Raw genomic sequence first — 57,671 nt, 5'->3', positions numbered from 1 at the left:
ACTACGGGCCCCGGCTGGTTCCTCACCAAGCTGCTCATCTTCACGGTGCTGACCTCGGCGGTCGCGTCCACCCAGACCACCATCCTGCCGCTGGCCCGCACCGTCTTCTCCATGGCGGCCCACAAGGCCGTCCCCTCGCGCTTCGCCCGGGTGCACCGCAGGTTCCTCACCCCGACCTGGTCGACCGTCGGCATGGGCCTGGTCTCCATCGGCTTCCTCGTCCTCCTGACCGTGATCAGCCACGATGTACTGGCCGACTCCATCAGCGCGGTCGGCCTCGCGATCGCCTTCTACTACGGCCTCACCGGCTTCGCCTGCGTCTGGTGCTACCGGGGGCTGCTTACGCGCAGCCCCCGGGACCTTCTGTTCAAGGGGGTGCTTCCGGGGCTGGGCGGGCTCCTGATGCTCAGCCTGTTCTGCTACGCCGCCTTCGTCGTCTACGCCGCCCCGGACTACGGCTCGACCTCCTTCGACCTGCCGCTCCTCGGGCGGACCGGCGGGGTGAGCGTCGTGGGCCTGGGCGCCCTGCTGGTCGGTGTCGTCCTGATGCTGGTCATCACGCGGGAACACACCGCCGCCCTCAAACTGCAACGCGATCTGCTGCCCCACCACCTGCCGTCGCTGACCGGGGTCGAGGCGGCCGGCCGCTACGTGCCCGCCGACAGCCGCTCCGGGGTGGGCGGCGACTGGTTCGACGTCATCCCGCTGTCGAGCTCCCGGGTCGGCCTGGTGGTCGGGGACGTGCGCGGCCACGGGCTGCGCGCCGCCGCCACCATGGGCCGGCTGCGGACGAGCGTACGCGTCCTGGCCCGGCTCGACCTCGCCCCGGACGAGCTGCTCGCGCGCCTGGACGACGTGGTCGGACGGACCGCCGAGGAGCGCATCGCCGAGGAGCGGGCGCACGGCCGCGGCGGGGGTACGCCGGGGGCCGGCGGCGACGAGGCCCTGGGGGTCACCTGCCTGTACGCCGTCTACGACCCGGTGTCCGGGCGGTGCAGCATGGCGCGCGCGGGCCACTCGCCGCCCGCCGTCGTCGACCCCGCCCGCGGTGCCGTCAGCCGCCCGGGGCTCCCGGAGGGCCCGCCCCTGGGCCTGGGCGGTGCAGCCTTCCAGAGTGTGGAACTCCAGCTGCCCGCCGGCAGCCTGCTCGCCCTGTTCACCGACGGTCTCGTCCAGGCCCCGGGCCACGACACCGAGACGGGGCTCGGCCTGCTCACCGGCGTCCTCACCGAGTGCCGGCGCCCCCTGGAGGAGCTCTGCGACCGTACCGTGGCCGAGCTGCTGACCGGCCCGGTGGACGACGACGCGGCCCTGCTCCTGGTCCGTACCCGGATGCTCGGCGAGCACCAGGTGGCGGTCTGGGAGCTGGACGCCGACCCCGCGAGCGTCGCGCGGGCCCGGTCCGTCACCAGTGGGCAGCTGGGCGAGTGGGGGCTCGACGACCTGTCGTTCACGACCGAGCTGATCGTCAGCGAGCTGGTCACCAACGCCGTCCGCTACGCCTCCGGCGGACCGGTCCACGTCCGGCTGATCCGCGACCGCAGCCTCGTCTGCGAGGTCGCCGACACCGGCCACACCTCGCCGCACCTGCGCCACGCCGCCGCCGACGACGAGGGGGGCCGGGGCCTGTTCATCGTCGCCCAGCTCACCCAGCGGTGGGGCACCCGCTACACCCCCACCGGCAAGACCATCTGGACCGAGCAGCCCTTGCCGACTGCGGAGTGAGCCCCCGGCAGCGAGCCCCGCACCGGATACCCTGAGCCCTTTGTGCTGGTGGGAGGCATAGGGCAGATGGAATTCCGGTTGCTCGGAGCGGTGTCGGTCGTCACCGAGGCCGGTGAGCTGCCGCTCGGCCCCGTCAAGCGGCGCAGCCTGCTGGCCGCCCTGCTCCTGCGCCCCAACTGTCCGGTGCTGATCGATCAGCTGACGGCCGCTCTGTGGGAAGAAGAGCCGCCGCCGAGCGCCCGCGGCGTCATTCAGGGCCATGTATCACGGCTGCGGACCCTGCTGAACGGTGCCGACGCCGGAGCGTACGGGGTCGAATTGATCACCCAGGGCGCGACGTACGTCCTGCGGATGCCGCGAGAGCGGCTCGATGCGCACCGATTCGAGGAAACGGTGGCCCGGGCCCGTAGCCGGTGCGGCCCCGCCGAGGCCGTGGCGATGTACCGGGAGGCCCTGTCGCTGTGGCGGGGTCCCGCGCTGGCCGACGCCCATCCGAGCCCACCGATCCGGGCCGCCGCGCACGCATTGGAGGAGCTCCGGCTGGCTTCGGTGGAACAACTGGCCGCAGGATACATACAGTTGGGGGAGTACGCCCGGGCCGCTGCCGTCCTGCAGACCGAGGCCTTCGCCCATCCGCTGCGCGAATCGCTGTCCGTCGCTCTCATGGGGGCGCTCCAGAGGGCGGGCCGCCGCTCGGAGGCGCTCGACTGGTTCCATCGCACCCGGCGGTTGCTCGCCGACGAACTGGGCGTGGACCCGGGCCGGGAACTGGCGAACGCCTACGCCTCGGCCTTGTGCGGCGGGGAAGGAAGGGAAGGAGGGGAAGGAAGGGAAGGAGAGGTGGCGAAGGCCACCGCAGGGGACATGGCGAAGGCCGCCGCCGCGGTTCCGGCTCCGTGCCCGGCCCCCCCGACGCCCGCCCCGCCTCCTGCCCCCGTACCGGCTGCCGTTCCCCATACCGGTGCGCCCGATCTGCTGCCGCGCGTGCCGCGCGGCTTCCATGGGCGGGCGGCGGAGCTCGCCGCCCTGTCCCGGGCCGCCGCGGGCGAGGGGCCCGTCTGTCTGGTCACCGGGCCTGCCGGGGTCGGGAAGACGGCCCTCGTGCTGCACTGGGCACACCACGGCCGTGCCGGTTTCCCGGACGGGCTGCTCTACGCCGATCTGCGCGGTTTCGGCGACACGGGCGAGCCGGCCCTCATCGAGGTGCTGCGCGAGTTCCTGCCGGCGCTCGGTGTCGCGCCGAGCCGGATTCCGGAGTCGGCGAACGGCGCGGCCGCGCTCTTCCGGTCGCTCGCCACCGACCGCCGGCTCCTCGTCGTGCTCGACAACGCGCGTGACTCCGAGCAGGTCAGGCCGCTCCTGCCGGGCGGTCCCCGCTGCGTCACCGTCGTCACCAGCAGGCACCGGCTGCCGGGGCTGATCGTCACCGACGCCGCCCGGCCCGTTCCCGTGGACGTGCTCGGTCCGGAGGACGGCACGCAGCTCCTGGCCGGGGCGCTCGGCACGGAACGGGTGCTCGCGGAGCCGGTGGCCGCGCGACGGCTGGCCGAGCTGTGCGGCGGGCTGCCGCTCGCGCTCCGGGTGGCCGCAGCCAGGCTGGCGCAGCAGCCCGGCTGGTCGCTGGGCGCGATGACCGCCGAGCTGTCCGACGAAACGCGCCGCCTGAGCCTGCTGGACGTGGAGGACACCGGCGTGCGGGCGGCGCTGCGCCTGACGCTGCAACAGCTCCCCGGGCCTGTCTCCCGTCAGTTCGCCCATCTCGGCCGCCACCCCGGCACGCACCTCGACCGGTACGCGGCGGCGGCCCTGGCGGGCACGGCCCCGGCAGCCGCCGAGACCGCCCTGGAGCGGCTGGCCGCCGCTCACCTCGTCACGGAGACGGCGCCCGGCCGCTGGACGCTGCACGATCTCGTACGGCTCTACGCGCGTGGCCTGGACGCCGGGCCCGATGCGCTCAAGCGCGTGCTCGACCACTACATCGCCACGGCCCTCGCGGCCGTGGCGGCGGCCGAGCCCGGCAACGAGGAGTGCTTCCCGCTGCCGGCGGACTTCCTGCCGCCCGCCGCCGTACGGGAGTTCGGCGACCGCTCCGCCGCCGTGGCCTGGTACGCGGCCGAGAGGGACGACCTCACGCTGGCGGTGGCCGCGGCGCGCGCCGCCGGACTGCACGGCCGGACCTGGCGGATCGTCCTGACACTGTGGCCGCTGATCGTATGGCGCGTGCGGGACGGCTGGGTCCCGCTTCTGGAGACCGGGCTGGAGGCGGCACGGGCCGACGCCGATCAGCACGGCGAGTCGCGGGTGCTGAACGTGCTCGGCTGGGTGCTGATCGAGGAAGGGCGCATCGCGGAGGCGCTGACTCGCCTGCAGGCCGCCTCCGTGCTCGCCTCCCGGGCGGGCGACCTGGTCGCCGAGGCGAACGCGCTGATCGTCCTGGCCGTGGCGCAAGCGGCGCTCGGCGGCCCGGACGAGGCTGCGGAGGGATGCGAGCGGGCGGTGGAGCTGGCGCGCGAGGCCGGTGACCGGACCATCGAGAGGCTGGCCATGCAGCACCTCGCCCGGCACCGAGTCGACGCCGGGGAATGGCGCCCGGCCCTCGACACGGCGACCGAGGCCCTCGCCTTCGACGATCGACCGGGCACGGTCGACGTGCCCCGGATACTGCTGCTCATGGCGAGGGGAGAGGCGCTGCTGGGGCTCGGGGACGAGGCCGAGGGCATCCGGCAGCTCGACCTGGCGGCCCGGGAGGCGGAGTCGTCCGGCTACGAGGACGGCGCGGTACGGGCGCTCGGTGCGCTGCTGCGGGTGTCGGCGGACGAGGGGTTCCGGGCCCGGTACGACACGGCGCTGGGGCGGCTGACGGCTCGTCCGTGACCCGTGCGCCGCCCGACGTGAGCGGGACAACAGCCGCACGTGAGCGGGACATCAGCGGGCCCGGCAAGGATGAGCACGTCGCGGGAACGTACCGCGAGATCCACGTCTTTACCCAGGGAGCCCCGTCATGCGCACCTCTCGCACTCGCACCACCGCAGCGGCAGCCGCGACCGCCACCGCCGCGCTGGCCCTGGCCATGACCGCCGTCGGCGGCGCCCTGGCGGCCACCGGCGGCGACGGCGGCACGGACGGGGCGGCGCCCCGCTCGATGGCCGCCTTCCAGGCCGCTGCCAAGCCGAAGGCCGGCGAGTCGCGTCCCGGCAAGCCCCGGCCGGAGCCGAAGGTCAGCCAGTCGCTTCCTGAGTACCCCAGCAGCACCGAGGTTCCAGTGCCGTACCCCAGCAGCACCGTTCGTGCCCCGAAGGCCGTCACCCTCAAGGCAGCCCTCGTCAAGGCCGTCGGCGCCAAGGCAGCCCCCGCCAAGGCAGTCCCCGACGTCCGCCAGTGCGACGGCACGGAGATGTCCTACTCCGTGCTGCACCGTTTCCCGGGGGAGCGGGGCGAGCACCTGCTCATCACCGCGAAGAACACCGACGCCAAGCCGTGCTGGGTCACGTCGTACCCGTCCGTCATGCTCGGCGACAGCGTGAACGTCCTGCCCCACTCGGGCAAGGACGCCCCGGGCGGCAACACCCGCATCACGGTCCGGCCCGGCGGAAAGGTCTACTCGGCCGTGGCCCTCTTCTCCGACAACGTGAACACCCACACCTCGGAGGACTTTTCCATCGCCATGCGCGACCACACGGGCGACACCGGTCCGGCCGCCGAGCAGACCTCCTTCGGCAGCGACGGCACGCCGTCGAAGTTCACCTGGAGCGAGGCGAGCGTTCTCAACTGGAACACCGCCAAGCCCTACGACTTCTGAGCCCTGCCCGGCGGGGGAAAGCCAGTCGTGCCCGCCGCACCATGACGGTGCGGCGGGCACGAGCCGTTCGCGAGGGGTGCGGGTTCTACTGCTGCCAGTCGACGACGCGCATGGAGTTGTCACCGCCGTGGTTCTGGATGACCGTGGAGAGCGGCTGTATGTAGGTGTACTCACCGCCGATACGGCCGCCGACGATGGTGCCTACGGCCTTGGTTCCGTAGATGGCGGCTCCACCGCTGTCACCCTCATCGTTGGACACCTTGGCTTTGATGAGGTTGTACGTAGTGTGGCCATCCGAGTCCTTCCAGGCTTCCCCGTCCTCCTGGAACTTGCCACACTTCCATCCGGACGTGACTCCGGATGTGCAGACGTAGGACCCGCTCGTGAGTTCGGGCCTGGGATTGCGGATGTAGTCGTCGTAGGAATTGAAGCCGCCGTCGTACTTGTTGACCACATGGCCGGAGGGAAACCACTCCCGCGGGCTGTTCACCCTTACCAACGCGTAGTCGGAGTAAGGGAACTGCCGTTCCTCCACGGTGCCGACGTTCTCGCCTCGCCGGTTCGTGCTGCCGTCATGGCGTTCGACACGATCACCCGTCTGCACGCAGTGCCCCGCGGTGACGAGGTAATCGGTGCCGCTCCAGTTGACCATGATGCCTGCCGAGCATGTGGCTTTGCCTATGCGCAGGCCGTCACCACCGGCCAGGCCGTATCGGCTGGTCTTTTCCTTGTGCGTGGTGACTTTGATCTTTTCCCGGTCGGCCTTGGCGATGCCTGCCTTCCCCATGATGCTCGTGGCATCGGTGCCGCTCGGAAGATCGATGACGACGCGGTTGTCGCGGTCGTCGACGTGCCAGGAGGAGTTGGGCGGGAGTTCCCGTGCCGCCGCATCGAGCTGGTCCTTGACCCTTTTCAGGTCGGTGGCGGCGTAGGTGGCGGTGTGGGGCACGACTCCCGCCTGACGGGCGGCCCGGGCCGCTGCGCTGGTGGTGACGTTGGCGTGGGCCTCCCCGCGGGCGACATCGATCCATACGCCTGGTGTCGCGGCCATGTGTTGCTTGCGGAACGCCAGCGCCTTACTGGACAGATCGTCCTGGGCGGCAAGGCGGCCGGCTGCCTGGGACGGTGTCAGGCCGGTATCGGCCGCCAAGGCCGAGGCCGCGGCGGACATGTAGGCGGACATGGACCGGGGCGCGCCTGCCGCCGTCGTCGCGCTCGCGCTGGCCGGCAGCTGTGTCGCGACGCCGCCGGTGACGGCCAGGACGGCGGCCGCCGCGAGCAGTGCGGATCTCTTTCTCATGTGCTTCACGCTGGGTTTCGCTCCTGTCTTGTCGATATCGTCGACATGGGTGCGCGGACGGGTTCCGTGGGATCAGGCGAGGACGTTCGCGTGCGAGGACACCAGCCGGTACTGCCCCGAGGCGTAGTCGTAGGAGACGTAACCCGTCCAGTACATTCCGACCAGGGATTCGGTCAGGGGCCGTGTGAAGGTGAAGGACGTCCCGTAGGACGCCCACTGCCAGGCTCCCGATACGTAATTGCCGATGCCGCACTTCTCCGGGTCGCAGGAGAACAGTCCCACCCAGTCGTACTTGCCGACGGAGTTGCCGCCGTAGTCCCATCCGAGCGTGACGACCTGCAGCTCCTTCACGTGAACGCCGACGGCCCAGGTGCCGGGGGCCGATTGGATCTGTGTGACGCCCGCAGCCGCCGGAATCCCGGCTGCCGTGGCTCCTTGCGACGGCAGTGCGAGGAACAGTGATGTGGCGAGGGCGGCCAGCGTAAACACCGTGGACGCCCGTGCCTTTGTCTGCGTGCGCACGGCTCAGTCGATGTGGGTCTTGTGGGACTCGATGATGCGGTACTGACCCGAGGCGTAGTCGTAGGAGATGTAGGCGGTCCAGTAGTCGCCGCTGACCGCGGGGGTCGAGGTGAGGTACGAGGTGCCGCGGCCGTACGCCCACTGGTACGTCTCGTAGTTGTCGAGACCGATCGCGTTGGGGTCCCTCTTGTACAGGCCCACCCAGTCGTACTTGCCGACGTTGAACGGAGGCGTCCAGTTGATCTGGATGTATCCGCCGTTCTTGCTGGCCCACGACGAGGGCTGGTCGGCGAACTTGGCTACCCGCTCGACGGTCTGGCGGCCGGACGCGGCGACGTCCGATGCCGCATTGGCGCTGCCGGCGGCAGGAATGGCGACGGCGGTCACCAGTGCGGCGACAGCGGCGGTACGGGCGAGGATTCTGGTCACTTCGGATCTCCTGGGAAGTCTTCCGGCGGCATGGGCCGTCCGGTTTCCAGAGGTGGAGAAGGCACGGGCCGCAGTCCACTCGCATCGGGACTTGGACCGCCCTTCGAACGCTGCGATCCTGGCGCACGGCTGTTCAACAGACGGTCAACGCCGCGGCCGACCTGTGGTTCGCTCGCACCCGTGGTCCCCTCTCACCGGAGGTCCGTGAGGTCCATGAGGTCCATGAGGAGGGCGCGCGTCTGGTCGGCGTCCGCCTGCGCCTGTCGCTGCTCGAACAGCCCCAGCGCGGCTTCCAGGCAGGTACGGGCCCTTGCCCGCTGGCCGAGGTGGACCAGGCCGCGGGCCAGAGCCCGCAGCAGGCTCGCCTCGAGTATGCCGCTCGTCCTTCGGGCCACAGGCAGGAAGGTCTCGGCGACATCCGCCGCCAGGCGGTGCCGGCCCGCCTGGACGTGGAGGTCGGCGATCAGGGCGCCGGTGGCCGCTTCGAAAGCCGGCACGTTCAGGGACCGGAACAGCTCCAGCGCCTCTTGGGCGCGGTGCAGCGCCCCGCCCAGGTCGTCGCACAGCCGCAGCACACGGGCCAGGTAGTACAGGCCGATCGCCTTGGACACCGAGGGCTCTCGCCCCACCAGGCGCGCGCCCCGCTCGGCCGCGGTGCGGGCCTCGGCCAGTCGCGCCTGCCGGGCGTAGTTGAAGGCCAGTTCGCCCAGTGCGGTGCCCTCGGCGGTCCCGGCGCCCGAGAAGCGGAAGAGCCGCACGGCCGCCTCGCCGTGCTCGACCGCCTCGTCGGTCCGGCCTCGGACGCGCGCGCCGGCGCACAGGGTGAGGTGGGCCCAGCCCCGCAGCCGCGCGTCCCGCGTACTCCCCGTACCCTCCGTATCGCCCGCATCGCCGGCGTCGCCCGCGTCGTCGCACAGCGCGATCGAGCGCCGCAGTTCGGACTCGGCTTCGGCAAAGGCGTTCGTGTGCCACAGGGCGTTGCCGCACACGTAGCGGGCGAGGGCCTCGGACGTCCGGTCGCCGCGCGCCGCTGCCACCGCGGCGACGTGCCCGGCCTGGTCGATCACGCCGGTCTGGTGGGCCGTGCCGGGCAGCACGTTGTTGAGCTTGTCCACGAGGTCGGCCGCCTGGGCCAGCGGCAGGGACTCGTCCGCACAGGCGCGGTCGATCAGCGCCCGCTGGACGGGTATCTCCTCGTGCATCCAGTCGGTCGCCGCCTGCGCGCTGCCGAAGCGCAGGCCGGCCGCGGTCACCGGCACGTCGATGAGCCGGCGCTCCGCGGGGTCCACGGAGTGCGAGGCCGCATCCGCGGTACGTGCGGTGGCCAGGCAGAAGTCCAGCAGCCGGGCGAAGGCCCCGGACGTCCCGGCGGGGGAGCCGTCACGGGCGTTCCTGGCCCGTGCGAAGACCCGCATCAGGTCGTGGAAGTGGTACCGGCCCATCCGCCGGGACTCCACGAGATTGAGGTCGACCAGGGACTCTAGGAGGTCCTCGGTGCTCTTCGGGTCCCGGCCGAGGAGCGCGGCGGCGCAGTGCAGGCCGAGGTCCGGCGCCTCCACGGCCGACAACAGACGGAAGGCACGGGCCTGTTCGCGAGACAGCTTGGAGTACGAGAGCTCGAAGGTGGCTTCCACGGCGAGTTCACCGGTGGACAGCTCACCCAGCCTCCGGTGTTCGTCACCGAGCCTGCGGACCATGGCGGAGAGGGGCGTGCCCGGCTCCGCTGCCAGGCGCGAGGCGACGACCCGGATGGCCAGCGGAAGACGGCTGCAAGCGGCCACGATGTCCGCGGCAGCCTCGGGCTCGGCCGCGCAGCGGCGCTCGCCCGCGATCCGGCCCAGGAGCTCCACGGCTTCCCCGGGCGGCATCACATCGAGCCGCAGGTGCTGTGCCCCGGTCAGGCCGGTCAGCCGGGCGCGGCTGGTCACCAGGACGGTGCTGCGCCCCGACCCGGGCACCAGAGGTTGCACCTGGTCGTCGGAGGCGGCGTTGTCGAGCAGCACCAGGACCCGGCGTTCCGCCATCAGTGAGCGGTAGAGGGCGATGCGTTCGTCGGCGTCGGCGGGGATCTCGCCGTCGACCACGCCCAGGACGGGCAGGAACGACACCAGAACCGCCTGCGCAGCCAGGGGCTCGCGGTCGGCGCCGCGCAGATCCGCGTACAGGTACCCGTCCGGGAAGCGCTCGGCGACCTGTCGCGCCGCGTGGACGGCGAGGGCGGTCTTGCCCACGCCCGGAACGCCGTTGACGGCGGAGATCACGATGGCCTGTGCCCCGGGGTGCGTGAGCATGCCGGTGAGGGCGCCGACCGCCTCGCTGCGCCCGGTGAAGTCGTCGATTCCCGGGGGCAGCCGGTGGGTCCCCGGTACGCCCTCCGCGGTGAGGGCCGCTCGGGCCGGCACCCCGGCCCCGGTCGCGGGTTCCGCGCGCAGGATCCGCTGGTGCAGCTCCCGCAGGGCCGCGCACGGCCTGTGCTCGGACGGCGGGAGGTGGGCCAGCCGGGCCTCCAGGAACCGCCGGGTGTCCTCGTAGACGCTCAGCGCCTCGGCCTGCCGGCCCGCCTGATAGAGCGCCAGCATCTGGACGCCGCGCAGCCGCTGGCTGGCCGGATACTCGATGACCAGGTCGCCCGCCTCGGCATGCAGGTCCGGCCGGTCCCCGATCTCCGCATCGAGCTCCAGGCGGGCCTCCAGCAGCGACTGCCGGACGGCGCCGAGACGGTCCCGCTCCGCCCGGGCGTGCGGCCCGTGCAGGCCGGCCAGCGGCTCGGCCGACCACAGTTCGAGTGCGCCCGCCAGGACGTCCCTGGCCTGCTCGGCCGTGCCTCCGGCGGCCCGGAGACGCCCGGCCTCCGCCTCCGCCTGCTCGAACTCCCAGGTGTCCACGGCGTCGGCCGGCACGCGCAACGCGTAGCCGTCGCCGACGGTCACGAGCAGCGGCGTCTCGGCGGAGTGCCCCAGCACCCCGCGCAGCCGGTACACGTGGGTGCGGACGGACTGGTTCGGCCGGGACGGGCGGTCCGCCTCGTCCCAGACACCCTCCGCGATCAGGGGCAGCGACACCGTCCGCCGCGCGGCGCCGAGCAGGACGGCGAGCACCTCGCGCTGCTGAGGCCTGCCCAGGCAGATTTCCGCGCCGTCACGCCAGGCGCGGACCGGGCCCAGCAGAGAGAAGCGGAACGCCGGTGCCACTGCCTCGGACGGCCGACGCTCCGCATGGGGATCCCCGTGCGTCTCCATGGCTTGCTTCCTCTCTCACGGACTGAGTTTCATAGGGCGTGCGTGCGTGCGGTGCGTGCAGTGCGTGCGGTGCGTGCGGTGCGTAAGGTGCGTATGTGTGATGGCATGCCGGTTGTCCACAACGCCGCGGTGACACAGCTGACTTGGGGCGAGAGGTGACGGTTCGATTCCAGACGCTGGGACCGCTGCGCATACGACGGGACGGCGCCGAGGTTCCCGCGGGGCGGCCCCAGCAGCAGGCCGTCCTCGCGGCGTTGCTGGTGGCCAGGGGCAGGCCGCTGACGACCACTCAGCTCCTGCACGCCGTATGGGGAGAGGACGATGAGCACTGGCCGGCCCGCCCGAAGCGGGTCCTGGCGACCCATGTCTACCGGATCCGACAACTGCCGGCCCTCTCGCCGGACGGTGGCGGCGCGATCCTGCTCCAGGCCGGTGAGGGGTACCGGCTGTCGGTCGAGGCCGGGGCCGTCGACATGCACCGCTTCGACGACGCCGTGCGTGCGGCTGCGGCGGCCCGCAGGAAGGGTGATCCGGACGGTGCCCACACACTCCTGACCCAGGGGCTGGGCCTGTGGTACGGGACCGCCCTGGAGGGGGTACCCGGCCCGCTCGCCGGGCGGATCCGGCAGCGACTGGCGGTCAGCCGCACGGCAGCCCTGGAGGCGCGCCTGTCCATCGACGTGGCCCGCGGCCGGCACGCTGAGGTGCTGCCGGAGATCGCCGCTCTGGCGGAGGCCCCGGACGCTTCCGGGCAGGTACTGTCACTGCTCGTCCTCGCTCTCTTCCGCAGCGGCCGGCGTGACGAGGCGTGCGCCGTCTACGACCGGGCCCGGGCCCGGGCCGAGGAGCTCGGCCTCGACCCCGCGCCCGAGCTGGAGCGGGCGCACCGGGAGATCCTCGGCAGCCCCGCCGTGCCCGCCCGGCCCGGGCCCCGCGGCCCCGTCCGCCCGTGCCACCTGCCGGCCGACACCGGTGACTTCACCGGGCGGACCGCCGAAGCCGGCCTGCTCCTGGAAACCCTGGCACCCGACGGCCGGGCCACCGGGCGGCCGGTGGACCGGGTCACCGGGCGGTCGGTGGTCGTCCACGGAGCCGCCGGGACCGGGAAGACCGCCCTCGCCGTCCACGTCGCGCACCGGCTGCGCGACCTCTACCCCGACGGTCAGCTCTACGCCGGCCTGACCGGTCCGCACGCGTTGCCGGTCCCTCCCGGCCGGGTTCTCGCCGCCTTCATCCGGGCGCTCGGCGGAGACGTGCCCGATGACGAGACGGCCATGGCCGCGGCCTACCAGACGGCGCTCGAAGGGCGCCGGGTCATGGTCGTGCTCGACGACGTGCGGGACCTCGACGGCATCCGCCCGCTGATCCCCCGGCACCCGGGATGCGCCACCATGATCACCGGCCGGGCGCTCACCGGGACCGGGCTCCTGCCCGGCGCCCGGTGGCTTCCCCTGGGCGCTTTCTCCCCGGAGGACGCACTCGGCCTGCTCGTCCATGCGCTCGGACCCTCACGTGTCGAGGCCGAACCAGGTGCCGCACGGGCCCTGGCCGAGGCGTGCCGACGCCACCCGGCGCTGCTGCGCACGACGGCGGCACGACTCGCCGCCCGGCCGCACTGGTCGCTGGCGAGCATGGTCGACCGGATGACGGATGACGGATGACGGATGACCGGTGACCGGTGACGGACGACCGGTGCGTGAGCGAGGGCGCGGGTGTCACGACCTCCAGAGCACGTCGCAGGAGAGGGGCGTGCTGTACGGGGCCGTGCTCTCGCACCATCTGCCGTTGTCACCGTAGATGATCAGGGATCCGCTGGAATCGAGAAAGAGCTTCACCGGGTAGGGGCGATCGCCCCGCCGGGTCCCGCTGGCCCAGCAGGCGTGCCCGTCCTGTGCGTAGACCACGAGGTTCCCGTCGGTCTGCATCACGGTCTTGTAGCCGCAGCCGACGGTGTTGCTCTTCCAGCGGAGGCCGCCGTTGACGTAGACGACGAGGTCGCCGTCCTTCTGCATGATGAGCCTGGCGGGGCCGTTGTCCAGGTGCCAGTCCCCGTAGAGGGGCTCGTCGTTCCAGATGGCCGTGTGCTCGGGGTTGATCTCTGCGTGGGCCGTGCCGCCGGCGAACAGCAGTCCGGCCGTGGCGACCACCGCGGATGCCGCGAGAGCGGTGAGGCGGCGGGCTGTCGAAGGACGCTTCGTGCTCGTGGATGTCATGACGGTGAGCGTGTCGTGCATCGGTGAAAGAGAATTCAACGAAAGATAAACGGTGAGGTGGGGGAGGCCAGGGTGCGGACAGCCGACCGGCCCTGCAGTAGGCGCAACGAACTCCCCCAAGGCTCGTTGGGCACCGTATGAAGAACGCCATCGTGCGGCGGCAGCTGCGTATTCTGGTCATGGTCTCAGCCCTGACACTGGGGGTTTCGGGCGCGGGAAGCGCCCAGGCGAGCGCGGCGCGTCACGGTTGCCCGGCGGGGGAGATCTTCGCCACCAACAACACCGCGATCATCACGGATCCGGCGGACCCCCGGCTCAAAACCCGCCTGACGCGCTTCGAGCACGAGGTGCGCGGGATCATCCACGCCAACGGCGCGAGGCCCGGCGCCTCGAAGCTCCTCGACGGTGTCTTCTGGTCCGGCGACCTCAAGCAGGCCACCTATGAGCGCTCGCGCGAGTTCGATGTGAACAAGGTCGGCAGGGAGGGGCTGCACCACATCGCCGGCGTCATCGCGAAGCAGTACCACCAGGAGTCGGTGCTGGCCTTCCGCTGTCTGCCGCACACCTCCCCGGAAACCGACGCGGTCGAGATCCAGGCCCCCGGCGTCTCCGCGACCAGGCTCCACGACGCACTGATCGCGAACCCCGAGGCCCGCGACAAGCTCGGCGGCGGATCGGTCACCCGCGACGGGCGACTCATCCTGGTCGCCCCGCTCGCCGATCTGCCGCTGGCCCGGAAGTTCACGAAGGCTCTCGGCGTCGACTGGAAGACGGCCGAAGTGCGCTACGGGGACGAGGAGTTCGTCAGCTGAGGCGGCGCCTGTGCAGTCGGCGTTGGTGTATATGTCCAGCCGCTTGTCGGTCAGGTTGAACACTCCGTAGCGGCCGGTCTACTCGGTGTCCGCCGGAAGCTCGACGGGGTACCGCGAGCCGAAGTCGGCGGAGACGGAGGCGGCCTGCCAGGCTTCGGCCTCGGCGATCTGCTGCTGCGAGTAGGCAAGCGCCATCCGGGACGCGTTCGCGCCCAGGGGCAGGTGGGTGGGGAGGCGGTCGCGCTTGACCACGCGTACGAGGATCGCGGCGGCGCGGTCCGGGTCGCCGTCGGCTCGGCCGCTGCGGGCCCGGTCGTGGAAGGCGCCGACGGTCGCCTGATACTCCGGCGGGATGTCCTGGACGTCCATGGAGGCGCCCGCCCAGTCGGTGGCGAAGCCGCTGGGCTCGACGACCAGGTAGCGGATGCCGAACGGCGCGGTCTCGGTGGCGAGCACGCGGGTGAGGCCGTCGATGGCGAACTTGGCGGCCTGGTAGGAGCCCAGGCCGGCGCTGCCGCCCACCCGGCCGCCGATGGAGGAGAACTGGACGACGATGCCGCCGCCCTGCGCCTTCATCAGGGGCAGGGCCGCCTTGGAGACGTTGTACACGCCCCAGAAGTTCGTCTCGAACTGGCGGCGGAAGTCGTCCTCCGGAGCCGTCTCGACCGGGGCGACGTTCGCATAGCCGGCGTTGTTGACGACCACGTCGATGCGGCCGAAGCGGCTACGGGCGGCGTCGAGCGCGGCCGTGGCCGCTTCGGCGTCCGTCACGTCGAGCGCGACCGGGAGGACCTTGTCACCGAACCGCTCGACCAGGTCGGCGAGCTGTTCCGGCCTGCGGGCGGTGGCGGCGACCTGGTCGCCCGCTTCCAGGGCGGCGACCGCGAGGGAGCGGCCGATGCCGCGGGAGGAACCGGTGATGAACCACGTTTGGGTTGCCATGCAGGTAGCAAAACATGGTTGCGTTAATAGTGCAACCTCGTTGCGTTAGGATGTCCGTATGGCCAGCCGCAGTCAGTCCAGCAGTCAGCCCACAAGAGCCCGGAGCCCCGAGGCCAAGCGCGCCCGCGAAGCCGCGATCCTGGACGCGGCGACCCGCCTGGCCACGGCGAACGGCATCCGATCGGTGACCTTGACCGACATCGCCGCAGAGGTCGGCATGCACAAGTCGGCGATGCTCCGCTATTTCGAGACCCGGGAAGAGATCTTCCTTCGCCTGGCCGCCGCCGGGTGGGTGGAGTGGTCGCAGGCGGTACGCGAGCAGCTCGCCGCCACCTCGCCCGGCACGGACGGCGAGGACTCTGCGCGGGCCGCGAACAGCGTGGACCTGGAGGCTCGCCTGCATGCGGCCGCCGGCGTGCTGGCCGAGTCGCTGGTCGCGCGACCCCTGTTCTGCGACCTGCTCGCCCACACGCCGATGACCCTGGAGCGCAACGTCTCATTGGAGAGCGTCCGGTCCTTCAAGCTGATCGCCATCGCCGAGGTCGCGGCCGTGGGCGAGGCGCTGCGCCGGGTGGCCGCGCTGAACCCGGCGCAGGCCGGCGACGTCGTCGCCACGGCCACGGCGATGGCAGGAGCCCTGTGGCAGATGGCCGCCCCGGGAACCGAACTGCGCCGCCTCTACGAGTCGGACCCGGATCTCGCCCACGCCGTCGTCGACGTCGCCCCCCGGCTGACCGGCATCCTGAGCGCACTACTGCGGGGCTACAGCGCCGGCAGGGCCGACAGCGCAGCCGAGTAGGCGGGGGCGCACCCCGCCGCCGTGGGGCGCAGTCAGCCTGCAGAGTGGGCCCGGTGATCCTCGAGGCTGCCGCCGGTCGGCAATTTTTCTTCGTCCGTCCGTCACATTCTTCCGTCGGGGTCCGTCAGTGAAGTGACACAGACCGACAGATGGAAGACGGAAGGACGACACGATGCTGACGAACATCATGTACGTGACGCTCTATGTCACTGATCAGGACCGCGCGCTGAGCTTCTACACGGAGCAGCTCGGCTTGGAGAAGCGCGTCGACTACCCCGGTTCCGACGGACGCTTCCTCACTGTGGGGGTCCCCGGCGCTCCACTCGAGATCATCCTTTGGCCGGAGGCTGCGGCCGCGGGGCAGCCGGCCGAGCTGGAGCCTGGCACGACGCCCGGTCCGGTCTTCCTCGAATCGGACGACCTGTTGGCAGACTTCAAGGTGCTTCGCGACCGCGGTGTGACATTCGACCAGCCCGAACCGGAGGACTACGGGTTCGGGATCCGCATCGAGGCAGTGGATCCGGACGGCAACCGGATCTCGCTGCGCCAGCGCGCAGCCTGGCAGAGCCGTGACGATGGCTGACCGTTCGGAGCCCTGATGCGGCCGGCGTCGGCCGGTCTGGTGAGGAAACGGGGGAGCCGGGAGAAGCGCGTTGCTTCTTCCGGCCGGCCGCTCACGACCAGAAATCGTCCTCGGCCTGCTGATCCCCCTGGAACTCGCGGAACGCGACGGCCCTGCCGTCGGCCATCTCCCAGACGTGCACTTCCGGCGAAGACCACGCCTGACCGCTGCGCTCCGCGCTGACCGTACACAGGACCACAACCCGTGATTCGCTCGTGAGCACGTCGTCGATCCGAATGCGAAACGAGCCTCCGGACAGCTCCATGACTCGCCCGAAGAATCCGACGAGTTCCTGGTGCCCTCTGTAGTCACCGGAGAGCGGGCTGCGTCCGGGAACGTGCCAGGTGATGTCCTCGGCGAAGGTCTGCAGCACTGCGGGGGTGTCACCGGCCCCGAAGGCTTCGTACGCTCCTTCGATCAGTTTCCGGTTATCGGTGACCACCGAAACACCTCTCCGTGCCTGAGCGGGCGGGTCAGAAGATCGGCGTCTGTGCTCGGATCTCGGTGAGACCCTCTTCCAAGGTCAGCGATGGCAGCACATGAACGCTGTTCCACTGGGAGAGACGAGCCTCCCTGAGGAAACGGTCGACATACTCGGCCTTGTCGGACTGCACGACCACGACAACCGTGTGCTCGCGGTTGACGAAGGGGCCGGCCACGATGTCGACGCCTGCCTGCTGGGCGAGGCTCGGTATCTCAGGAGCGGTTTTCAGTATCAGGTCGCGTGTCGTCGCGTTGGCGGTCGGACAGATGTCCGGCGTGTGGGTCGCGAGCAGAACGAAATGCATCTCCAGGCTCCCTCTCCACTCGAGGAACCCCTGATCTCAGGCTAAGCGGCCTCGAGCGCTCCCGCGAGAGGTGAGCCGGGCCGTGAGACCGGCAAAGGAAGGTTCACACCTCCGGTGTCCTGAGTTCTTGATCCGTCGGCAGGGGGGGCGAGTTCCGGCCGGAGAGGGTGAATCGCGTGATGCGGACGCTGCGCTTGATTCATGCTGCCGAACACCCTCGTCGGATCCCGCCCCCCGGCTCTTGGAAGAACTGGAGTTCGCCGATGCGCCCGCACCCGTGCACCCTGTTCGCCCTCGCTCTCCTCCTGGCCGTGGCCACCGCCTGCGTCCCGCCGTCGGCTGCCGCCCCACCCCGGCGGACGGCCGCCCTGAACTACGACTGCGCCGGCAACGGCTACGGCAACGGCAACCGTTACGACGACGTGCTCGATCTACGGGGCACCCCGACGGCGGCGCTTCCCGGACACGAGAAGGACAACAACCCGATCAACGTCTTCGCCGACCGAGGGGCTTGGCACGCCTACGCCCTGCCGGCGGCGGACGCCCCGGGCGGCTACGGCGGATTCACCGGCCCCCTCTACATCGCGCAGGAGTACCCCTGGTGGCTGAGCACCTCCTTCAGCCGCATCCGGCTGAGCGAGGACGGCCGCGCGCTCGACCTTGCCGGCGGCGGCCCGCCGCGCTTCACCTCCCGGCCCGGGTCCCTGGCCCAGGCCTACGACCTCGGCGGCGGCCTCCGGCTCACCCTTGAGCTTCGGTACGCGACGCACCGCACTGCGCTGGTAGCGGCCGTGGTGCGCAACACCGGCCGCATCCCGCGCACCCTCGGCGCCGGCTGGGCCGGGAGTCTGCTGCGGCCTGCCGCAGCGCCCATGAGGCAGGCGCCCTCGCTGGCCGTCGCGCCCCGGGGCGTCGCCGTCGACTTCGCCAAGGTGCGTGCGGCAGACGATTTCCTCGCCGACGGCACCGAACGGTTCGAGGTCCGGCACCGGGACCCGGTGCGTACGACCGTGTCGGGCGACGGGGACTCCTACCGTACGGAACTGGCCGCGCCCTTCACCCTCGCGCCCGGCGCGGCCCGCTCCCTGGACTGGACCGAGAGCTACACCTTCACGGAGGCCGAGCGCACCGCGGAAGCCGGTGAGGTAGGGCGGGTGCTCGCCGCCCCGGCGCGGACCGTCCGGGCGGCCGACGCCCGCTGGCGCGGGTACGTCGAGGGCGTGACCGCCGGGGTGCCGGCCGGTCGGCGGCGGCTCGCCGTCAAGGCCCTGGAGACGCTGGTGACCAACTGGCGCAGCGCCGCCGGACGCCTCGCACACGACGGGATCACGCCGTCCCTCTCGTACAAGTGGTTCGCCGGCGGCTTCTGGGCCTGGGACACCTGGAAGCAGGCGGTCGGCACGGCACGCTTCGACACGGGGCTCGCCGAGGCGCAGATCCGCTCGGTGCTCGACCACCAGATACGTCCCGGCTCCACGACCCGCCCGCAGGACGCGGGGATGATCCCGGACACCGTCTTCTACAACGACCCGCAGCGGGGCGGGACCAACTGGAACGAGCGGAACAGCAAGCCGCCGTTGGGCGCCTGGTCGGTATGGCAGGTCTACGAGCGGAGCGGGAACAAGGACTTCCTGCGAGAGGTGTACCCGAAGCTGGCCGCGTACCAGGAGTGGTGGTATCGAAACCGGGACCATGACCACAACGGGCTCGCGGAGTACGGCGCGACCGTGGACCCCGCCAACGGCTCGCCCGGGGAGCAACGGCTGGCCGCGGCCTGGGAGAGCGGGATGGACAACGCGCCCCGGTTCGACGCCGCGCCGGGCACCTCGGTCGTGCCGAACCGGGACGGCTCGGGGCAGATGATCGGCTACTCGCTGACCCAGGAGTCCGTGGACCTCAATGCCTATCTCGCCGTCGACCAGGAACATCTTGGCCGGATCGCCGCGGAGTTGGGGAAGCGGGCGGTCGCCGACGGCTGGCGGGCCAAGTCAGCCGCCACCGGCAGGGCCGTACGGGAGAGGATGTACGACCCGGCGACCGGCTGGTTCTACGACACCGCGCTCGGCTCCGGCACCCGGCTGACGGACCGGGGCAGGGGGATCGAGGGTGTGATCCCGCTGTGGAGCGGCGTCGCGACCCGGGCACAGGCCGCCGCCGTACGCGAACGGCTCCTGGAGCCCTCCGAGTTCGCCACCGCGATGCCTCTGCCGACGGTCTCCAGGAGCTCGCCGTACTTCGCCGCCCGGCAGTACTGGCGCGGCCCCGTCTGGCTCGACCAGGCGTACTTCGCGATCACCGGGATGCGCCGTTACGGATTCGGCCGCGACGCGGACGCACTGGCCGTGAGGCTGACCGAGAGGGCGGCCGGTCTGGTCGGCAACGGACCGATCATGGAGAACTACGACCCGCTGAGCGGAGCCGCCCTCAGCTCGCCCAATTTCAGCTGGTCCGCGGCGCTGCTGCTGCCGCTGATCGGCAGTGCCGGGCGCTGATCAGCTGGGCCACCCTGGCGCTCGTCAGTTCGGTGGCGAGCACGCTGTTCTCCAGCGGCAGCAGGCGGTGTGCCTTGCACAGCTGTGTCGGCAGCGCCGCGTACTCCTCGCCGGTGACGCGTGCGCAGGACGGGTCGAACCGCACTCGGATGATGAGGTCGCGGGCCTGCTCGGAGACGATCGTCGACGCCAGGAGCCACAGTCCGGGCTCTCGCGCCGTGCCCGGCGGGTCGAAGGCCAGGTGCAACAGCCACGCCGACCGGCCCAGCGGGTCGCTCAGCCGGTGCCAGGCGATCTGCCCGTCCGCGTCGATCCGGCCGAAGGTGCCGGTCCCCGCCTTCGCGGTGCCGAGGAGTACCACCCAGATGCCGCCGGGGCCGCTGATCAGGCCGACCGGGGTGCTGCCCTGCTCCGCCGGGACGGGGATCTGGGAGGTGCGTCCGCTGTGCGGGTCGATGCGCAGGAGCGAGCTCGCGCCGTCCTGGCTGACGTAGAAGTCCCCGCTGACGGGGTGTTGTGCGGCGAAGATGGGGTGGGGCTCGGCGTCGAAGAGGCGGTGGCGGCCGGGGCGCGTGTGGTCCAGGGCCAGTACCTGGTCGCTTCCCTTCAGGGTCACCCACAAGGTGTCGCCGTACTCGTTGACGTAGTGCGGCCCCCGGCCGCCGTCCGGAACAGCGATCTCACGTTCGACGCGCGGGGCGGCCTCAAGGGAATCCGCCCGGGGGTCCACCAGGAGCAGCCGGTCGGCGCCCTCGTGCGTGGCCCAGATCCGCCCGGGATGGCGCGAGGAGACCGCCAGCCCGTGCAGCATCGCGTCGGAGGAGCCGAGCGGGAACGCCTTGACGGCCGTCACCTGCTCGGTGCGTGCGTCCAGCTGGAGCTTCACCAGCCGGCTGTTGGACATCTGGGACACGAGGGCCATCGGACGACCCGGCATTTTGACGATCTCGTGCGTTTCCTCAGCGGGCGGCAGCTCGTACTCCACCACTGTCCGCCGGGAGGGCCCCGCCGGTGGGGAGGCGACGTTCCGGTACCGCGGTACCGCGGTCGCGGTGCCCGGCATTCCGAGCAGTGTCCCGGCCGCTGCGAGGCTGCCCAAGGACGTCAGTCGGCGGTGGAAGGTGCGGCGGTCCAAGTTGCCCTCCTGATGGGTGCGGTTGTTGGGTGTCGCGTCCATGCAAGCGGTGCCACCGGATCATCGGACAACGGATCCGATGGATTCACCCTTGTGGGTGACGGCTATCGGTTCGGTAATTCAGAATCAAGCGGGCCGGTTTTCTCTGATCCATCGACCGCGGACCCGGAAGTTAATCGGAGGGGGTCAATATCACTTCTGTGGAAGCGATTGACCATGTTCACCGGGCACTGCTACCAACAAGAGGTGTGAGTCCCCCGGCAGTTGAGGAGCATCGGCATGCTGCGCATTGACATCAGTATTTTCTCCGGCCGTCCCGACCCCTCCTGGATCATCACTGACGAGAGCGCGGCGAGAAGTCTGTTGTCGGAGGTGGCCGATGCGGCGGAAGGGGCGGTGGGGATACCCGGGGCGGGGTATGACGGCCTGGGATATCGCGAGGTCGTGGTCTCGGCTGTCAGCGACGACGAGCCCTGGCCCGAGTCCTTACCCCGCAGTTTCGCCCTGGGTACTCTGGGCGCCCGTGATGTCGGCCGCTCGGCCGAGCTGGCCCGCCGGGTCGTGGAAGGCATGACCCGCCACGCGGACACGCGGCTTGCCGAGCACGAGCAGACGCCGCTCGGCGATGACCTGCGCGAGCTGGTGCTCGGTGAGATCGACGCCTTCGAGGCCGAGCCACCGGCCTGGACCCGGTCACCGGCGCTCCCCGCGCACCCCCTGCGCACGACTGTCGAGGAAGCCGGGCCGGCCGTCACCTGCTCCATCGAATTCGGGCAGTTCAACCCCGGCTTCTGGAACACCCCGCAAGTCCAGCCCCGCAACAACTGCTACAACTACGCGCGCAACCTCCGCACCGACACCTTCGCCCAGCCCGGCCGGGCGCACGGCGCCCAGACCGGGACCATGGCCTGTCCGAACGTCACACAGGCCGCTTTCGCCGACGGCTTCGTCCGGCGCTTCCAGTGTCTGCCGGACAGCGAGAAACCCCGTTGGCTCACTGCGCTGGTTGTATGGCCGGGCCAGGATTACCACTGGTACAGGTTCCACAGCGGAAATTTCTGGGGGCACAAGCCCGGCCAGACGCAGGCCCGCGACTATGACAACAGCGGTAACCGGATCACGAATCCGGAAACGTGCAACCGCGGGGGTTATCGTGATTTCTGCGGGTACTTCTATGCTGGACGCTCGGTCGTCATCAGGTGAGGGTGAGAGGGCCGGGCCTCGCATATAGCGCATGCAGAGCATGAAGAGAGACCGATGCTGGTGGAACTGGACCTGTTCAGCGGTCGCCCCAATCCTCGTTGGCGCCTCGATCCCGGGGACGCCGAGGAATTCTGCGCGCTGACGGCTGGTCTCCCGCCCGCCGGCCCGGTGGCCCGGCCCCAGCCCCAGCTCCCGTCTCCGGGGCTGGGCTACCGCGGCTTCACGGTCACGGACGCCGACCGCGTGATCCACGTCTTTGCCGGCCGGGTGACCGAGGGGACCACGTCCCGGACCGACCGGGACCGGTCCCTGGAGCGCTGGCTGCTGACCCGGCTGCCCTCGTCGCTGCATGACCTCCGCTCCTTGGTGGCCGAGGCGCTCGACGCACCGAGCACGGACGGCCGCTGATCACCGGCTGGAACATTCCACTCTGATCGGTTCAACAGCCCGTCAAACGGGCGTCGATCGTTTGTTGATCGCCGGTTCCTAGCCTCCTCGAGTCACACACCCGGACGCACCGCGTCCCGGGTGCACTCGAGGAACGAGGAAACGGGACCCATGCAGACGTCGACCAAGAAGTCGCCCACCAAGTCGCTCAAGACGTCCCACATATGGGGCACCCTCGCCCTGGCCGCGCTCGGCGTCACCGCCCTGCCGGTGTCGGCGCAGGCGGCCGCGCAGGCCGGTCCGCTCGCCGGGCTCGGCGGCAAGTGCCTGGACGTCCGCGGCGGCGTCCGTGACAACGGCACCCCGGTCCAGCTGTACAGCTGCAACGGCACGGAGTCCCAGCGGTGGACGTACACCGAGCAGCCCGGCGAGATCGGCGCCACGATGACCGCGTTCGGCAAGTGCCTGGACGTCGCGTCCAGCGGCACCGCCGACGAGACACCCGTCCAGCTGTGGGACTGCAACGGCACGGGTGCCCAGAAGTGGGTGCGTTACCAGGGGGACGTCCTCGTCAACCCGCAGTCCGACAAGTGCCTGGACGTGCGCGGCGGCAACACCAACGACGGCACCCCCGTCCAGATCTACCGCTGCAACTACACCGCGTCCCAGGTCTGGAAGTTCTCCGGCGGCGGCGACGGGAACCCGAATCCGGCGCCTGACTCCAAGTCGCTGCAGCGCCAGGTCTTCGACCTCGTCAACGACTACCGCGCGCAGCACGGCAAGGCGCGCCTGGAGTACGACCCCGTCGTCGAGCACGCCGCCCAGGACGAGGCCGACGAGCAGGCCCGGCGCCAGCAGCAGGGCCACTACATCGGCACGATGGACTCGCTCCGCAAGTACGGCTACTCGCGCCCGTTCAGCGAGGTCGCCGAGAACGCCGCAGGCGCCCGAGGCTTCTGGAAGGACGCCCGGTCGGTGGTCGACGCCTGGATCAAGGAGCCGCTGCACGAGCGGAACATCCTGGACGACCGGCACAAGTACACCGGCGTCGGCGTGACGATCGACGCGAACGGCACCTACTGGTGGGCGCAGGACTTCGTCGGCTGACGCGCCGCTTCCGGGTCTTACCTGTCCATGTTCAGCCCGATCGCCACCATCGCGCCGAGTACCACGAGGACGAGGCCCACGATCCAGGCCAGGCAGCCGGCGGTCGTCTTCACCGTCTTTCGTGCTTCCGCCCGGCGGTCCAGTTCCTCCGGTGTCCCGGCCGGCCCGAAGGCCCGCCACAGCGCGCGGACCGACCAGAAGGGGCTCATGACGATTCCGTAGACCAGCAGGCAGAGGTAGTAGAGCAGCTCCAGGAACTGGGCGACGAAGGCGACGGCCGCCAGCAAGGGCAGCAGCAGGATGCCGACCAGCAGGCCCTTGTCGTCGAGGACCCTGTCGAGCTGCGGCTTGGGTATACGACGTCGAGGCCGGCGCAGACCAGCCTTTTCGCCCGTGGCTGCGGGGGCGACCGCGGGTGGTGCGTCGGCCGGTGGTGCTGGGTACGCTGGTGCCGGGTACATGTGCTGCTGATCCATAGCGGGCGAGCCTACCGGGCCGTCCGCTCCGCCCGCGGAAGCGTCGCGACGTCAGCGGTTCTCGACGGCGCGCTTTCCGGCCGCGAACCGCAGCGACGTGTGATCGGCGGTGCGCGGGAGCGGACGGTCGGCGCCGAGACGGTGCGACGAAGTGATGCGCCAGCCGTTGCCGAGCAGTCCGGTGAGGAGCGTGGCACTGGTGGAGAGCACGGTCTCCTTGCCGAGGCACTTGGCGGGGCCGTGGCTGAAGGGTGCGATCGACCACTCCGCCTCGGCCCGCCCGTCGAGCCACACCTCGGGTTCGAACCGGTCGGCGTAAGGGAAGCGCCGGGCGTCACGGTGGAAGAACGGGCTGCAGGAGATCACCGCCGCGCCCGCCGGAAGGGTCCAGCCGCCCGGCCACTGCGTCTCGGCAGTGGTGTCGCGCGCGAGGACCAGGGTCGTGGGCCACAGCCGCTGGGCCTCCAGGACACAGGCCCGGAGGTACGCAGGGTCCGTGCGGGCCCTGGCCGACTGCTCGGGACGGCAGGCGAGGAGGCCGAGCGTGAGGTAGTCGGAAATGGGGGCGGCGTCGAAGGCGAAGAACCAGTGCTGCATCTGGGCCACGGGCTTGATCTCGGCCGTGGCGGGGATGGCGCGCACCGCACGGGCCAGGCCGCCCGGCTCGGGCAGATCGATGTAGCGCCGGCAGCGGACGAACAGCTCCGTACGCAGCCGGTGACGCTTGCGGTGCAGCATGAACCAGTTGCCGTCGCTGCGCAGCTTGTCCCGCAGCTCGGTGATGCGCTCGTCGTCACGGGCGGCGTCACCGAAGACGATCCGGCGCACGATGCGCTGGTAGGCGGCGTAGAACCGTTCCCAGGTGAGCGCGTTCCCGTCGAGCAGTGGCCGTATTTCTTCCTCGACGGCTGCCCGGCCGGCTTCGTGGAACCACGACCCGGCCGCGCAGTGGTCGATGGCTGCCTCGTTGAAGCTGCGCCGCTCCTTCTTGAGTGCGCCCGGAGTGATCAGCAGGGTATCGGGCTCGAAGTGTGACAGCGCGGCCGTCTTCTCGCGGTTGGCCGTCGTGAATGACGTACCGGCTCTCCTCCAGCACGCGGCGGACATCGTCGGCCGAGAGGAGGACGAGCCCTGTTCGGCCGAAAGCGGTGACGAGCACCGGTCCCGGGCCATGACGCTCGCGCAGGTCGTCCAGGAGCCGGCAACCCCAGGCGTGGGTGTCCAAGGCAGTGATCAGCCTGACCCCGAGGGGGCGGCGGAGGCAGGCCCCCTGGATGAGGAACGGGAGCGCGCCGATGACGAACAACCGCACGGCATCGGTCCAACCGGCCCGGGTAGGTCCTGGCGTCACGACAGCGACTCCTCCCGTCCGGGCAGCCTCCCGCAGAGGCTGCCCGGGGCACTCGCCTCTACCCGCAGGGGGAAACGAGGTCACCCGATCAGGTGACTGCGCCGACTGTGGTTGCGCCTGGCACGCGGGCACGGTAGCCCGGTGCCGTGAGGTAGGCGGCTCACGGTCGCGGCAGGCTCAGGCCGAGTACGGTGCTGGAGTCGCCACTGCTGCCAGCACCCATTGCGCGCGCCGCATGGCGCGGTAGTACCCGTGTGAGTGATCGACGGACGTGCGGTACGGGCTGAGCATGGCGGTAGGCCCGCGTCGGGCCGGTAGTTCCTGCTCAACGAGGAGTGGCCATGCGGTACCGGAGAACGGCCCTGAACCTCGCGGCCGGCTGCGCGCTCATCCTTGCCGCGGCCGGTACGGCTCCGGGCGCTGTGAGCGCGGAACCCCGCGCCCGGGCACAAGCCCTGGAGCCGGCCTGTGACTCGCCGGGCACCGGGCAGTGTTACTTCGAGTGGTTCGACCGCTCGGGGAACCGGACTGTCGAGCTGGACCCGGAGATCGACGTCTGCTACAACTCGGCGGCAAGTGCGATCAGGGGAACCAACCGCACCAACCGCGTGGTCCTCCTCTGGCCCAGGGCGAACTGCCGGGACAGCGCGACAGCACTGGTCGCATCAGGCCGTTCCTGGAACGACCCGACCCAGCCGTACTTCTCTTACAAGCCCGTCCGCTGAGCGGCCTTCGAAGACGCCGGTACTTGCCTCAGCGCACGAACTTCCAGGTGATGCCGTTGACCACGCCCCGGTCGAGCGGTGCCAGCTTCTGGAAGGCCGGCCGGCCGAGGTCGATGTGGGTGCGGTCGCAGGAGAGGCACTTGTCCCTGACCGGCACCCTGATGGTCTTGCCGTTGTAGCTGACCTCGACCGATATGCCCTTGCAGAGAGGGTCGTTGTTGGGATTGGCGGAGGTCCACCACGAGGGTGAGACCGCGACCAGGTCCTGGGAGTTCGCGTCGATGGCCGTCCCGCAGGCGCCGTATCCCTTGTCGGTGTAGTAGGTCATCTTTCCGTTCATCGGCTGGCCGATCGGAACGTCGGCGGCCGCCGGTCCCGCGGCGACGGCAATTCCGGTGGCCGCGGCGGCCAGGACGACGGCTGCGGAGCGTGCAGCTCTGCTTCCACGCATGGTCTCTCCTCGATCAGGGGTAATGGCGGGCGGGTGTACTCCACGGCCCCGTGGAGCGAGCGCCCCGGAAACCGGCATCACGGAGCCGTCACGGCTCGCCGGTCAGGAAGTCGAAGGACAGCGGCATTTCTTCGGCACGCGTCCGGCTTTCGGTCCATGAGTGCCATGCGGGACGACGCCGACGCAAGTCCCTGCAGCGACAGTTGTCCGGAACCGGTTGCCAAGCGCACCTGGTTTGGCTGCCTATGATGCATGTCGTTGACAATGAAGTTGAAGAGTTATTCACTGCGCAAGGCGACGGCCTCAGCGCCTTCCACCGGACCCGTCGCGCTTTGAGTAAGCGAGTGTCACCTCAGCGATCCGACCCCACAGGAGCCGCCGTGAGAAGAAACCGCTTCGTCACCTTGCTGCTGGCCGTACTGGCTCTGATCGGTGCGGCCGTCCTCGTGCCGTCCGGCACGGCGAGTGCCGCCGGCCCGTGCGACAACGCGCCCAACTGGACGGCCGGAAGCTGGTATCAGGCGGGCGCGGTCGTCCGGTACACGGACGGCAAGTACTACATAGCCGAGCACGACAATCCCGGCTACGACCCGCTCATCAGCACCTGGTACTGGGACCCGTATGCCTGTCAGGGAGGCGGGAACCCGGGGACCGGAAAGTTCCCCGTGACGGAGGCCCAGTTCCAGCAGATGTTCCCGGGCCGGAACCCCTTCTACACGTACAACGGGCTGATCGCGGCGCTGGCCGCGTACCCGGGATTCGCCGGCACCGGCAGTGACCAGGTCAAGCGACAGGAGGCCGCGGCCTTCCTGGCCAACGTCGACCACGAGACCGGTGGCCTGGTCCACATCGTGGAGCAGAACACGGCCAACTATCCCCACTACTGCGACAGGAACCAGCCCTACGGCTGCCCGGCCGGTCAGGCCGCCTATTACGGCCGTGGTCCGCTCCAGCTCAGCTGGAACTTCAACTACAAGGCGGCGGGCGACGCCCTCGGAATCAACCTGCTGAACAACCCGTCGCTCGTCCAGACCGACGCGGCCGTCTCCTGGAAAACCGCCCTGTGGTACTGGAACACCCAGCGCGGCCCCGGCACCATGACGCCGCACGACGCGATGGTCAACAGCCGTGGATTCGGGCAGACCATCCGCAGCATCAACGGCGCCGTGGAGTGCGACGGCCGCAACCCCGCCCAGGTGCAGAGCCGGGTGAACAGCTACCAGCGATTCGCCCAGGTGCTCGGTGTGGCTCCGGGCGGCAACCTCTACTGCTGAGCCCCGGGGGAATGCGGCTGCGGCAGGGTGACGTCTTCCCGATTGAGTGCAACTACCCAGCAGCGGCTAGGATTTGGTCCTTCTTGAGAAGGGGCGCTGATGGGCACCAGATTTATTGAGGTAGACGAATCGCGGCGAGGCGAGCCGGGTGTGCGGAAGGGAGGCAGAACATTGACGGTAGGAGACCAGTCCATCACCCAGGAGACGTGGGTGAAGGTTGAAGCATACGACGACCTCGACCCGACCGTGACCGGGGACGTCCATCTGCACACGTTCGCGGTCCCGGGCATGGAAGTGCGGGTTGGGGCCGGAAAGAATGATGAGGACGGCGGTAGCGAATTTGAAACCAGGTTGATCCCGTCCGTCCAGTATTACCAGATCGAGCTCGGGCCCGACTCGCTGAATAAGCTTCATGATGCGCTCGAGCCCTTCATCGCAGCCGCGAAGGAATGCGAGCCGCCAAAGGGCCGGAAGATGCGCGCCAAGTAGTCCGCAATGTCCCCTCCCGGGAGGGGCCATTGTCGTATTTCAGACGACGGTGAGCCGCCGGCAGCGCCAAGCTGATCGGCCATCATGAGGTCGTCAGGATGGAGGCGATCACTGAGGGGGCGGGAGGCCCGTCGAGAAGGTGGCGCAGTTCCGCCACTCCCGCGCACCGCTGTTCCGGTGTGAGGGAGAGGTACTGCTCGATGCGTTCGTCGAAGGTGCTGCGGAACCGCGCGTAGAGGTTGTCGTCCTCCAGGATCCGGCCCGCGACGGCCACGAGGGCCTCGGTGCCGGAGTAGTCCTCCTCCGGCAGCGCGTGGCCGGGCAGGACGTCCGTGAAGCGGCCCGCCAGACGTCCGAAGAGGGTGTCCGCGAGATTCCGGATGGTGAACGTGTGCGCGTAGTGCTGTTCGTGGAGCGCCAGAGGCAGCTGTCCGAGGAGCGTGCTCTCGTTGAGCGCTGACAGACCGGGCGCAAGCAGGGAGTACGGTGTTTTCGCGACCTGCCGGAGCAGTTCGCGCTGTGGGAGGAAGCGGCGGTCGATGTGTCGTCCGGGGGACCGGTGGCTGTCGGCGCGGGGACCGGTGTACGGGCCGCCGCAGACCAGGACGCGGGTGAAGCGGGGCCAGTCGGTGAGCAGGTCCGGGAGCCAGCGGTCGATGAGCCGGAGGTAGGCGTTGTTGGCGTCGAAGTCCAGGAGGAAGTTCTTGAAGCCGCCGGTGTTGATCAGCAGGTCGTAGTCCGGTCCCGGTCCGTCGGGCACCGGTTCACCCGCTGCCGCTTCGTTCAGGCCCTCCAGGTCGACCAGCGGGCCGGTGAGCAGCATCGAGCGGTGTGCGTCGGCGTCGGTGAACGCGGCCATGCGCCGGGAGACACCGGGGAAGTTCTGGATCACGCTGTGGTCGGCCAGCAGGTGGGCGGCGAGCACGTGTTCGTGCGGCGAGAGACGGGAGAGGTGGCGGCGGGCCGCCGCGAAGGACGTGCGGGGAACGGTCGCGCACAGCTCGTGGATCCGTGTCAGGGGAGTGCGGTGCTGCCAGAAGCCGAACAGGCAGTCCACCAGGACCACCGGCCGGCGCGCCACGACCGCACGCAGGACAAGATCGGCGTCCATGACGGAGAGGACGTGGTCGCTGTCGGCCAGGAGACGATCGAGGAGCGCGGATCCGCTCCCGTGCGGCTCGGTGAGCTCGTGGACGGCGTCGAAGGCGGTGGCGTTGCGGCGGGCGAACGCCGCCGCGACGCTGTCCCCGACGAACACCCGCTCATGCCCGGAGCGCAGCCGGGAGACGGCGACGAGCACGGAGGCCGGGCCGAAGCCGCAATTCTGGGCTCCCATCAGGATGCGCATGGCGCGTCAGCAGGCCACGGTCCGTGCGGCGGCCAGGATTCCGGTCAGTTGCCTCGCGAAGGGGGCGGTGTGTTTCGCGTAGCCGGCGTGCCCTCCGGGGAACTCCACCAGCCCCCGGCCGAGCAGCTGCGCGAGGACGGCCGCCGGCTGGTGGACGTCGTAGGTACGGGATTCCCGGCCGCCGGCCACGACGATGCGGTCCGCCACCGCCGCCAGCGCGGCGACGTCGGGAACGCAGCGGGAGGAGGGCAGCATCACGTGTGAGAGGAAGAACGCGCTGTTGTCGGTCGCTTCGGGCAGCTGCGGAGCGGGCCTTCCGCCGAAAAGGGCCCGGAGCCTGTCCAGCGCCGCCGCGGCGCCGTCCCGGCGGAACGTCGCGTACACCTCGTCGAAGAAGGCGGCGTGCCGTGCCGCGTCCGGCAAAAGCTCTATGGCGGGGGGCTCGTGGACGACGGCGAGCCGGATCCGCTGCGGATCGCGGACCATGAGCTCCAGGGCGGTGAGCCCGCCGGCGCAACTGCCGAACACCCTCACAGGCTCACCGTTCGGGGCGAGGTGGTCGAGCAGCCGGGCGGCGTCGTCGGTCTGGGTGAGGAGCCACGGTTCGGGCGGCGGCCCGTCGAGGCGGCTACGGGAAATTCCGCGCGGGTCGTAGGTGACGACGCGGTGGCGGGCCGCGAGCTCGTCGGCCAGGTCCCGGAAGACCTCGGCATCGGAGGCGCCACCCGGGATCAGCAGCAACAGCGGCCCGGAGCCGCGCACCTCGAAGTACAGCCGCGCGCCCGGCACGGCCAGCGTGCCGCTCTCCAGCGGGTCCATCTCTCTCCAGCTCGCTCCGTTGCAGGGGCCCCCAGGGGACCAGGCGGCACGAGGCTACGCGCGGGAGAGCCCGTGCGGGTAGGGGCAGGCGCGCGGGTAGAGGCGGGCGTGCGCACGGGGCGTGCGCGGTTCCCCGGGCTCCCGGCATCCGCCGGCGCTCCGATGTGCCCGTCTGCGGACCGTGCGAGCGGGGCATGGTGTGCCTCATGGTCCTGGCTGTGAAGAGATCCTTCGTGAAGAGATCCTCCGTCAAGGCGGTCGAGAAGCGACTGGGCGCGGTCGCCCTGGTGGCCGCCGTGGTGCTCGGCGCGGCCACGCCGGCCGTCCCGGCATCCGCCCACCCCCGGGATTCCGGGCTGCTGCAGTGCCAGGGAACGGAGTCCGTCAGCTACCAGCCGGCGGTCGTACTCCAGCCGCGGCACATCCGCGTCACGGTCGACGGACGCTTCACCTCCTGCGTCGGGAGTCAGACGGAGGTGCGCAGCGGCGGCTACCACGAGGAGTTCACGCTCCACACCGGCTGCACCAATCTCCTCGAAGGGTTTCGGGCCCGCCGGACCTATGTCTGGAACACCGGTGACGCCAGCACCGCCGACATCAGCGGCAACAGTACGGCCGTGGCCGGCCAGGTGGTCACGCCTGTCACCGGCACTGTCACCCGCGGCCGCTTCCAGGGCAGGAGACTGCTCCAGATCATTCCAGTGCCTCAGCCCGGCGCGCTGCAGTGCCTGACGACCGGCGTCACCGGCGCGACCGGGGTGACGACGTTGACGATCCTGTAGGCGGGTCGCGCTGATGCTCGCGACCCTATTGGCGGGTGTGGCGAACAGGTGACGTGTCCGGGAGCTCCTCCGGATCGTTCTTGCGGCAAAGGCCTCTCTTGCCGGAATCGACTGAAGGAGTCTCGATGCGACGAGTCCTCGCGGCCACTGCCCTGACCGCAGCCGCACTGGGCGTAGGCGTCACCGGCCCGGGCGCCGTTGCCCATGCCGCGGCCGGGGTGCCGGGCGTCGACCTGGTCGGCACGGGCATCGACCCGGGAACGGTGACCGCGATGGCGGACAACGCCCTGCAGAAAACGACCGCGGAACTGGGCCGGGCGGCCGGGGGCGGCGAGCTCGGGAGGACCCTGCCCGCGGTCGGCCGGGCCGGCGGCGGCGTCCTGAGACAGACGACCTCCGGCATCCAGAGTTTCATCGGACAGACGGCGGGATCGGCGGGACAGTCCATCGGCAGCGCCCTGACCGCGGGGGCGAGGGACAGTCTGCCGAAGGGAAGCCTCCCGGAGCCGGGCTCGGTCCCCGGATACTGAGCAGGCCGAGAGCGCCGACCCCGGCGCCCGCCATCGGCGTGTGTGACCGTCCTACCGGCCCGGAGCGTCAGTAGGGAACTGTTGTGCGGGCCCGGGGCGTTGGCCGGTCATGGTGATGATGGCGGGCCTACTGTTCATGACTGTGCTGGTGATCGTGCCGTTCCTGTTCGCCTCGGTCCGGTACGTGGTCCTGCGATCGGGGCGTCCGGCCTGGCTGTGCCGTCGGCTGGCCGCGCGCTCGCCGCGCAGCGGTGTCGGCCTGGGGGCCACGGTGACCGAGGAGCTGCACGCGTTCATGAATGCCAACAAGCGTGTGCAGATCGAGCAGCGGCAGGAGGAGCTGGTGCTGAGGGACGACGTGCACGGTGGCGCGCCGCCACGCACGGGCATCGACCTGGAAGCGGGGACGGCTGTGATTCGGCGACGCGGGTAGCCGCCGGCTTCACGAGGTGACTCGGCGGTGGCCGATGAGGGCTGCCGCTATGCCGACGAAGGCCGGGAAGTACTCCGGCCCCGTTCCTCCGCCCCTGCACAGCGGGGCGGAGGAACGGACTGTGCTGCTAGCCCTGCGTGCCGTTCTGGTCGACGGGGTACAGGCCGAGCTTGCTCTCGGGGTCGGCCGGGTCGGCGCCCTTGACGTCGCCGACGTAGAGGCTGATGCGGGCCTTGTAGCGGTCGAGGGCGGCGCGGTCGCTCATGAACTTGCCGAGGCCGAGCGGGTTCATGTTGTCGTAGTCGAAGATGCCCTTGCGGCCGGCCGGGGCGGCGACGTCGGTGCGGGCGCTCCAGCCGTACGAGGTCTGCTGGTACTGCTTCGACAGGACCCAGCTCAGGTACAGCTTGGCGGCGGCCTTGTGCGGGGCGTCCTTGAGGATGGCGCCGGTCTGAGGCCAGGCGACCCAGGGCGACTTCTCGGGGATGCTCGTCTTCGACAGGCCGCTGGAGCTGCCCGAGCTGCCGAAGTTCGCCACGTAGCCGTCCTTGCCGACCTGGGCGGAGGCGTCGGCGGTGCCGCGGACGAACTTGGGGTTCTGGGCGCGCAGCTTCTGCAGGTAGTCGAAGCCGTACTTGTCGGTCAGCTGCTTGAAGTAGTAGAGGACGGCGTCGTCGTCGTTGGGGTAGGTGAAGACGAGCTTGTCCTTGTATTCGGGCTTGAGGAAGTCCTGGGCCTCGACGGGGGCGTTGTCGCCGAGCGTGGTGGCGGTGACGTTGGCGAAGCCGATGAAGAACAGGCCGGTGTAGTAGCCGTCCTTGTCCTTGATCTTGTCGTAGACCTTGTTCCAGCCGACCGGCTTGTACTGCTCGAGCGCCCCTTCCTTCTTCCAGCGCGGGAAGTCGTCGAGGGTCTGCAGGTGGACGACGTCGGCGACGACCTTGTGCTCGGCTATCTGGTTGTCGAGGCGCGCGTCGTGGTTCTTGCTGAAGTCGACGACGGTGTCGACCTTCATCCTGGGGAACTGCTTGACGAAGGCGTTCTTGAGGTAGTCGGCCTGGCCCGGCTTGTCGCCGCCGGCGTAGACGACCAGCCGCCCGCCTTCGGCGACGGCCTCCTTGTAGAGCTTCTGCAGCTGCTCGTCCTCACTCGCACCCTGCGACGCGGGGCGGGCGGAGGGGGCGGCGGCAGCGGCGGTGGCTCCGCTTGCGGCGAGTACACCGAGGGCGACGGCTGTGGCCCAGGCCTTCCGGGTGGACTTCACAACGACTCCTTCTTGAGGGGGGACACGGAAGCCCCTGAAAGATCACTTGAAACTTCAAGAACTTCCCTGCGTGCACCCTAGAGGGGTTCGTTTGAATATTCAAGTACTCCGTGTGCCGCGGGCACCCGGTCCGGCGGCTACGCGAAGGCGCTGTAGCCGGTGATGGTCTTGCCGACGATGAGGGTGTTCATCTCCCGGGTGCCCTCGAAGGAGTACACGGCCTCGGCGTCGGCGAAGAACCTGGCGATCTCGTAGCCGAGAACGATGCCGTTGCCGCCGAAGAGCTCGCGGGCCCAGGCCACGCACTCGCGCATCCGGCTGGTGGTGAACGCCTTGGCCAGGGCCGCCTGCTCGGCGCTGTCCCGGCCGGCCGCGGAGAGCTGGCCGAGGCGGACGACCATGCCGAACATGGCGGTGATGTTGCCGAGCATCTTCACCAGCAGGTCCTGGACCAGCTGGAAGGAGCCGATGGGCCTGCCGAACTGCTCACGGTCGACCGCGTACGCTCGCGCGAGCTCGTAGGCGCGTACCGCGACGGCCAGCGCCTGCCAGGCCACTCCGCCCCGGGTGCGAGCCAGGACGGCGGCGGTGTCGCGGAAGCTGCCGACCCGCTGCAGACGGTCGGCCTCGGGGACCCGCACCTCGTCGAGGGTGATGTCGGCGTTCTGCACGGTCCGGAGCGCGATCTTGCCTTCGATCTTGGTGGCGGTGAAACCGGGGGTGCCCTTCTCCACCACGAAGCCCTTGACGTTGCCGTCGGCCGTGTCGCGCGCCCAGACCACGACGAGATCGGCGAAGGTGCCGTTGCCGATCCACCGCTTGGCGCCGTTGAGGACCCACGTGTCGCCCTCGCGCCGGGCAGTGGTGCGCATGCCGCCCGCGACGTCGGAGCCGCCCTCGGGCTCGGTCAGGGCGAAGGCGCCGATCTTCCGCATCGCGGCCATGTCCGGCAGCCAGCGCTCGCGCTGTTCCCGGCTTCCGCCGCCGTGAATACTGCCCATCGCCAGGCCGGTGTGGACTCCGGAGAACACCCCCAGCGACGGGTCGATGCGGTTGAGCTCCAGGTTCAGGAAGCCGGAGAACAGTTCGCCGCGGTGGCGGCCGTCGCCGAATTCGGGGTAGGCGTATCCGGCCAGTCGGAGCTTGGCTATCTTCTCGACCGCCGGGAAGGGGAATTCCGCCCGCTCCCAGGCGGCGTCGAACAGCGGCTTGATCTCGCTTTCCAGGTAGTCGCGGACAGTGGCGAGCTCGGCCCGCTCGGCGTTGCTGAGCAGGTCGGCGTAGCCGAAGAAATCAGGGGTGGGGTTGGCGGGCTTGGGCATGGGGGCCTCCTCTTGCGGTCAGTGGTCAGTGGTCAGCGGTCAGGGTCAGCGGTGATCGGCCTGGCGCAGCGCTGCGTTCAGCGCGAGCTGTTTGCGGTCGCGGAGCAGGGCGCGTCGCCGGTATGCCTCGGGTCCGCTCCCGTACGCGGCCTCCGTCTGGCCGACGACCGTGGCTACGGCATCGGCGTCCAGCTCCGGGCTACCCAGGCGCTGCCAGCCCTCGGCGAGGCCGGGGCCCAGGTGCCGCATCATGTGCCTGATGCCGCCGGGGCCGCCGCCGAGGTGGAAGCTCTCGAAGGGGCCGACCGCCGCATAGCGACCGCCCAGCGACGCCTTCATCACCGTGTCGAGCTCCCCGGCGTCGACCACGCCGGTCAGGACGAGGTGGATCGCCTCCTGGAGCACCGCGCTCTGCAGCCGGTTGGCCGCGAAGCCCGGGACCTCCTTGTGCAGCCGCACCGGCGTCTTCCCCAGCGAGCCGTAGAAGGCGATGGCCGCCTCGACGGTTCCCTCCGCGGTGCGCTCGCCCGGCACGATCTCCACGAGCGGCACGATGTGCGGCGGGTTGAAGGGGTGCGCGACCAGCAGCCGTGCGGCGGCCTCGTCCGGCAGCCGCTCCGCGATCCGGGTGGCGACGATGCCGGAGCTGGAGGTGGCCAGCAGCGCGTCGGCCGGGGCGTGCCGGGCGATCTCGGCGAACAGCTGCTGCTTGAACTCCAGGTTCTCCGGGCCGTTCTCCTGCACGAGCCGTGCTCCGGCCACGGCCCCGGCCAGGTCGCGGGTGGTGCGGATGCGGCCGCGCAGCTCCGCCGCGTCGGTGCCGGGCAGTCCGGCAGCGAGCATCGGCAGCGCCTGGTCGACGGCCTGGTCCAGATCGTCGCGCGGATCGGTGACCGTCACCTCGATTCCGTACGCCGCGAACAGCGCGGCCCACGCGAGGCCGATGGTGCCGGCGCCCACGACGGTGGCGGTCTTGTACGGAGGGGCGGTGGAGGTCTGGTACGGATGGGTGATGGCTGTGTGGTGCGGAGGGGCGGCGGTCATGACGGTTCCTCCTCGGTCAGGTAGTCGTGGACGGGAACGGCCCGGTCCAGCGTGAGATCAGTGACGATGTGGCTCGCCGAGACGATCCCGCGCACCGGCAGGTCCGCCAGCGGCGCCAGCACGTGCGCGAACAGCTGCAGCCGCGCGGGCCCGGTGTAGGCCTCCTTGACCACGAGATCGGTGATCTGCGTGCGGACGAGCTCGCAGATGCGCGGGGTGCCGTCGTAGTCCGGAACGGTCTTGAGCATGTACGTGGGCACGGCGATCTGCTCGCGGGCGAGCCCTGGGTCGAGCGGGTGGTGCTTGTAGCCCATCGTGGCGGTGGCCACCCGTACGCTCCCGTAGTCCAGCGTCCCGACCAGTGCGGCGTTGTCGGCGTACAGGGCGGGCGTGCCCATCGCCTTCGGATAGGCGCTCACCTCGCGGCCCGCGGCGGTGGCGGCGAAGCTGTCCAGGTACATCGCGTGCAGATACTCGCCGCGCTCGTCCCCGCAGCGCACCGGGATCGCCTGCCCGGCCTCGACGTACGGGCCGTAGGCCGTGACGTCTCCCATCTTCATCACCTCGAACCGGACCAGCGGTTCGGCGACGTCGATCTGCAACGGCTCGGGCACCACGGCCCGCAGCGCCTCGGGGTCGGTGCGGTAGACGATGCTGAGGTACTCGCGGTCCGTGAAGCGGACGGCGGCGGGGGCGTACGCGGGCGCTGTGGCGGGCGTGTCGAGGGTCCGCAGGATCTGTGCGCGGTTCATCGCCCGCTCCATTCCGGCGCGCGCTTCTCGCCGAAGGCACGGACCCCTTCGGCGAAGTCGGCCGAGCGCAGCAGTGCGCCGATCTCGGCGGCCTGCGCGGCGAACGCCTCCGGCTCCGGTGCCCCGTCCGCCCGTTGGACGGTCCGCTTCACCGCGGCCAGGGCCAGCGGCGCGTTGGCCGCGATCTCCTCGGCGAGCTCCAGGGCGGCCGGCAGAGCCTGGCCGTCGGGGGTGAGACGGTTCACGACGCCGAGTTCGCGGGCGTGCTCGGCGGTGACCGTGCGGCCGGTCAGCAGCAGCTCCATCGCCAGGTGGTAGGGGATGCGCTTGGGGAGTCGTACGACCCCGCCGCCACCGGCGATCAGCCCGCGCTTGACCTCGGGCAGGGCGAAGCGGGCGCCCTCGGCGGCGACCACCAGGTCGCAGGCCAGGGCCAGTTCGAAGCCGCCGCCCAGGGCGTGGCCCTCGACGGCCGCGATCAGCGGCTTGGCCGTCCGCGCCTCGGTGAGCCCGGCGAAGCCCTTGCCGGGCACGGTCACCTGCTCGCCGCGGGCGGCGGCCTTGAGGTCCATGCCCGCACAGAAGGTGCCGTCCGAGCCGGTGAGGACGCCCACTCGCAGATCGGGGTCGGACTCCAGGCGGTCGACGGCGGCGGCGATGCCCCGGGCGACCTCGGCGTTGACGGCGTTGCGGGCCCGCGGCCGGTCGATCGTCACGACGAGGACGCTGCCGACGCTGCCGACGGTGTCGGTGCGTACGGCGTCCGTGCGGGTGGTGTCCGTGCGGGCGGTGCTGTTCATCGCCGCACCTCACCGCGGGCGAGCTCGCCGAGCACTTCCTCGGTGTGCTGACCGGGCAGCGGCGCGTGCCGGCGCACCGAGGCCGGGGTGGCGGAGAACGCCAGCGGTATGCCGACCACACGGTAGGCGCCCTCGCTGGGGTGCTCGGCGACGTCCAGCAGACGGCCTCCCTGCACGTACGGATCGTCGGCGGCCTCGTCGAGCCGCAGCACGGGACCGAAGGGAATGCTGTGCTTGGCGCACACCTCCGCCCACTGCGCCGTGGTCAGCTCGGGCGTGACGGTCTCCAGCAGCTCGGCCAAGGCTGCACCGTCGCGCGTGGAGTCGATGAACTCGCCGTTGACGCGCGCGTCCTCGGCCAGGTCGGGGCGTCCCGCAGCGGCGAACAGGTCGCGGAAGTTCTGCGGGCTGTACGGGATGACCATCGCCAAGCCGTCCTTGGTCGGGCGGGCCCGGTGCCCCTTGTTCATGGACAGCGGGAAGCCGGTCGGGCCCATCGGCGGCTCGAAGATGCGTCCCTGCAGGTGCTCGACCAGGTTGAACGCCAGCAGCGTGTCCACCATGGGCACCTCGACGTGCTGACCGCGGCCGGTCGCGCGCTGGTGGACGAGCGCCGCCAGTGCCGCGTACACGATCGTCAGCGCGGCGACCTTGTCGGCGAAGATGCTCGGCAGGACGACGGGCGCCCCCACGTCGCCCGCGCGCTGCGCCAGGTCCAGCAGCCCGGAGGCGGCCTGCACCGTCTCGTCGTACGCGGCCAGGCGGGCCCGGTCGGAGTCCGGGCGGAACCCTTGCGCGTGGACGTGGACGAGGCGGGGGTTGGCCGCGGCGAGGCTGTCGTAATCCATGCCCAGGCGGCGCAGGGCGTCGATGCGCATGTTGGTGATCAGGATGTCGGCGGTCCCGATCAGCTCAAGGGCCTTGGCCCGCTCACCGTCGTCCTTGAGGTTCAGCGTCACGCTGCGCTTGTTGCGGTTGACGTTGAGGTTCAGGGGCGTCATGCCGGGCGTACGGTGCAGCGCGCCGACCCGAACGGTGTCGTTGGGCGACTCGATCTTGATGACGTCGGCGCCGAGATCGCCGAGGATCTGCGCGGCGTACGGGCCCATCACCACCGTGGCCATGTCGATGACGCGCACGCCGGCCAACGGGCCGGTCAAAGGGTCGGCCAACGGGCCGGTCGGCGCGGCTGTTTCTGTGTTTGCTGCTGCTGCGTCTGCTGCGGATTCCATCGCCACTCCAGTACGGAAAACGGGACGGGAAAGGGAACAAATGTAATTTCGGGGAGCGTTCCCGGGGATTCCCGGGGCACGTGGAAAACGCTAGTCCCGGCGGTGGAGGAACCCAAGTGATCAGTGATACCGATGCACGAAAAACGGCGTGACCGCAGTGGTCACGCCGTTGCCGGGGAACGATCAGCGGGGGTCGGAGGGAGCCGAGAACACGGCCCCCGCCTCCCGTACCAGGCCGTGCAGGTCACCGTCCGGCTCGGCCCGGTCCCGGCGCCAGACCAGCCCGGTCGCCAGGGCGGGCGAGAAGTCCCGGAACGGCAGGACGACGCTCGCGGCCTGTCCCTCTTCCTCGCGCTCTCCCGCGCTGAGCAGCGTAATGCCGAATACCGAACCGTTCGCGACGATTTCGCGCACGCTTGCGTAATCCCCGATATTGAGGTTGATCTCCTTGTGGATTCCCGCGGCTTTCAGGCGCACCTTGAGCTGGTCGAAATACGTGGGGAGCGTGCCCGGCGCGGACGTCACATACGTGTATTCGGTGAGTTCACTCAATGACACCGAGCTCTGCCCGTCGAACGCGGCGGCCGGCAGCAGCGCGCCCAGAGGCTCGTGCAGCAGCTCCAGGACCTCGATCCCCTCGGCATGCACGGGCAGGTGCACCAGCGCCATGGCGAGGTCGCCGCGCTGTACGGCGCTCAGGAGATTCCCGCTGTTCCCGGGCCAGCGCTTGACGTCGAACTCCTCGGCGCAGCGCGCTTCGAGCTGCCCGAGCCGCCCCCGCAGCTGCGGATGCAGGGCCGGCACCACGCCCACGTACGCCGCCCGCCGCTCGGGCCCCAGGGCCCGGCGCAGCTGCCAGGGAATGTCGTCGAACCGGCCGAGGACGTCCTTCGCGACCGGCAGCAGCGCCGTGCCGGCGCGGGTCAGCGCCACATGGTGCGAATCCCGGTCGAACAGCCGCTGGTCGAGTTCCCGCTCAAGGTCCCGTATCCGCTGACTCAACGGCGAGGTGGCCATGTGCAGTTGCCGCGCGGCCCGGGAGAAACTGAGATTCTCGGCGACCGCCACGAAATAGCGCAGATGGAAGATCTCCATTGCCGAACCCTATCCGGGCACGGCGGAACCGCTTACTGGAGCCCGGAGCCCGGAGCCCGGAGCCCGGAGCCCGGAACGCCGGGCGCGCAGTGGGCTCAGGGACGACCGTGTCCGGTCACGGAATTTCGTCGTGACCGGACACGGTTGCTTCATGCGATTCTGATGACCGCCGTCGGGCACCGCGAGGCGGCCTCCTCCACCGCTGCGCGTTGTTCTTCGCCCGGGGCGGCATCGAGCAGGATCACCGTGCCGTCCTCGTCGTTCTGGTCGAACACGTCGGGGGCGAGGAGCACGCAGGTTCCCGCGCCGCAGCACAGGTCCTCGTCGATCTCTATCCTCATCACGGCCGCCTCCTCACCAGCGCACCGGCAGCCCGAGGACGCCGTACGTGACCATCATCTCCCGGGTACCGATCTCCTCCGCCGGGACGGCGAGCTCCAGGCGGGGGAAGCGGCGCAGCAGCGATTCGTAGCCGATGGCGAGTTCCAGGCGGGCCAGGTGGTGGCCCATGCACTGGTGGGGGCCGCTGCCGAAGGCGAGGTGCCGGGACGGGCCGCGACGGATGTCGAAGGTGTCGGGGGCCTCGAAGCCGAGCGGGTCACGGTTGGCGGCGGGGAGCGACACCGTGACGACCTCGCCCTTGCGGACGGACTGCCCCTCGAACTCGAAGTCCTCGGCGGCGACACGGATCGGGCCGATCTGCACGACGCTGAGGTAGCGCAGCAGCTCTTCGACGGCGTCGTCCATCAGGGTCCAGTCGGCGCGCAGGGCGGCCAGCTGGTCGGGGTGGCGCAGCAGGGCGTAGGTGCCCAGCGCCAGCATGTTGGTGGTGGTCTCCAGCCCCGCGATGAGCAGGACGATCGTGATGCCGAGCAGTTCTTCGTCGGTCAGGTCGGTCTCAAGGGTGAGCCTGCCGAGGATGTCCGGGCCCGGGTCCTTGCGTGCGGCTGCGATGAGGGCGGTCAGCATGCCGCCGAGCCCCATCATCGACTGCTGCATCTCCTCTCCGCTGCTGGAGAGGCTGAAGAGGACGTCGACATGATGCCCGAACTGCGACCGGTCCGCCTCCGGCAGCCCGAGCAGCTCCGAAGTCACCAGCGTGGGCAGCGGCTTGGCGAAGGCCTGCACCAGGTCGACGGGCCCGGCCGCGCTCTCCATCTCGTCCAGCAGGCGATCCGTCATCTCCTGGATCCGCGGCCGGAGTTCCCGCACCCGCCGAATGGTGAAGTGCTTGCTCAGCAGACGGCGGTAGCGGGTGTGCTCCGGCGGGTCCATGTTGACGAACATGCCCGGAGGGAGGGCGTCGGTGCTCAGCTCGGAGCCGGGCACCTTCACCGGGGAGCGCTTCCCGGCCGGCAGCGAGCTGAACCGGGTGTCGCCCAGCACGCTCCGCGCGGTCTGCAGCCCCGTGACCAGGCGGCCGATGTGCCCGTCGGGATACCGCAGCGGGGTCATCGGGCATTCCTCGCGCGCTTCGGCGAAGGGCGCGGGCGGGTCGAAGGGACAGCCTGAGGGGCGCGTCGTGGGAAAGGATCGGGCTAAGCGGTTTTCGGCTTCTTTTGATTGCGTCATGAGCGAAGAGACCTCTTCGTCAGAGGAAAGTGCGGGGAAGTTATACGGCCGATAACCCTCCCACGGCCGTCCCTAGGGTTCTCCTTAGTGATGCGCCTCGGCCGCCGCCCTTGCCGTGCCCTTCACTCGCCCTTCCCGCCCGTCGTCCGCTTGGGATTCCCCTAGACCTGATCGGCTGCAGCGCCGGAAGGCGGCCGAGGGAACGAAACTGGGGTCACTCCGCCACACGCTGCGACCGGTCGCGCCTTCGGGCCTTCGGACCTTCGTGCCTTCGGGCCTTCGCGCCTTCGAGTCATTGAGCCTCCGATCCGTCGAGCCGATCGCATGCGTCGCTGGCTGGGGTGGTGCCTTTTCGTTCTCTGTGTGGGTGGGTGGAGCGCAATATGGTCGAGTCCGGGCTCAACGGATCGGGCGGATCGGGGAATCGCGCCGGTTCGGCGGTCAGGACCGATGACATAGCTGTCATCGGTCTTGCCTGCCGGCTGCCCGGAGCCGCCGATCCGGCCGCCTTCTGGCGGCTGCTCAGCGAGGGTGCGGACGCGATCACCGATGTCCCCCCGGACCGGTGGGACGGGGCCGCGGTCGCCGACGCCGACGCGTCCGTACCGGGCAGGACCGACATCCGCCGCGGCGGATTCCTCGACCGCATCGGCCACTTCGACGCCGGGTTCTTCGGGCTTTCCCCCAAGGAAGCCGCCGCCATGGACCCGCAGCAGCGGCTCGTGCTGGAACTGGCCTGGGAAGCGCTGGAGGACGCGCACGTGCGCGCCGGGACGCTGCGCTCCACCCGGACCGGAGTCTTCGTCGGCGCCATCTGGGACGACTACGCGACCCTGCACCACCGCTCCGGGCTCACCGCCATCTCCCCGCACACCGTCACCGGTCTGCACCGCAGCATCATCGCCAACCGGGTGTCGTACTTCCTCGGCCTGAACGGCCCCAGCATGACCGTGGACTCCGGCCAGTCCTCGTCCCTGGTCTCCGTCCACCTGGCCTGCGAGAGCCTGCGCAAGGGGGAGTCGACGATCGCGCTCGCGGGCGGCGTGAACCTCAACATCGTCCCCGAAAGCACCCTGGGCGCCGCCAAGTTCGGCGGCCTGTCCCCGGACGGCCGGTGCTTCACCTTCGACGCCCGTGCGAACGGCTACGTCCGCGGCGAGGGCGGCGGCATCGTCGTCCTCAAGCCCCTGGCCCAGGCCGTCGCGGACGGAGACCCGGTCTACTGCGTGATCCGCGGCAGCGCCGTCAACAACGACGGCGGCGGCGACGGCCTGACCGTGCCCCTGCAGTCCGGACAGGAACAGGTGCTCCGCCTCGCCTACGAACGGGCCGGAGTCGACCCCGCCCACGTCGGCTACGTGGAACTGCACGGCACCGGCACCAAGGTCGGCGACCCCATCGAGGCGGCCGCGCTCGGCGCGGTGCTCGGCGCCGGCGCCGGACGCGACCCCGAGCGGCCGCTGCGGGTCGGCTCGGCCAAGACCAACGTCGGCCACCTGGAGGGCGCCGCCGGCATCACCGGCCTGCTCAAGGCCGCCCTGGCGCTCCGCCACCGCGAACTGCCCGCCAGCCTCAACTTCGAGTCCCCGAACCCGGCGATCCCGCTGACACGGCTGAACCTCCGGGTGCAGACCGAGCACGCCACGTGGGACGCACAGGACGCCCAGGATGCCCAGGACGACCGCCCGCTGGTCGCCGGAGTCAGCTCGTTCGGCATGGGCGGCACCAACTGCCACATCGTGCTGGCGGAACACCGTGCGGGTGCGGGTGCGGGTACGGAGGCGAGGGCAGGAGCGGAAGCGAGCACAGGCACGGCACCGGCTCCGACGCCGTGGCCGCTGTCCGCCAGGACCGCCTCCGGGCTGCGCGCCCAGGCCGCCGCCCTGCTCTCGCACGCCGAGGCGCACCCCGGCCTCGCCCTGCCCGACGTCGGCTGGTCACTGGCCACCGGCCGCACCGCCTTCGAACACCGGGCCGTCGTCGTGGGCGAGGACCGCGACGACTTCCTGCGCGCCCTGCGCGAGCTGTCCACCGGCGGCATCGACGCCGCCCTGACCACGGGCCGCACCCGCCCGCGCGGCAAGCTCGCCTTCCTCTTCTCGGGCCAGGGCAGCCAGCGCGCCGCCATGGGCCGCGAACTGGCGGAGGCGTTCCCGGCGTTCGCCGCCGCGCTGGACGAGGTGTGCGCACACCTCGACCCCCGGCTGCCGCGTCCGCTGCGCGACGTGATGTTCGCACCCGAGGGCTCCGAGGAAGCGGCCGAACTCGACCGGACCCTCTACACGCAGACCTCGCTGTTCGCCGTCGAGGTCGCCCTGTTCCGGCTGCTGGAGAGCTGGGGCATCACCCCCGACGTGCTGATGGGCCACTCCGTCGGCGAACTCGCCGCCGCGCACGTGGCCGGCGTCCTCTCGCTCACCGACGCCTGCGCCCTGGTCGCTGCGCGCGGCCGCCTGATGCAGGCGCTTCCCGCCGGCGGCGCCATGATCGCGATCCAGGCCGAGGAGGACGAGGTCCGTGCCCGCATCGGCGACCGTACGGACCGCGTGAGCATCGCCGCGCTGAACGGCCCGGAGTCCGTCGTCGTCTCCGGCGACGAGGACCTCGTCACCGAGATCGCCGACGCCTTCGCGGCCCTGGGCCGCAAGACCAGCCGGCTGCGGGTCAGCCACGCCTTCCACTCCCCGCACATGGAACCCATGCTGGCGGAGTTCCGCCGCGTGGCCGAAGACCTGCGCTTCCACGCCCCGCGCATCCCGATCGTGTCCAACGTGACGGGCCGGCTGTCCGCCGAGGAGGAGTACGAGGGGAGCACGGCCGACTACTGGGTCCGCCACGTCCGTGACGCGGTCCGGTTCGCCGACGGCGTCGCCCGCCTCGACGAGCACGGCGTCCGCACGTACCTGGAGCTCGGCCCCGGCGGCGTACTGACCTCCATGGCCCGCGCCGGCGCCGGGGCCGACGGCGACGCCCTGTTCGTACCCGCCCTGCGCGCCCGCCGTCCCGAGGCGCAAGCCCTGCTGGCGGCGGTCGCCTCGCTGCACGTCCACGGCGTGGAACCGGACTGGACCGCCCTGTTCGGCGGCGACGACGGGCGGGGCGCGCGTCGTAAGGTCGCGCTCCCCACCTACGCGTTCGAGCGGCAGCGGTACTGGCTGGAGGGTGCCACCACGTCCTCCGATTCCGGCTCCGGCTCCGTCTCCGCCTTTGTCTCTGCCTCCGCCGACTCCTCCTGGGCGCCTGCTGTCCCGCCGCGGGAAGCGATCGCCGGGACGGCGAGCGAGCCCGTGGGCGCCCTGGCCCGGCGGCTCGCCGGCCTGCCCGAGTCCGAGCGCGACGAAGCGGTGCTCGACCTGGTTCGCGCACACATCGCCGCCGTCCTCGGACACGCCGAAGCCCGCCAGGTCCAGGCCGAATGGACCTTCAAGGACCTCGGCTTCGACTCGCTCAGCTCGGTGGAACTGCGCAACCAGCTCAGCGAGACCACCGGACTGCGCCTGCCCAGCGGGCTGCTGTTCGACCACCCGACCCCTGCCGCCCTCGCCCGCCACCTCGGCGCGGAGGCCCTGGGCGAGGGCGCGGCGGTCGCCCTGCCCGGGACCGTCGCCGACCCCGACGAGCCCATCGCCATCGTGGCCATGAGCTGCAGGCTCCCCGGTGGAGTGCAGTCCCCGGAGGACCTGTGGCGGCTCGTCGCCTCCGGCGGTGACGCCGTCTCCGGATTCCCGACGGACCGAGGCTGGGACGTCGAGGCGCTCTACGACCCGGAGCCCGGCACCCCCGGCAAGTCCTCGACACGGCAGGGCGGCTTCCTCCACGAGGCGGCCGAATTCGACGCCGGCTTCTTCGGCATCAGCCCCCGCGAGGCCGCCGCGATCGACCCGCAGCAGCGACTGGTCCTGGAAACCGCGTGGGAAGCCTTCGAACGCGCCGGCATCGACCCGGCCACGCTGCGCGGCAGCCGGGCGGGCGTGTTCATCGGCGCGACGGCACAGGACTACGGCCCCCGGCTGCACGAGCCGGTCGACGGCATCGAGGGCTACCTGCTGACCGGCACGACGACCAGCGTCGCCTCGGGCCGCGTGGCCTACTCGTTCGGCCTTGAGGGCCCGGCGGTCACGGTGGACACGGCGTGCTCGTCGTCGCTCGTCGCCCTGCACCTGGCCATCCAGTCGCTGCGCAGCGGCGAGTGCACGATGGCCCTGGCCGGCGGCGTGACCGTGATGTCCACGCCCGGCATGTTCGTGGAGTTCAGCCGCCAGCGCGGCCTGTCGGCGGACGGCCGCTGCAAGGCGTTCGCGGCCGGCGCGGACGGCACCGGCTGGGCCGAGGGCGTCGGCATGCTGCTGGTGGAGCGCCTCAGCGACGCCGTGCGCAACGGCCACCAGGTACTGGCGGTCGTACGGGGCAGCGCGGTCAACCAGGACGGAGCGTCGAACGGACTCACGGCGCCGAACGGCCCTTCGCAGCAGCGGGTGATCCGGCAGGCCCTGGCCTCGGCCGGACTCGCGCCGGGCGACGTCGACGCGGTGGAGGCGCACGGCACGGGCACGCGGCTCGGCGACCCCATCGAGGCGGAGGCCCTCATCGCCGCCTACGGCCGGGGGCGGGACGGCGACCGGCCGCTGTGGCTGGGGTCGCTGAAGTCCAACATCGGTCACACACAGGCTGCGGCGGGTGTGGCGGGCGTGATCAAGATGGTCATGGCGATGCGTCATGGTGTGCTGCCGCAGACTCTGCACGTCGACCAGCCGACCCCGCACGTCGACTGGTCGGCGAGCGGCGTACGGCTGCTGACCGAGGCGGTGGAGTGGCCTGCGGCTCCGGGCGACGTGCCGCGCCGGGCCGCGGTGTCCTCGTTCGGCATCAGCGGCACCAACGCGCACGTCATCGTCGAGCAGGCCGCGACGAGCGATGAGCCCGCCCGAGAGGTGACCGTTGCAGGACCGGTCCCGTGGGTGTTGTCGGCGAAGAGTGAGGCGGCGCTGCGGGATCAGGCGGGGCGGATGCTGTCCTTCCTGGATGCGGAGGGTGCCGAGGGTGCCGGGGTCCGGTCGGCTGATGTGGGCTTCTCGCTGGCCACGTCGCGTGCGGTGCTGGAGCGCCGTGCGGCGATCGTGGGTGAGGACCTTGCCGAGTTCCGGCGGGGCCTGGAGGCGGTGGCCTCGGGTGCTGCTCCGGTGGCCGGTGCCCTCGGGGGCAAGGTCGGGTTCTTGTTCTCGGGTCAGGGGTCGCAGCGGCTGGGGATGGGGCGTGAGCTGTACGAGGCTTACCCTGTCTTTGCTGCGGCTTACGACGGGGTGTGCGCGGAGCTGGATGCGCCGGTCGATGTCTATGCTGAAACGCTTCACCAGACCGGGTGCACCCAGCCTGCGTTGTTCGCGGTTGAGGTGGCTCTGTTCCGGCTGCTGGAGTCGTGGGGTGTGCGGCCGGATTACGTGGCCGGCCACTCCGTCGGTGAGATTGCGGCTGCTCATGTGGCAGGTGTGCTGTCTCTGCGCGATGCGGCGAAGTTGGTGTCGGCGCGTGCTGCGTTGATGCAGGCGCTGCCGGTGGGCGGTGCGATGGTGGCGGTTCAGGCCACTGAGGACGAAGTGCTGCCGCACCTGAGCGAGCAGGTCGGCATCGCGGCGGTCAATGGGCCGCAGTCCGTGGTGATCTCCGGCGCTGAGAGTCCCGTGCTGGAGATCGCTGAGATCTTCAAGCTGCAGGGCCGTAAGACGTCCCGTCTGAAGGTCAGTCACGCGTTCCACTCGCCGCTGATGGACCCGATGCTGGAGGAGTTCGCGGAGGTCGTCCGCGGCCTGACCTTCCATGAGCCGCAGGTTCCGGTGGTGTCCAACCTGACCGGCCGCCTGGCGGAGTCGTACACGCCCGAGTACTGGGTCCGGCACGTCCGCGAGGCCGTCCGCTTTGCCGACGGCGTGCAGACCCTGCACGAGCTCGGCGTGACGACGTTCGTGGAGATCGGCCCGGGTGGCGTGCTGAGTGCCCTTACCCAGGGTTGCCTGGACGACGATGCCGTCGTCACGGTCCCCGCTCTGCGGGCCGACCGTCCGGAGCCGTACGCGATCGTCGCCGCCGTCGGTCAGCTGCACACCCACGGCGTCTCCCCGGACTGGCAGGCGCTGTTCCCGGGCGCCCGTCGCGTCGACCTGCCCACGTACGCGTTCCAGCGCGAGCGCTACTGGCTCGATGCGCCTCAGGCGGCAGCCGCCGGCGCCCCGGAGGCGATGGACGCCGAGTTCTGGGACTCCGTCGAGAGTGAGGACCGCGCCTCTCTCGGTGCGCTCCTGGGGCTGGCCCCCGACGAGTTGGACGTGGTCGCGCCCAAGCTGTCCGCCTGGCGCCGGCAGCGGCGCGAGCAGTCCACCGCCGACGGCTGGCGCTACCGGATCGCCTGGCAGCCGCTCGGCGACATCGAGCGCGCCGTTCCGGCGGGGACCTGGCTCTACGTGGTCTCCGAGGAGACCGCTTGGACCGCGTCGATCCACGCCGGGCTCACGGAACTCGGTGTCGAGCTCGTCCCGTTCGTCGTGGACGAGGATGCCGACCGCGACTCCCTGGCCCAGGCCCTGGCCGATGCAGAGCACGGACAGGTCGACGGCATCGTGTTCGCCGCGGCAGGGGCTGAAGCAGGGGCCGCGGCAGGAACGGACGCCCTCCAGAGGCTCGTCCTCCTCGTCCAGGCCCTCGGCGACGCCGGGATCGAAGCCCCGCTGTGGTGCCTGACCAGCGGCGCGGTGTCCACCGGCACCTCCGACCCGCTCACCGACCCCGTATCCGCTCAGGTCTGGGGCCTGGGCCGCGTCGTCGCCCTGGAGCAGCCGCAGCGCTGGGGTGGCCTGGTCGACCTGCCCGCCGCACCCGACTCCCGCTCGCTGGAGCGGCTGGCCGGCCTGCTGACCCAGGCCGACGAGGACCAGCTCGCCGTGCGCGCCTCCGGCGTGTCCGGCCGCCGTCTCGTGCGCGCGCCGCAGAGCGCCGCACCGGTGGACGCACCGTGGTCGCCACGCGGCACCGTGCTCGTTACCGGCGGCACGGGCGCGCTCGGCGGACACGTGGCCCGCTGGCTCGCCGCCGCCGGAGCCGAACACCTGCTGCTCACCAGCCGCCGGGGCCCCGATGCTCCGGGCGCCGCCGAACTCAAGGCGGAGCTGGAGGAACTGGGCGCCCGGGTCACCGTCGCCGCGTGCGACGCGGCCGACCGGACCGCGCTCGCCGAGCTGCTCGGCCGGCACACCGTGAACGCCGTGGTGCACACCGCGGGCGTGCTCGACGACGGCTTGGTCGAATCGCTCACGCCCGAGCGCCTGCACCACGTGCTGCGGCCCAAGGCGGACGCCGCGCTCCACCTGCACGAGCTCACGCAGGACGGCCGTCACGACCTCGACGCCTTCGTGATGTTCTCCTCGATGACCGGTGTCTGGGGCAACGGCGGCCAGGGCGCCTACGGTGCCGCGAACGCCTTCCTCGACGCCCTCGCCGAGCAGCGCCGTGCGCAGGGCCTGCCCGCGCTCGCCGTCGCGTGGGGATCCTGGGCGGACGGAGGCATGGCCGACGGCGCGGCCGGCGACCACCTGCGGCGGCGCGGCGTCCGGGCGATCGCGGCCCTTCCCGCGATCTCCGTGCTGCACGGCGCGCTGACCCACGGCGAGACCTCCGTGACCGTCGCGGACGTGGACTGGGACCGCTTCGTCCCGGCCTTCGCCGGCACCCGCCCCTGCCCGCTGCTGCAGGGGGTGCCCGAGGCCCGTCAGGCCCTCGAAGCGCGCGCCCAGGCGGCGCAGAGCACCGATGTGCCAGCGTCCGCGCTGGTTCAGCGCCTCCTGGGCGGCACGCCGGGGGAGCAGGACCGCATCCTGCTGGACCTGGTCCGCGAGCAGGCCGCCACGGTGCTCGGTCACGCGGGCAAGGGCGCCTTCGATGCCGACCGGACGTTCCGCGAGACCGGCTTCGACTCGCTCACCGCCGTCGAACTGCGCCACAGGCTCAACACGGCCACCGGCCTCAAGCTGCCCACCACTCTCGTCTTCGACCACCCGACCCCTGCCGCCCTCGCCCGTCACCTGCGCGAGGAACTCCTCGGCCGGCACGGGCTGGAGGCGGAGGCCGCGCAGGCGACGACTGCCGCCGCGACCGACGAGCCCCTTGCGATCGTCAGCATGAGCTGCCGCTTCCCGGGCGGCGTCCAGTCGCCGGAGGACATGTGGGAGCTGCTGCGCTCCGGCCGCGACGCGGTCTCCGGCTTCCCCACCGACCGCGGCTGGGATATCGACTCGCTCTACGACCCCGACCCCGACCGGTCCGGCCGGACGTACGCGCGTGACGGTGCCTTCATCGACGGCGCCGACCGCTTCGACGCCGGCCTCTTCGGGATCTCGCCGCGCGAGGCGCTGGCGATGGACCCGCAGCAGCGCCTGCTCCTGGAGACCGCGTGGGAGGCGTTCGAGCGCGCCGGCATCGCCCCCGCGTCCGTCCGCGCCAGCCGGACCGGTGTCTTCATCGGCACCAACGGCCAGGACTACGCCAACGGGCTGCGCAACGCACCCGAGGAGATCGAGGGGTACGCGCTCACCGGCAAGGCGGCGTCGGTCGTCTCCGGCCGCATCTCGTACACGTTCGGCCTCGAAGGCCCGGCGGTCACCGTCGACACGGCGTGCTCGTCCTCGCTCGTGGCCCTCCACCTCGCCGCGCAGGCACTGCGGAGCGGCGAGTGCACCATGGCCCTGGTCGGCGGTGTCACCGTCATGACCACGCCGGACCTCTTCGTGGAGTTCAGCCGGCAGCGGGGTCTGTCGCCGGACGGGCGCTGCAAGGCGTTCGCGGCCGGTGCCGACGGCACCGGGTGGGGCGAAGGCGTCGGCCTGCTGCTGGTGGAGCGGTTGTCCGACGCCCGGCGCCACGGACATCAGGTGCTGGCGGTCGTGCGCGGCTCCGCGGTCAACCAGGACGGTGCGTCCAACGGTCTGACCGCCCCCAACGGCCCCTCGCAGCAGCGCGTCATCCGGCAGGCCCTGGCCTCGGCCGGGCTCACCCCGGCCGACGTGGACGCGGTCGAGGCGCATGGCACGGGTACGAAGCTGGGCGACCCGATCGAGGCGCAGGCGCTGCTTGCGACGTACGGTCAGGAGCACTCCGACGACCGGCCGGTGTGGCTGGGCTCGGTCAAGTCCAACATCGGTCACACGCAGGCTGCGGCGGGTGTCGCCGGTGTGATCAAGATGGTGCTGGCGATGCAGCACGGCATGCTGCCGCAGACGCTGCACGTCGACGAGCCGACCGCGCACGTGGACTGGTCGGCGGGCGCGGTGCGGCTGCTGACCGAGGCGGTGGAGTGGCCTGCGGCTGCGGGCGGCATGCCGCGCCGGGCCGCGGTGTCGTCCTTCGGCATCGGTGGCACCAACGCGCACACGATCATCGAGGAGGCGCCCGCGGAGGCCGAGGCCGAGCCGGCCGGGGAACACCGCCCGGTGCCCGTGCCATGGGTGCTGTCGGCGAAGAGCGAGGCGGCGCTGCGGGCACAGGCCGAGCGCCTGCTGGCCTACGCAGCCGCCGACAGCGTGTCGCCGGTCGACACCGGATTCTCGTCGGCCACGACGCGATCGGCACTGGAGCACCGGGCCGCGGTGATCGGCACCGACGTGGCCGAACTGCGGGCGGGGCTGGAGGCCCTGGCAGCGGGAGAAGCGGCGGCCAACGTCGTTGCGGGGCGCGCCCACTCGACGGACAAGGTCGGGTTCCTGTTCTCGGGTCAGGGGTCGCAGCGGCTGGGGATGGGGCGTGAGCTGTACGCGGCGTACCCTGTCTTTGCTGCTGCTTATGACGAGGTGTGTGCGCTTCTGGATGCGCCGGTGGATGTCGGCTCTGAGGAGTTGCACCAGACGGGGTTGACGCAGCCTGCGTTGTTCGCGGTTGAGGTGGCGCTGTTCCGGCTGCTGGAGTCGTGGGGTGTGCGGCCGGATTACGTGGCCGGCCACTCCGTGGGCGAGATTGCGGCTGCTCATGTGGCGGGTGTGCTGTCTTTGCGGGATGCGGCGAAGTTGGTGTCCGCCCGTGCTGCGTTGATGCAGGCGCTGCCGACCGGTGGTGCGATGGTGGCGGTTCAGGCCACCGAGGACGAAGTTCTGCCGCACCTGACCGAGCATGTCGGCATTGCGGCGATCAACGGTCCGCAGTCTGTGGTGATCTCCGGTGCCGAGGAAGCGGTCACCGCGATCGCTGAGGTCTTCAAGCAGCAGGGCCGCAAGACGTCCCGCCTGAAGGTCAGCCACGCCTTCCACTCGCCGCTGATGGACCCCATGCTGGAGGACTTCGCGCAGGTTGTGCGCGGCCTGACCTTCAGCGAACCGCAGGTTCCGGTGGTCTCTACCCTCACCGGCCGCCTGGCTGAGCCGTATACCCCCGAGTACTGGGTCCGGCACGTCCGCGAGGCCGTCCGCTTCGCCGACGGTGTCCGGACCCTGCACGAGCTGGGCGTCACCACCTTCGTGGAGATCGGGCCCGGCGGCGTCCTGAGCGCCCTCGCCCAGGGCTGCCTCGACGACGCAGGCGATGACGTCGCCACCATCCCCGTCCTCCGCGCCGACCGCCCCGAGCCGCAGGCGATCACCACCGCGTACGCCCAGCTGCACGTCGGCGGCGTCGAAGTGGACTGGCACGCCTTCTTCCCCGGCGCCCGGCGCATCGCCCTGCCCACGTACGCCTTCCAGCGCGAGCGCTACTGGCTCGACGCCCCGGCCTCCGCCGGTGACATGCGTGCGGTGGGCCAGGGCGAGGCCGGTCACCCGCTACTCGGTGCGGCCGTGCCGCTGGCCGACGGCGACGGGCACCTGCTCACCGGGCGGCTCTCGGCGCACACGCACCCGTGGCTGGTGGATCACGCCGTGAACGGGGTCGTCCTGCTGCCGGGAACCGCGTTCGTCGAGCTGGCGATCACCGCTGCCGACGCCGTGGGCTGCGACCTGCTGGAAGAGCTGACGCTGGAGACACCGCTGCTCGTGCCCGCGCGCGGCGGCGTCGCCCTGCAGGTGCGCGTCGGCGCCGACGACGGCTCCGGACGCAGGTCGCTGACCGTGCACTCGCGGATCGACGACGGGGACGCGTACGCGCAGGAGGACGAGTCCGAGCGGACATGGGTCCGGCACGCGTCCGGCTTCCTGGCCGTCGCCCCGGGCCCGGTGGAAGCTTCGCTCGCCGCATGGCCGCCCGCGGGCGCAGAGCCGGTCGACGTCGACGGCTTCTACGACCGCCTCGCGGGCATGGCGCTGGACTACGGCCCCGTCTTCCAGGGGCTGCTTGCCGCCTGGCGGAGCGGGGACGACTTCTTCGCCGAGGTGGAACTGCCCGGCTCGGAGCAGACGAACGCGAGTGCGTACGGTCTGCACCCCGCGCTGTTCGACGCGGCCCTGCACACCGTCTGGCTGGGGGCTGTCGAGCCCGAGGCCGGGACGGGGAACGGGCTGCTGCCGTTCGCCTGGAGCGGCGTACGCCTGGCGGCCGCCGGGGCCTCCGTCCTGCGGGTGAAGGTCTCGCGGGCCGGCACCGGCCCCGGCGTCGGCACCTCCACGGTGTCGCTGGTGCTGGCCGACGGCACCGGCGAGCCCGTCGCACAGATCGATTCCCTGACGCTGCGCCCGGTCCCCGCCGACCAGCTGCGCGCCGGTACCGGTGGCGGCGACTCGGTCTTCGGCCTGGAGTGGACACCGGTCAGCCTGCCGCCTGCGCCGGACGGCATGAGGATCGACACGTACGACGACCTCGCCGCGCTGCGGGCCGCAGGCGCGCTGCCGGACGCCGGTACTGACGCCGTGGTCGTGCCGTGCCCGCCCGGGGCCGGTACGGACACCGCCGCCCGGGTCCGCGAGGTCGGCAATGCCGTGCTGGAGCTGGTGCAGTGGTGGCTGGCCGAGGAACGCCCGTCGCGGCTGGTGCTGGTGATGCGTACGGGAGACCTCGCCCAGTCGGCGGTCCGTGGACTGGTGCGGTCGGCGCAGAGCGAGAACCCCGACCGGATCGTGCTGGTCGAGACCGATGGCGCACCCGATTCCGACGCAGGTCTCGCCGGGCTGCTGCCCGCCCTGATCGCCTCCGGTGAGCCGCAGGCCGCGGTGCGCGCGGGTGAGGTCCTGGTGCCGAGGCTGGTGCGCATCGCCGCGCCGGACACGGAGACGGAGCTCCCGGATCTCGGTTCCGGCACCGTTCTGCTGACCGGCGCGTCGGGCGGGCTGGGCGGATTGTTCGCCCGGCACCTGGTCGCCGAGCACGGTGTCCGCAGCCTGCTGCTCGTCAGCCGCCGCGGTGGGGACGCACCCGGTGCGGCCGAGCTCGCCGCCGACCTGACCGCGCAGGGTGCCCAGGTCACCTGGGCCGCCTGCGACGTGGCCGACCGCGACGCCGTCCGCGAACTCCTGGCCGGGCGGAGCCTGTCCGCGATCATCCACACCGCCGGCGTCCTGGACGACGGAATCATCGGTTCGCTGACGCCCGAGCGGCTGGACGGCGTGTTCCGCCCCAAGGTGGACGCGGCGCTGAACCTGCACGAACTGGCCGGTGAGCTGTCCGGCGACCTGTCCGCGTTCGTGCTCTTCTCCTCCGTGGCGGGCACCCTCGGCACGCCGGGCCAGGGGAACTACGCCGCCGCCAACACCTTCCTCGACGCCCTCGCCGAGCACCGTCGTGCCCAGGGCCTGCCCGCCACCTCGCTGGCGTGGGGCCTGTGGGCGCAGGACAGCGAGAGTGCGATGACCGGCAGCCTCGATCACACCGATCTCACGCGCATCAAGCGCATGGGTCTCGCCGCGATCCCGCCGGCGGACGGCCTGCGGATGTTCGACGCGGCCCTGGCCACCGGGCGGGCGGCCGTCGTCCCGATCCGGCTCGACACCTCCGCCTTCCGCGACGGACAGGGGCAGCCCGTACCGGCGGTCCTCCGCGGCCTGGTCCGGGTCGCGCCGGTCCGGCGCGCGGCATCGGCGGCGCAGGCCGCACCGAAGGGATCGCTGGGTCAGCGGCTGGCCGGGCTGCCGGAGGCCGAGCGCGAGCAGGTGGTGCTGGACCTGGTGCGTACCGAGGTCGCCACCGTGCTCGGGCACGCCGGCGCACAGGCGGTCGGCGCGGACGACTCGTTCAAGGACATCGGGTTCGATTCGCTGACCGCCGTCGAACTGCGCAACCGGCTCAACGAGGCCGTCGGCATGCGCCTGCCCGCCACACTGATCTTCGACTACCCGAACCCGCTCACCCTCGCCCGCTTCCTCACCGCCGAAGCCGCGGGCTCCGGCGCGGCGGCGACCGCGCCGGCGACCGCGATGACGACCGTCTCCACGGCTGGCGGCGCGGCGGACGAGCCGATCGCGATCGTGGGCATGGCCTGCCGCTACCCCGGTGGCGTGCAGTCCCCCGAAGACCTGTGGCAGCTGGTGTTCTCCGGCCGCGACGCGGTGTCGGGCTTCCCCGAGAACCGCGGCTGGGACGTCGAGAAGCTCTACGACCCGGACCCCGACCAGTGGGGCACCAGCTACACCCGGGAAGGCGGCTTCCTGCACGACGCGGCGGACTTCGACGCCGAGTTCTTCGGGATCTCGCCGCGTGAGGCGCTGGCGATGGATCCGCAGCAGCGGTTGCTGCTGGAGACGTCGTGGGAGGCGTTCGAGCGGGCCGGTATCGACCCGGCCTCGGTGCGCGGCAGCAGGACCGGCGTCTTCGCCGGCGTCATGTACCACGACTACGGCGGGCGCGTGCACACCTCGCCGGCGGGCCTTGAGGGCTACCTCGTCAACGGCAGTGCGGGCAGCGTCGCTTCGGGGCGCGTCTCGTACACCTTCGGGCTTGAGGGTCCTGCGGTGACGGTCGACACGGCCTGCTCGTCGTCCCTGGTGGCGCTGCACCTGGCGACCCAGGCACTGAGGAGCGGCGAGTGCTCGATGGCCCTCGTCGGCGGTGTCACGGTGATGGCCGGCCCGTCCGTGTTCGTGGAGTTCAGCCGTCAGCGCGGCCTGTCGGCCGACGGGCGGTGCAAGGCGTTCGGGGCCGGTGCGGACGGGACGGGTTGGGCCGAGGGCGCGGGCATGCTGCTCGTGGAGCGTCTGTCCGATGCCCGGCGCAACGGGCACCGGGTGCTGGCGGTGGTTCGCGGTACTGCGGTGAATCAGGACGGTGCGTCCAACGGTCTGACCGCTCCGAACGGTCCGGCGCAGCAGCGGGTGATCCGGCAGGCGCTGGCGAACGCCGGTGTGTCCTCGGACCAGGTCGACGCGGTCGAAGCGCACGGTACGGGTACGAAGCTGGGCGACCCGATCGAGGCGCAGGCGCTGCTTGCGACGTACGGCCAGGAGCGGCCGGAGGACCGGCCGCTGTGGCTGGGGTCGCTCAAGTCCAACATCGGTCACTCGCAGGCGGCTGCGGGTGTCGGCGGCGTGATCAAGATGGTCATGGCGATGCAGCACGGTGTGCTGCCACAGACCTTGCACGTGGACGAGCCGACGCCGCACGTGGACTGGTCGGCGGGTGAGGTGCGGCTGCTGACCGAGGCGGTGGAGTGGCCTGAGGGCGACGCGCCGCGGCGGGCGGCAGTGTCCTCGTTCGGTGTGAGCGGTACGAATGCGCACGTGATCGTTGAGCAGGCGCCTGCCACGGCCGAGCCGACGCCGTCCCCGACCTCGGGTGCCGTGGTGCCGTGGGTGTTGTCGGCGAAGAGTGAGGCGGCGCTGCGGGATCAGGCGGGGCGGCTGCTGTCCTTCCTGGATGCGGAGGGTGCCGGGGTCCGGTCGGCCGATGTGGGCTTCTCGCTGGCCACGTCGCGTGCGGTGCTGGAGCGCCGCGCGGCGATCGTGGGCGGGGACCTCGCCGAGATCCGCGAGGGGCTGGAGGCGGTCGCCTCGGGTGCTACTCCGGTGGGCGGTGCCCTCGGGGGCAAGGTCGGGTTCTTGTTCTCGGGTCAGGGGTCGCAGCGGCTGGGGATGGGCCGCGAGCTGTATGCGGCGTACCCCGTCTTTGCTGCGGCTTATGACGAGGTGTGTGCGCTTCTGGATGCGCCGGTGGATGTCGGCTCTGAGGAGTTGCACCAGACGGGGTTGACGCAGCCTGCGTTGTTCGCGGTTGAGGTGGCGCTGTTCCGGCTGCTGGAGTCGTGGGGTGTGCGGCCGGATTACGTGGCGGGTCACTCCGTGGGCGAGATTGCGGCTGCTCATGTGGCTGGGGTGCTGTCGCTGCAGGATGCGGCGAAGTTGGTGTCGGCGCGTGCTGCGTTGATGCAGGCGCTGCCGACCGGTGGTGCGATGGTGGCGGTTCAGGCCACTGAGGATGAAGTGCTGCCGCACCTGAGCGAGCATGTCGGCATTGCGGCGATCAACGGTCCGCAGTCGGTGGTGATCTCCGGTGCCGAGGAAGCGGTCACCGCGATCGCTGAGGTCTTCAAGCTGCAGGGCCGCAAGACGTCCCGCCTGAAGGTCAGTCACGCGTTCCACTCGCCGCTGATGGACCCGATGCTGGAGGAGTTCGCCGACGTAGTCCGCGGACTGACCTTCAGCGAGCCGCGGATCCCGGTGGTCTCCAACCTGACCGGCCGCCTGGCTGAGCCGTATACCCCCGAGTACTGGGTCCGTCACGTCCGCGAGGCCGTCCGCTTCGCCGACGGCGTGCAGACCCTGCACGAGCTCGGCGTCACGACGTTCGTGGAGATCGGCCCGGGTGGCGTGCTGAGTGCCCTTACCCAGGGTTGCCTGGACGACGAAGGCGATGACGTCGTCACGGTCCCCGCTCTGCGTGCCGACCGTCCCGAGCCGTACGCGATCGTCGCCGCCGTCGGTCAGCTCCACACCCACGGCGTCTCCCCGGACTGGCAGGCGCTCTTCCCCGGCGCCCGCCGCGTCGACCTGCCCACGTACGCCTTCCAGCGCGAGCGCTACTGGCTTGACGTACCCCAGACCCCCGGTGACGTCCGGGCGGCCGGTCTGGGGGCGGCGGACCACCCGCTGCTCGGTGCCGCGATCGCGACCGCCGACAGCGACGGGTTCCTGCTCACCGGGCTGCTCTCTCTCGAAAGCCACCCGTGGCTCTCCGACCATGCCGTGAACGGGACCGTTCTGCTGCCCGGCAGCGCGTTCGTCGAGCTGGCGGTCCGGGCGGGCGACGAGGCCGGCTGCGGATGGATCGAGGACCTCACGCTGGAACTGCCCTTGGTCGTGCCCGAGCGCGGCGCCGTCACTCTTCAGGTGGCGCTCGGCTCGGAGGACGAGTCCGGCCGGCGGCAGCTGAGCGTGCACTCGCGCGTTGAAGACGGTTCCTGGGTGCGGCACGCGACGGGTGTGCTGTCCTCGGCCGAGGCGCCGCCCGCTGCGGACGTCGGCGCCTGGCCGCCCGTACACGCGGAGACCGTCGACCTGACCGCGTTCTACG

The 57,671-nt window shown here is 71.1% G+C and carries 41 protein-coding genes (2 of these 41 cut by a window edge); 18 read left to right on the top strand and 23 right to left on the bottom strand.

The window, feature by feature from the left end:
* The 3 genes from IE241_RS09930 to IE241_RS09920 all read left to right on the top strand — a co-directional run.
* On the top strand, positions 1 to 1,725 hold the 3' portion of the coding sequence (locus tag IE241_RS09930) for a SpoIIE family protein phosphatase (RefSeq protein WP_229899034.1). Its footprint begins 942 nt before the window's first position; only the last 1,725 of its 2,667 coding nucleotides appear in the window; its start codon lies beyond the left edge, outside the window; it ends in the stop codon at positions 1,723 to 1,725.
* Between the two features lie 66 nt (positions 1,726 to 1,791).
* Complete coding sequence (locus tag IE241_RS09925; RefSeq protein WP_190021309.1) at positions 1,792 to 4,599, top strand: AfsR/SARP family transcriptional regulator; 2,808 nt, start codon at positions 1,792 to 1,794, stop codon at positions 4,597 to 4,599.
* A 127-nt stretch (positions 4,600 to 4,726) separates the two neighbouring features.
* Complete coding sequence (locus IE241_RS09920; protein WP_190021308.1) at positions 4,727 to 5,524, top strand: DUF4232 domain-containing protein; 798 nt, start codon at positions 4,727 to 4,729, stop codon at positions 5,522 to 5,524.
* 85 nt (positions 5,525 to 5,609) lie between these two features.
* Here IE241_RS09920 and IE241_RS09915 read toward each other — a convergent pair whose 3' ends face one another.
* The 4 genes from IE241_RS09915 to IE241_RS09900 all read right to left on the bottom strand — a co-directional run bounded on the left by IE241_RS09915 (position 5,610) and on the right by IE241_RS09900 (position 11,014).
* Positions 5,610 to 6,824: a S1 family peptidase gene (locus tag IE241_RS09915; protein ID WP_229899099.1), complete on the bottom strand. Its 1,215-nt coding sequence runs from the start codon at positions 6,822 to 6,824 to the stop codon at positions 5,610 to 5,612.
* 72 nt (positions 6,825 to 6,896) lie between these two features.
* Positions 6,897 to 7,346 carry a hypothetical protein gene (locus tag IE241_RS09910; protein WP_190021306.1) on the bottom strand — a complete coding sequence of 150 codons (450 nt, stop codon included), beginning with the start codon at positions 7,344 to 7,346 and terminating at the stop codon, positions 6,897 to 6,899.
* Between the two features lie 3 nt (positions 7,347 to 7,349).
* A complete protein-coding gene (locus IE241_RS09905; RefSeq protein WP_190021305.1) occupies positions 7,350 to 7,775 on the bottom strand; it encodes a hypothetical protein in 426 nt (141 codons plus the stop codon).
* 191 nt (positions 7,776 to 7,966) lie between these two features.
* Positions 7,967 to 11,014 carry an AfsR/SARP family transcriptional regulator gene (locus tag IE241_RS09900; protein ID WP_190021304.1) on the bottom strand — a complete coding sequence of 1,016 codons (3,048 nt, stop codon included), beginning with the start codon at positions 11,012 to 11,014 and terminating at the stop codon, positions 7,967 to 7,969.
* Between the two features lie 155 nt (positions 11,015 to 11,169).
* Here IE241_RS09900 and IE241_RS09895 point away from each other — a divergent pair, with 155 nt between their 5' ends.
* Positions 11,170 to 12,675 carry an AfsR/SARP family transcriptional regulator gene (locus IE241_RS09895; RefSeq protein ID WP_190021303.1) on the top strand — a complete coding sequence of 502 codons (1,506 nt, stop codon included), beginning with the start codon at positions 11,170 to 11,172 and terminating at the stop codon, positions 12,673 to 12,675.
* 54 nt (positions 12,676 to 12,729) lie between these two features.
* Here the strand turns inward: IE241_RS09895 and IE241_RS09890 are convergent, their stop codons facing one another.
* Positions 12,730 to 13,227, bottom strand: coding sequence for a hypothetical protein (locus IE241_RS09890; RefSeq protein ID WP_190021302.1), 498 nt, complete (start codon positions 13,225 to 13,227; stop codon positions 12,730 to 12,732).
* Positions 13,228 to 13,364: 137 nt separating this feature from the next.
* Here IE241_RS09890 and IE241_RS09885 point away from each other — a divergent pair, with 137 nt between their 5' ends.
* Complete coding sequence (locus tag IE241_RS09885; protein WP_190021301.1) at positions 13,365 to 14,039, top strand: hypothetical protein; 675 nt, start codon at positions 13,365 to 13,367, stop codon at positions 14,037 to 14,039.
* A gap of 78 nt (positions 14,040 to 14,117) precedes the next feature.
* Here IE241_RS09885 and IE241_RS09880 read toward each other — a convergent pair whose 3' ends face one another.
* Positions 14,118 to 14,981: an SDR family NAD(P)-dependent oxidoreductase gene (locus IE241_RS09880; protein WP_190021300.1), complete on the bottom strand. Its 864-nt coding sequence runs from the start codon at positions 14,979 to 14,981 to the stop codon at positions 14,118 to 14,120.
* Positions 14,982 to 15,039: 58 nt separating this feature from the next.
* On the opposite strand from IE241_RS09880, the gene IE241_RS09875 reads away from it, so the two are divergent.
* Together IE241_RS09875 and IE241_RS09870 are read left to right on the top strand one after the other, a co-directional pair.
* The gene (locus tag IE241_RS09875) at positions 15,040 to 15,780 is read left to right on the top strand and encodes a TetR/AcrR family transcriptional regulator (RefSeq protein ID WP_190021299.1); all 741 of its coding nucleotides are present in this window, start codon (positions 15,040 to 15,042) and stop codon (positions 15,778 to 15,780) included.
* Positions 15,781 to 15,952: 172 nt separating this feature from the next.
* Positions 15,953 to 16,363 carry a VOC family protein gene (locus IE241_RS09870; protein WP_190021298.1) on the top strand — a complete coding sequence of 137 codons (411 nt, stop codon included), beginning with the start codon at positions 15,953 to 15,955 and terminating at the stop codon, positions 16,361 to 16,363.
* Positions 16,364 to 16,454: 91 nt separating this feature from the next.
* On the opposite strand, the gene IE241_RS09865 is transcribed toward IE241_RS09870, so the two are convergent.
* Entirely contained in the window at positions 16,455 to 16,844 is a 390-nt protein-coding gene (locus IE241_RS09865) for a nuclear transport factor 2 family protein (RefSeq protein WP_190021297.1), read from the bottom strand.
* A 31-nt stretch (positions 16,845 to 16,875) separates the two neighbouring features.
* Positions 16,876 to 17,190, bottom strand: coding sequence for a hypothetical protein (locus IE241_RS09860; RefSeq protein ID WP_229899032.1), 315 nt, complete (start codon positions 17,188 to 17,190; stop codon positions 16,876 to 16,878).
* Positions 17,191 to 17,453: 263 nt separating this feature from the next.
* Between IE241_RS09860 and IE241_RS09855 the strand changes: the two genes are divergently transcribed.
* Positions 17,454 to 19,682, top strand: coding sequence for an MGH1-like glycoside hydrolase domain-containing protein (locus tag IE241_RS09855; protein WP_190021296.1), 2,229 nt, complete (start codon positions 17,454 to 17,456; stop codon positions 19,680 to 19,682).
* On the opposite strand, the gene IE241_RS09850 is transcribed toward IE241_RS09855, so the two are convergent.
* Positions 19,630 to 20,595 (bottom strand): NHL repeat-containing protein, encoded by a 966-nt coding sequence (locus tag IE241_RS09850; RefSeq protein WP_190021295.1) that lies wholly within the window; start codon positions 20,593 to 20,595, stop codon positions 19,630 to 19,632. The two genes, IE241_RS09855 and IE241_RS09850, sit on opposite strands and share 53 nt — an antisense overlap.
* A 501-nt stretch (positions 20,596 to 21,096) precedes the next feature.
* On the opposite strand from IE241_RS09850, the gene IE241_RS09845 reads away from it, so the two are divergent.
* The 3 genes from IE241_RS09845 (at position 21,097) to IE241_RS09835 (ending at position 23,514) form a co-directional block, all read left to right on the top strand.
* Entirely contained in the window at positions 21,097 to 22,020 is a 924-nt protein-coding gene (locus IE241_RS09845) for a hypothetical protein (protein WP_190021294.1), read from the top strand.
* 54 nt (positions 22,021 to 22,074) lie between these two features.
* Positions 22,075 to 22,428, top strand: a complete 354-nt coding sequence (locus IE241_RS09840) for a hypothetical protein (RefSeq protein ID WP_190021293.1) — start codon at positions 22,075 to 22,077, stop codon at positions 22,426 to 22,428.
* 150 nt (positions 22,429 to 22,578) lie between these two features.
* Positions 22,579 to 23,514 carry a CAP domain-containing protein gene (locus IE241_RS09835; protein WP_190021292.1) on the top strand — a complete coding sequence of 312 codons (936 nt, stop codon included), beginning with the start codon at positions 22,579 to 22,581 and terminating at the stop codon, positions 23,512 to 23,514.
* A gap of 17 nt (positions 23,515 to 23,531) precedes the next feature.
* Here the strand turns inward: IE241_RS09835 and IE241_RS09830 are convergent, their stop codons facing one another.
* Positions 23,532 to 23,990: a hypothetical protein gene (locus IE241_RS09830; RefSeq protein ID WP_190021291.1), complete on the bottom strand. Its 459-nt coding sequence runs from the start codon at positions 23,988 to 23,990 to the stop codon at positions 23,532 to 23,534.
* A 51-nt stretch (positions 23,991 to 24,041) separates the two neighbouring features.
* Positions 24,042 to 25,097, bottom strand: coding sequence for a cytochrome P450 (locus IE241_RS09825; protein WP_190021290.1), 1,056 nt, complete (start codon positions 25,095 to 25,097; stop codon positions 24,042 to 24,044).
* Positions 25,098 to 25,682: 585 nt separating this feature from the next.
* On the opposite strand from IE241_RS09825, the gene IE241_RS09820 reads away from it, so the two are divergent.
* Positions 25,683 to 26,066 carry a hypothetical protein gene (locus tag IE241_RS09820; protein ID WP_190021289.1) on the top strand — a complete coding sequence of 128 codons (384 nt, stop codon included), beginning with the start codon at positions 25,683 to 25,685 and terminating at the stop codon, positions 26,064 to 26,066.
* 28 nt (positions 26,067 to 26,094) lie between these two features.
* Here IE241_RS09820 and IE241_RS09815 read toward each other — a convergent pair whose 3' ends face one another.
* Positions 26,095 to 26,517, bottom strand: a complete 423-nt coding sequence (locus IE241_RS09815) for a cysteine/serine endopeptidase inhibitor (RefSeq protein WP_190021288.1) — start codon at positions 26,515 to 26,517, stop codon at positions 26,095 to 26,097.
* A 380-nt stretch (positions 26,518 to 26,897) separates the two neighbouring features.
* On the opposite strand from IE241_RS09815, the gene IE241_RS09810 reads away from it, so the two are divergent.
* Both IE241_RS09810 and IE241_RS09805 read left to right on the top strand, forming a co-directional pair.
* The gene (locus tag IE241_RS09810; protein ID WP_229899030.1) at positions 26,898 to 27,791 is read left to right on the top strand and encodes a glycoside hydrolase family 19 protein; all 894 of its coding nucleotides are present in this window, start codon (positions 26,898 to 26,900) and stop codon (positions 27,789 to 27,791) included.
* A 210-nt stretch (positions 27,792 to 28,001) separates the two neighbouring features.
* Positions 28,002 to 28,280, top strand: a complete 279-nt coding sequence (locus IE241_RS09805) for a hypothetical protein (protein ID WP_190021286.1) — start codon at positions 28,002 to 28,004, stop codon at positions 28,278 to 28,280.
* A gap of 82 nt (positions 28,281 to 28,362) precedes the next feature.
* On the opposite strand, the gene IE241_RS09800 is transcribed toward IE241_RS09805, so the two are convergent.
* Together IE241_RS09800 and IE241_RS09795 are read right to left on the bottom strand one after the other, a co-directional pair.
* Positions 28,363 to 29,616, bottom strand: coding sequence for a hypothetical protein (locus IE241_RS09800; RefSeq protein ID WP_229899029.1), 1,254 nt, complete (start codon positions 29,614 to 29,616; stop codon positions 28,363 to 28,365).
* Positions 29,617 to 29,634: 18 nt separating this feature from the next.
* Complete coding sequence (locus IE241_RS09795) at positions 29,635 to 30,447, bottom strand: alpha/beta fold hydrolase (protein ID WP_190021284.1); 813 nt, start codon at positions 30,445 to 30,447, stop codon at positions 29,635 to 29,637.
* A 233-nt stretch (positions 30,448 to 30,680) separates the two neighbouring features.
* On the opposite strand from IE241_RS09795, the gene IE241_RS09790 reads away from it, so the two are divergent.
* From IE241_RS09790 to IE241_RS09780, 3 genes are all read left to right on the top strand, one after another.
* The gene (locus IE241_RS09790; protein ID WP_190021283.1) at positions 30,681 to 31,229 is read left to right on the top strand and encodes a hypothetical protein; all 549 of its coding nucleotides are present in this window, start codon (positions 30,681 to 30,683) and stop codon (positions 31,227 to 31,229) included.
* Positions 31,230 to 31,354: 125 nt separating this feature from the next.
* Entirely contained in the window at positions 31,355 to 31,759 is a 405-nt protein-coding gene (locus IE241_RS09785; RefSeq protein WP_190021282.1) for a hypothetical protein, read from the top strand.
* 109 nt (positions 31,760 to 31,868) lie between these two features.
* On the top strand, positions 31,869 to 32,192 hold the full coding sequence (locus IE241_RS09780) for a DUF6191 domain-containing protein (RefSeq protein ID WP_190021281.1): 324 nt from the start codon (positions 31,869 to 31,871) through the stop codon (positions 32,190 to 32,192).
* A gap of 127 nt (positions 32,193 to 32,319) precedes the next feature.
* Here IE241_RS09780 and IE241_RS09775 read toward each other — a convergent pair whose 3' ends face one another.
* The 9 genes from IE241_RS09775 to IE241_RS09735 all read right to left on the bottom strand — a co-directional run bounded on the left by IE241_RS09775 (position 32,320) and on the right by IE241_RS09735 (position 41,156).
* Positions 32,320 to 33,456, bottom strand: a complete 1,137-nt coding sequence (locus tag IE241_RS09775; protein WP_190021280.1) for an ABC transporter substrate-binding protein — start codon at positions 33,454 to 33,456, stop codon at positions 32,320 to 32,322.
* Positions 33,457 to 33,593: 137 nt separating this feature from the next.
* Positions 33,594 to 34,778 carry an acyl-CoA dehydrogenase family protein gene (locus IE241_RS09770; RefSeq protein ID WP_190021279.1) on the bottom strand — a complete coding sequence of 395 codons (1,185 nt, stop codon included), beginning with the start codon at positions 34,776 to 34,778 and terminating at the stop codon, positions 33,594 to 33,596.
* A gap of 45 nt (positions 34,779 to 34,823) precedes the next feature.
* Positions 34,824 to 35,822, bottom strand: coding sequence for a 3-hydroxyacyl-CoA dehydrogenase family protein (locus tag IE241_RS09765; protein ID WP_190021278.1), 999 nt, complete (start codon positions 35,820 to 35,822; stop codon positions 34,824 to 34,826).
* Positions 35,819 to 36,574 carry an acetoacetate decarboxylase gene (locus IE241_RS09760; protein WP_190021277.1) on the bottom strand — a complete coding sequence of 252 codons (756 nt, stop codon included), beginning with the start codon at positions 36,572 to 36,574 and terminating at the stop codon, positions 35,819 to 35,821. The genes IE241_RS09765 and IE241_RS09760 overlap by 4 nt, the downstream gene beginning before the upstream one ends.
* Positions 36,571 to 37,374: a crotonase/enoyl-CoA hydratase family protein gene (locus IE241_RS09755; RefSeq protein WP_190021276.1), complete on the bottom strand. Its 804-nt coding sequence runs from the start codon at positions 37,372 to 37,374 to the stop codon at positions 36,571 to 36,573. The genes IE241_RS09760 and IE241_RS09755 overlap by 4 nt, the downstream gene beginning before the upstream one ends.
* Positions 37,371 to 38,606 carry a CaiB/BaiF CoA transferase family protein gene (locus tag IE241_RS09750; protein ID WP_190021275.1) on the bottom strand — a complete coding sequence of 412 codons (1,236 nt, stop codon included), beginning with the start codon at positions 38,604 to 38,606 and terminating at the stop codon, positions 37,371 to 37,373. The genes IE241_RS09755 and IE241_RS09750 overlap by 4 nt, the downstream gene beginning before the upstream one ends.
* A 183-nt stretch (positions 38,607 to 38,789) precedes the next feature.
* Complete coding sequence (locus IE241_RS09745; protein WP_190021274.1) at positions 38,790 to 39,701, bottom strand: LysR family transcriptional regulator; 912 nt, start codon at positions 39,699 to 39,701, stop codon at positions 38,790 to 38,792.
* A 149-nt stretch (positions 39,702 to 39,850) separates the two neighbouring features.
* The gene (locus tag IE241_RS09740) at positions 39,851 to 40,042 is read right to left on the bottom strand and encodes a ferredoxin (RefSeq protein WP_190021273.1); all 192 of its coding nucleotides are present in this window, start codon (positions 40,040 to 40,042) and stop codon (positions 39,851 to 39,853) included.
* A gap of 13 nt (positions 40,043 to 40,055) precedes the next feature.
* Positions 40,056 to 41,156 carry a cytochrome P450 gene (locus tag IE241_RS09735; RefSeq protein ID WP_229899027.1) on the bottom strand — a complete coding sequence of 367 codons (1,101 nt, stop codon included), beginning with the start codon at positions 41,154 to 41,156 and terminating at the stop codon, positions 40,056 to 40,058.
* Positions 41,157 to 41,656: 500 nt separating this feature from the next.
* On the opposite strand from IE241_RS09735, the gene IE241_RS09730 reads away from it, so the two are divergent.
* Positions 41,657 to 57,671, top strand: partial view of a type I polyketide synthase gene (locus IE241_RS09730; RefSeq protein WP_190021271.1) — the 5' portion only. 7,328 nt of this gene lie beyond the right edge of the window; only the first 16,015 of its 23,343 coding nucleotides appear in the window; it begins with the start codon at positions 41,657 to 41,659; the stop codon falls past the right edge of the window.

The sequence above is a fragment of the Streptomyces hiroshimensis genome (assembly GCF_014650335.1).
Classification (GTDB): Bacteria; Actinomycetota; Actinomycetes; order Streptomycetales; family Streptomycetaceae; genus Streptomyces; species Streptomyces hiroshimensis.
The sequence above is the reverse complement of the archived record's forward strand: the minus strand, read 5'-3'. Positions and strand labels throughout refer to the sequence as shown.

Excerpts from the sequence above, each read along its gene's own strand:
- IE241_RS09920 (WP_190021308.1), top strand. The coding sequence starts at position 4,727 with ATGCGCACCTCTCGCACTCGCACCACCGCAGCGGCAGCCGCGACCGCC.
- IE241_RS09830 (WP_190021291.1), bottom strand. The coding sequence starts at position 23,990 with ATGGATCAGCAGCACATGTACCCGGCACCAGCGTACCCAGCACCACCG.
- IE241_RS09820 (WP_190021289.1), top strand. The coding sequence starts at position 25,683 with ATGCGGTACCGGAGAACGGCCCTGAACCTCGCGGCCGGCTGCGCGCTC.
- IE241_RS09745 (WP_190021274.1), bottom strand. The coding sequence starts at position 39,701 with ATGGAGATCTTCCATCTGCGCTATTTCGTGGCGGTCGCCGAGAATCTC.
- IE241_RS09900 (WP_190021304.1), bottom strand. The coding sequence starts at position 11,014 with ATGGAGACGCACGGGGATCCCCATGCGGAGCGTCGGCCGTCCGAGGCA.
- IE241_RS09915 (WP_229899099.1), bottom strand. The coding sequence starts at position 6,824 with ATGAGAAAGAGATCCGCACTGCTCGCGGCGGCCGCCGTCCTGGCCGTC.
- IE241_RS09740 (WP_190021273.1), bottom strand. The coding sequence starts at position 40,042 with ATGAGGATAGAGATCGACGAGGACCTGTGCTGCGGCGCGGGAACCTGC.
- IE241_RS09760 (WP_190021277.1), bottom strand. The coding sequence starts at position 36,574 with ATGAACCGCGCACAGATCCTGCGGACCCTCGACACGCCCGCCACAGCG.
- IE241_RS09770 (WP_190021279.1), bottom strand. The coding sequence starts at position 34,778 with ATGCCCAAGCCCGCCAACCCCACCCCTGATTTCTTCGGCTACGCCGAC.
- IE241_RS09835 (WP_190021292.1), top strand. The coding sequence starts at position 22,579 with ATGCAGACGTCGACCAAGAAGTCGCCCACCAAGTCGCTCAAGACGTCC.
- IE241_RS09755 (WP_190021276.1), bottom strand. The coding sequence starts at position 37,374 with ATGAACAGCACCGCCCGCACGGACACCACCCGCACGGACGCCGTACGC.
- IE241_RS09785 (WP_190021282.1), top strand. The coding sequence starts at position 31,355 with ATGCGACGAGTCCTCGCGGCCACTGCCCTGACCGCAGCCGCACTGGGC.
- IE241_RS09860 (WP_229899032.1), bottom strand. The coding sequence starts at position 17,190 with ATGCATTTCGTTCTGCTCGCGACCCACACGCCGGACATCTGTCCGACC.
- IE241_RS09840 (WP_190021293.1), top strand. The coding sequence starts at position 22,075 with ATGCTGGTGGAACTGGACCTGTTCAGCGGTCGCCCCAATCCTCGTTGG.
- IE241_RS09825 (WP_190021290.1), bottom strand. The coding sequence starts at position 25,097 with ATGTCCGCCGCGTGCTGGAGGAGAGCCGGTACGTCATTCACGACGGCC.
- IE241_RS09735 (WP_229899027.1), bottom strand. The coding sequence starts at position 41,156 with ATGACCCCGCTGCGGTATCCCGACGGGCACATCGGCCGCCTGGTCACG.
- IE241_RS09885 (WP_190021301.1), top strand. The coding sequence starts at position 13,365 with ATGAAGAACGCCATCGTGCGGCGGCAGCTGCGTATTCTGGTCATGGTC.
- IE241_RS09795 (WP_190021284.1), bottom strand. The coding sequence starts at position 30,447 with ATGGACCCGCTGGAGAGCGGCACGCTGGCCGTGCCGGGCGCGCGGCTG.
- IE241_RS09875 (WP_190021299.1), top strand. The coding sequence starts at position 15,040 with ATGGCCAGCCGCAGTCAGTCCAGCAGTCAGCCCACAAGAGCCCGGAGC.
- IE241_RS09870 (WP_190021298.1), top strand. The coding sequence starts at position 15,953 with ATGCTGACGAACATCATGTACGTGACGCTCTATGTCACTGATCAGGAC.
- IE241_RS09800 (WP_229899029.1), bottom strand. The coding sequence starts at position 29,616 with ATGGGAGCCCAGAATTGCGGCTTCGGCCCGGCCTCCGTGCTCGTCGCC.
- IE241_RS09880 (WP_190021300.1), bottom strand. The coding sequence starts at position 14,981 with ATGGCAACCCAAACGTGGTTCATCACCGGTTCCTCCCGCGGCATCGGC.
- IE241_RS09765 (WP_190021278.1), bottom strand. The coding sequence starts at position 35,822 with ATGACCGCCGCCCCTCCGCACCACACAGCCATCACCCATCCGTACCAG.
- IE241_RS09925 (WP_190021309.1), top strand. The coding sequence starts at position 1,792 with ATGGAATTCCGGTTGCTCGGAGCGGTGTCGGTCGTCACCGAGGCCGGT.
- IE241_RS09890 (WP_190021302.1), bottom strand. The coding sequence starts at position 13,227 with ATGACATCCACGAGCACGAAGCGTCCTTCGACAGCCCGCCGCCTCACC.
- IE241_RS09855 (WP_190021296.1), top strand. The coding sequence starts at position 17,454 with ATGCGCCCGCACCCGTGCACCCTGTTCGCCCTCGCTCTCCTCCTGGCC.
- IE241_RS09845 (WP_190021294.1), top strand. The coding sequence starts at position 21,097 with ATGCTGCGCATTGACATCAGTATTTTCTCCGGCCGTCCCGACCCCTCC.
- IE241_RS09780 (WP_190021281.1), top strand. The coding sequence starts at position 31,869 with ATGGTGATGATGGCGGGCCTACTGTTCATGACTGTGCTGGTGATCGTG.
- IE241_RS09750 (WP_190021275.1), bottom strand. The coding sequence starts at position 38,606 with ATGGAATCCGCAGCAGACGCAGCAGCAGCAAACACAGAAACAGCCGCG.
- IE241_RS09815 (WP_190021288.1), bottom strand. The coding sequence starts at position 26,517 with ATGCGTGGAAGCAGAGCTGCACGCTCCGCAGCCGTCGTCCTGGCCGCC.